The organism is Candidatus Poriferisocius sp., from assembly GCF_965208475.1.
GTDB lineage: Bacteria > Actinomycetota > Acidimicrobiia > Acidimicrobiales > Bin134 > Poriferisocius.
This window is the reverse complement of record NZ_OZ242338.1, coordinates 2513403-2569667: the sequence shown is the minus strand read 5'-3', so window position 1 is coordinate 2569667 and position 56265 is coordinate 2513403. Positions and strand designations below refer to the sequence as shown.

At 66.1% G+C, this 56265-nt stretch carries 52 protein-coding genes and 2 tRNA genes (2 of these 54 running past the window's edge); 33 read left to right on the top strand and 21 right to left on the bottom strand.

Annotation, left to right across the window (positions count from 1 at the left end; all coding sequences use genetic code 11):
* The 6 genes from ACOGXA_RS11995 to ACOGXA_RS11970 form a co-directional block, all read right to left on the bottom strand.
* A protein-coding gene (locus ACOGXA_RS11995; protein ID WP_419924106.1) for a S8 family serine peptidase crosses the window boundary here: on the bottom strand, positions 1 to 6322 show its 5' portion. Its footprint begins 188 nt before the window's first position; the window shows 6322 of its 6510 coding nt (coding positions 1-6322); the start codon lies at positions 6320 to 6322; its stop codon lies off the left edge, out of view.
* A gap of 79 nt (positions 6323 to 6401) precedes the next feature.
* The gene (locus ACOGXA_RS11990; protein ID WP_419924105.1) at positions 6402 to 6722 is read right to left on the bottom strand and encodes a hypothetical protein; all 321 of its coding nucleotides are present in this window, start codon (positions 6720 to 6722) and stop codon (positions 6402 to 6404) included.
* A gap of 66 nt (positions 6723 to 6788) precedes the next feature.
* Positions 6789 to 7604, bottom strand: a complete 816-nt coding sequence (locus tag ACOGXA_RS11985) for an HAD family hydrolase (protein ID WP_419924104.1) — start codon at positions 7602 to 7604, stop codon at positions 6789 to 6791.
* Between the two features lie 26 nt (positions 7605 to 7630).
* Positions 7631 to 8620, bottom strand: coding sequence for a mechanosensitive ion channel family protein (locus ACOGXA_RS11980; RefSeq protein WP_419924103.1), 990 nt, complete (start codon positions 8618 to 8620; stop codon positions 7631 to 7633).
* A gap of 52 nt (positions 8621 to 8672) precedes the next feature.
* The gene (locus ACOGXA_RS11975; protein ID WP_419924102.1) at positions 8673 to 9515 is read right to left on the bottom strand and encodes a hypothetical protein; all 843 of its coding nucleotides are present in this window, start codon (positions 9513 to 9515) and stop codon (positions 8673 to 8675) included.
* Positions 9512 to 10273, bottom strand: a complete 762-nt coding sequence (locus ACOGXA_RS11970) for an enoyl-CoA hydratase/isomerase family protein (protein WP_419926976.1) — start codon at positions 10271 to 10273, stop codon at positions 9512 to 9514. Before ACOGXA_RS11970 ends, ACOGXA_RS11975 begins: the two co-directional genes overlap by 4 nt.
* 50 nt (positions 10274 to 10323) lie before the next feature.
* On the opposite strand from ACOGXA_RS11970, the gene ACOGXA_RS11965 reads away from it, so the two are divergent.
* From ACOGXA_RS11965 to ACOGXA_RS11950, 4 genes are read left to right on the top strand one after another with little or no spacing between them, the layout of a single operon-like run.
* Positions 10324 to 11472 (top strand): acyl-CoA dehydrogenase family protein, encoded by a 1149-nt coding sequence (locus ACOGXA_RS11965; protein ID WP_419924101.1) that lies wholly within the window; start codon positions 10324 to 10326, stop codon positions 11470 to 11472.
* Positions 11472 to 12224, top strand: a complete 753-nt coding sequence (locus ACOGXA_RS11960) for an SDR family NAD(P)-dependent oxidoreductase (RefSeq protein ID WP_419924100.1) — start codon at positions 11472 to 11474, stop codon at positions 12222 to 12224. Before ACOGXA_RS11965 ends, ACOGXA_RS11960 begins: the two co-directional genes overlap by 1 nt.
* Before the next feature lie 28 nt (positions 12225 to 12252).
* Entirely contained in the window at positions 12253 to 12987 is a 735-nt protein-coding gene (locus ACOGXA_RS11955; protein WP_419924099.1) for a carboxymuconolactone decarboxylase family protein, read from the top strand.
* Positions 12988 to 13038: 51 nt separating this feature from the next.
* Positions 13039 to 14019 carry an amidohydrolase family protein gene (locus ACOGXA_RS11950; RefSeq protein ID WP_419924098.1) on the top strand — a complete coding sequence of 327 codons (981 nt, stop codon included), beginning with the start codon at positions 13039 to 13041 and terminating at the stop codon, positions 14017 to 14019.
* A 3-nt stretch (positions 14020 to 14022) separates the two neighbouring features.
* Here ACOGXA_RS11950 and ACOGXA_RS11945 read toward each other — a convergent pair whose 3' ends face one another.
* Positions 14023 to 14415 (bottom strand): PIN domain-containing protein, encoded by a 393-nt coding sequence (locus ACOGXA_RS11945; RefSeq protein WP_419924097.1) that lies wholly within the window; start codon positions 14413 to 14415, stop codon positions 14023 to 14025.
* Positions 14412 to 15023: a nuclear transport factor 2 family protein gene (locus ACOGXA_RS11940; RefSeq protein ID WP_419924096.1), complete on the bottom strand. Its 612-nt coding sequence runs from the start codon at positions 15021 to 15023 to the stop codon at positions 14412 to 14414. Before ACOGXA_RS11940 ends, ACOGXA_RS11945 begins: the two co-directional genes overlap by 4 nt.
* Positions 15024 to 15074: 51 nt before the next feature.
* Between ACOGXA_RS11940 and ACOGXA_RS11935 the strand changes: the two genes are divergently transcribed.
* The 5 genes from ACOGXA_RS11935 to ACOGXA_RS11915 all read left to right on the top strand — a co-directional run bounded on the left by ACOGXA_RS11935 (position 15075) and on the right by ACOGXA_RS11915 (position 20718).
* Entirely contained in the window at positions 15075 to 15911 is an 837-nt protein-coding gene (locus ACOGXA_RS11935) for an SDR family oxidoreductase (RefSeq protein WP_419924095.1), read from the top strand.
* A 37-nt stretch (positions 15912 to 15948) separates the two neighbouring features.
* Positions 15949 to 16812: a hypothetical protein gene (locus ACOGXA_RS11930; protein ID WP_419924094.1), complete on the top strand. Its 864-nt coding sequence runs from the start codon at positions 15949 to 15951 to the stop codon at positions 16810 to 16812.
* 15 nt (positions 16813 to 16827) lie between these two features.
* On the top strand, positions 16828 to 18150 hold the full coding sequence (locus ACOGXA_RS11925) for an amidohydrolase family protein (protein WP_419924093.1): 1323 nt from the start codon (positions 16828 to 16830) through the stop codon (positions 18148 to 18150).
* 127 nt (positions 18151 to 18277) lie between these two features.
* Positions 18278 to 19018 carry an ATP-binding protein gene (locus ACOGXA_RS11920; protein WP_419924092.1) on the top strand — a complete coding sequence of 247 codons (741 nt, stop codon included), beginning with the start codon at positions 18278 to 18280 and terminating at the stop codon, positions 19016 to 19018.
* A 341-nt stretch (positions 19019 to 19359) separates the two neighbouring features.
* The gene (locus ACOGXA_RS11915) at positions 19360 to 20718 is read left to right on the top strand and encodes an IS1380 family transposase (RefSeq protein WP_419924091.1); all 1359 of its coding nucleotides are present in this window, start codon (positions 19360 to 19362) and stop codon (positions 20716 to 20718) included.
* Positions 20719 to 21093: 375 nt separating this feature from the next.
* Here the strand turns inward: ACOGXA_RS11915 and ACOGXA_RS11910 are convergent, their stop codons facing one another.
* Together ACOGXA_RS11910 and ACOGXA_RS11905 are read right to left on the bottom strand one after the other, a co-directional pair.
* Entirely contained in the window at positions 21094 to 21516 is a 423-nt protein-coding gene (locus ACOGXA_RS11910; RefSeq protein ID WP_419924090.1) for a PIN domain-containing protein, read from the bottom strand.
* Positions 21494 to 21781 carry a hypothetical protein gene (locus tag ACOGXA_RS11905; protein ID WP_419924089.1) on the bottom strand — a complete coding sequence of 96 codons (288 nt, stop codon included), beginning with the start codon at positions 21779 to 21781 and terminating at the stop codon, positions 21494 to 21496. Before ACOGXA_RS11905 ends, ACOGXA_RS11910 begins: the two co-directional genes overlap by 23 nt.
* Positions 21782 to 22305: 524 nt before the next feature.
* Between ACOGXA_RS11905 and ACOGXA_RS11900 the strand changes: the two genes are divergently transcribed.
* Both ACOGXA_RS11900 and ACOGXA_RS11895 read left to right on the top strand, forming a co-directional pair.
* Positions 22306 to 22785 (top strand): ATP-binding protein, encoded by a 480-nt coding sequence (locus tag ACOGXA_RS11900; protein ID WP_419924088.1) that lies wholly within the window; start codon positions 22306 to 22308, stop codon positions 22783 to 22785.
* Positions 22727 to 23143, top strand: coding sequence for a DUF4143 domain-containing protein (locus ACOGXA_RS11895; protein ID WP_419924087.1), 417 nt, complete (start codon positions 22727 to 22729; stop codon positions 23141 to 23143). Before ACOGXA_RS11900 ends, ACOGXA_RS11895 begins: the two co-directional genes overlap by 59 nt.
* A 75-nt stretch (positions 23144 to 23218) precedes the next feature.
* Here the strand turns inward: ACOGXA_RS11895 and ACOGXA_RS11890 are convergent, their stop codons facing one another.
* Entirely contained in the window at positions 23219 to 24424 is a 1206-nt protein-coding gene (locus ACOGXA_RS11890) for a cytochrome P450 (protein WP_419924086.1), read from the bottom strand.
* 91 nt (positions 24425 to 24515) lie between these two features.
* Here ACOGXA_RS11890 and ACOGXA_RS11885 point away from each other — a divergent pair, with 91 nt between their 5' ends.
* The 8 genes from ACOGXA_RS11885 (at position 24516) to ACOGXA_RS11850 (ending at position 31478) form a co-directional block, all read left to right on the top strand.
* Positions 24516 to 25766: an ABC transporter substrate-binding protein gene (locus ACOGXA_RS11885; protein ID WP_419924085.1), complete on the top strand. Its 1251-nt coding sequence runs from the start codon at positions 24516 to 24518 to the stop codon at positions 25764 to 25766.
* Positions 25767 to 25831: 65 nt separating this feature from the next.
* Complete coding sequence (locus tag ACOGXA_RS11880; RefSeq protein WP_419924084.1) at positions 25832 to 26929, top strand: branched-chain amino acid ABC transporter permease; 1098 nt, start codon at positions 25832 to 25834, stop codon at positions 26927 to 26929.
* Between the two features lie 60 nt (positions 26930 to 26989).
* Complete coding sequence (locus ACOGXA_RS11875; protein ID WP_419924083.1) at positions 26990 to 28030, top strand: branched-chain amino acid ABC transporter permease; 1041 nt, start codon at positions 26990 to 26992, stop codon at positions 28028 to 28030.
* The gene (locus ACOGXA_RS11870; protein ID WP_419924082.1) at positions 28027 to 28974 is read left to right on the top strand and encodes an ABC transporter ATP-binding protein; all 948 of its coding nucleotides are present in this window, start codon (positions 28027 to 28029) and stop codon (positions 28972 to 28974) included. Before ACOGXA_RS11875 ends, ACOGXA_RS11870 begins: the two co-directional genes overlap by 4 nt.
* Entirely contained in the window at positions 28974 to 29684 is a 711-nt protein-coding gene (locus tag ACOGXA_RS11865) for an ABC transporter ATP-binding protein (protein ID WP_419924081.1), read from the top strand. The genes ACOGXA_RS11870 and ACOGXA_RS11865 overlap by 1 nt, the downstream gene beginning before the upstream one ends.
* A gap of 6 nt (positions 29685 to 29690) precedes the next feature.
* Positions 29691 to 30377, top strand: a complete 687-nt coding sequence (locus ACOGXA_RS11860; RefSeq protein WP_419924080.1) for an SDR family NAD(P)-dependent oxidoreductase — start codon at positions 29691 to 29693, stop codon at positions 30375 to 30377.
* Positions 30370 to 30897, top strand: coding sequence for a VOC family protein (locus tag ACOGXA_RS11855; RefSeq protein WP_419924079.1), 528 nt, complete (start codon positions 30370 to 30372; stop codon positions 30895 to 30897). The genes ACOGXA_RS11860 and ACOGXA_RS11855 overlap by 8 nt, the downstream gene beginning before the upstream one ends.
* A 164-nt stretch (positions 30898 to 31061) precedes the next feature.
* Positions 31062 to 31478, top strand: coding sequence for a hypothetical protein (locus ACOGXA_RS11850; protein ID WP_419924078.1), 417 nt, complete (start codon positions 31062 to 31064; stop codon positions 31476 to 31478).
* Here the strand turns inward: ACOGXA_RS11850 and ACOGXA_RS11845 are convergent.
* From ACOGXA_RS11845 to ACOGXA_RS11835, 3 genes are read right to left on the bottom strand one after another with little or no spacing between them, the layout of a single operon-like run.
* Complete coding sequence (locus tag ACOGXA_RS11845) at positions 31464 to 32954, bottom strand: FAD-dependent oxidoreductase (protein WP_419924077.1); 1491 nt, start codon at positions 32952 to 32954, stop codon at positions 31464 to 31466. The genes ACOGXA_RS11850 and ACOGXA_RS11845 overlap by 15 nt on opposite strands.
* Entirely contained in the window at positions 32954 to 33292 is a 339-nt protein-coding gene (locus ACOGXA_RS11840) for a nuclear transport factor 2 family protein (protein WP_419924076.1), read from the bottom strand. Before ACOGXA_RS11840 ends, ACOGXA_RS11845 begins: the two co-directional genes overlap by 1 nt.
* Before the next feature lie 3 nt (positions 33293 to 33295).
* Complete coding sequence (locus tag ACOGXA_RS11835; RefSeq protein WP_419924075.1) at positions 33296 to 34057, bottom strand: SDR family NAD(P)-dependent oxidoreductase; 762 nt, start codon at positions 34055 to 34057, stop codon at positions 33296 to 33298.
* 64 nt (positions 34058 to 34121) lie between these two features.
* Here ACOGXA_RS11835 and ACOGXA_RS11830 point away from each other — a divergent pair, with 64 nt between their 5' ends.
* The 8 genes from ACOGXA_RS11830 to ACOGXA_RS11795 all read left to right on the top strand — a co-directional run bounded on the left by ACOGXA_RS11830 (position 34122) and on the right by ACOGXA_RS11795 (position 40117).
* The gene (locus tag ACOGXA_RS11830; RefSeq protein WP_419924074.1) at positions 34122 to 34337 is read left to right on the top strand and encodes a ferredoxin; all 216 of its coding nucleotides are present in this window, start codon (positions 34122 to 34124) and stop codon (positions 34335 to 34337) included.
* 37 nt (positions 34338 to 34374) lie between these two features.
* The gene (locus ACOGXA_RS11825) at positions 34375 to 34602 is read left to right on the top strand and encodes an antitoxin MazE family protein (RefSeq protein ID WP_419926975.1); all 228 of its coding nucleotides are present in this window, start codon (positions 34375 to 34377) and stop codon (positions 34600 to 34602) included.
* The gene (locus ACOGXA_RS11820) at positions 34599 to 34931 is read left to right on the top strand and encodes a type II toxin-antitoxin system PemK/MazF family toxin (RefSeq protein WP_419924073.1); all 333 of its coding nucleotides are present in this window, start codon (positions 34599 to 34601) and stop codon (positions 34929 to 34931) included. The genes ACOGXA_RS11825 and ACOGXA_RS11820 overlap by 4 nt, the downstream gene beginning before the upstream one ends.
* 65 nt (positions 34932 to 34996) lie before the next feature.
* The gene (locus ACOGXA_RS11815; protein WP_419924072.1) at positions 34997 to 35770 is read left to right on the top strand and encodes an SDR family NAD(P)-dependent oxidoreductase; all 774 of its coding nucleotides are present in this window, start codon (positions 34997 to 34999) and stop codon (positions 35768 to 35770) included.
* Positions 35771 to 35803: 33 nt separating this feature from the next.
* Positions 35804 to 36997 (top strand): cytochrome P450, encoded by a 1194-nt coding sequence (locus ACOGXA_RS11810; RefSeq protein WP_419924071.1) that lies wholly within the window; start codon positions 35804 to 35806, stop codon positions 36995 to 36997.
* 14 nt (positions 36998 to 37011) lie between these two features.
* A complete protein-coding gene (locus ACOGXA_RS11805) occupies positions 37012 to 37431 on the top strand; it encodes a Zn-ribbon domain-containing OB-fold protein (protein WP_419924070.1) in 420 nt (139 codons plus the stop codon).
* Positions 37428 to 38954 carry a class I adenylate-forming enzyme family protein gene (locus tag ACOGXA_RS11800; protein WP_419924069.1) on the top strand — a complete coding sequence of 509 codons (1527 nt, stop codon included), beginning with the start codon at positions 37428 to 37430 and terminating at the stop codon, positions 38952 to 38954. The genes ACOGXA_RS11805 and ACOGXA_RS11800 overlap by 4 nt, the downstream gene beginning before the upstream one ends.
* A complete protein-coding gene (locus tag ACOGXA_RS11795; RefSeq protein WP_419924068.1) occupies positions 38951 to 40117 on the top strand; it encodes a thiolase family protein in 1167 nt (388 codons plus the stop codon). Before ACOGXA_RS11800 ends, ACOGXA_RS11795 begins: the two co-directional genes overlap by 4 nt.
* Here ACOGXA_RS11795 and ACOGXA_RS11790 read toward each other — a convergent pair whose 3' ends face one another.
* Positions 40118 to 41008: a phosphotransferase family protein gene (locus ACOGXA_RS11790; RefSeq protein ID WP_419924067.1), complete on the bottom strand. Its 891-nt coding sequence runs from the start codon at positions 41006 to 41008 to the stop codon at positions 40118 to 40120. It lies immediately after the preceding gene.
* Between the two features lie 102 nt (positions 41009 to 41110).
* Here ACOGXA_RS11790 and ACOGXA_RS11785 point away from each other — a divergent pair, with 102 nt between their 5' ends.
* Together ACOGXA_RS11785 and ACOGXA_RS11780 are read left to right on the top strand one after the other, a co-directional pair.
* Positions 41111 to 42295 carry an MFS transporter gene (locus tag ACOGXA_RS11785; RefSeq protein WP_419924066.1) on the top strand — a complete coding sequence of 395 codons (1185 nt, stop codon included), beginning with the start codon at positions 41111 to 41113 and terminating at the stop codon, positions 42293 to 42295.
* A gap of 43 nt (positions 42296 to 42338) precedes the next feature.
* Positions 42339 to 44153: an NAD(P)-binding protein gene (locus tag ACOGXA_RS11780; protein ID WP_419924065.1), complete on the top strand. Its 1815-nt coding sequence runs from the start codon at positions 42339 to 42341 to the stop codon at positions 44151 to 44153.
* Between the two features lie 12 nt (positions 44154 to 44165).
* On the opposite strand, the gene ACOGXA_RS11775 is transcribed toward ACOGXA_RS11780, so the two are convergent.
* A complete protein-coding gene (locus ACOGXA_RS11775) occupies positions 44166 to 45353 on the bottom strand; it encodes an alpha-hydroxy acid oxidase (RefSeq protein WP_419924064.1) in 1188 nt (395 codons plus the stop codon).
* Between the two features lie 7 nt (positions 45354 to 45360).
* On the bottom strand, positions 45361 to 46308 hold the full coding sequence (locus ACOGXA_RS11770; protein ID WP_419924063.1) for a ketopantoate reductase family protein: 948 nt from the start codon (positions 46306 to 46308) through the stop codon (positions 45361 to 45363).
* A 34-nt stretch (positions 46309 to 46342) separates the two neighbouring features.
* On the opposite strand from ACOGXA_RS11770, the gene ACOGXA_RS11765 reads away from it, so the two are divergent.
* A complete protein-coding gene (locus ACOGXA_RS11765) occupies positions 46343 to 47029 on the top strand; it encodes a class II aldolase/adducin family protein (RefSeq protein ID WP_419924062.1) in 687 nt (228 codons plus the stop codon).
* Here the strand turns inward: ACOGXA_RS11765 and ACOGXA_RS11760 are convergent, their stop codons facing one another.
* The gene (locus ACOGXA_RS11760; protein ID WP_419924061.1) at positions 47030 to 47590 is read right to left on the bottom strand and encodes a ChbG/HpnK family deacetylase; all 561 of its coding nucleotides are present in this window, start codon (positions 47588 to 47590) and stop codon (positions 47030 to 47032) included.
* A 32-nt stretch (positions 47591 to 47622) separates the two neighbouring features.
* Between ACOGXA_RS11760 and ACOGXA_RS11755 the strand changes: the two genes are divergently transcribed.
* From ACOGXA_RS11755 to ACOGXA_RS11745, 3 genes are read left to right on the top strand one after another with little or no spacing between them, the layout of a single operon-like run.
* On the top strand, positions 47623 to 48504 hold the full coding sequence (locus ACOGXA_RS11755) for a phytanoyl-CoA dioxygenase family protein (RefSeq protein WP_419924060.1): 882 nt from the start codon (positions 47623 to 47625) through the stop codon (positions 48502 to 48504).
* A 52-nt stretch (positions 48505 to 48556) separates the two neighbouring features.
* Entirely contained in the window at positions 48557 to 49024 is a 468-nt protein-coding gene (locus ACOGXA_RS11750) for a VOC family protein (RefSeq protein WP_419924059.1), read from the top strand.
* Positions 49025 to 49079: 55 nt separating this feature from the next.
* A complete protein-coding gene (locus ACOGXA_RS11745; protein ID WP_419924058.1) occupies positions 49080 to 50132 on the top strand; it encodes an isopenicillin N synthase family dioxygenase in 1053 nt (350 codons plus the stop codon).
* A 69-nt stretch (positions 50133 to 50201) separates the two neighbouring features.
* Here the strand turns inward: ACOGXA_RS11745 and ACOGXA_RS11740 are convergent.
* The 3 genes from ACOGXA_RS11740 to ACOGXA_RS11730 form a co-directional block, all read right to left on the bottom strand.
* A tRNA-Phe gene (locus ACOGXA_RS11740) sits at positions 50202 to 50277 on the bottom strand.
* Between the two features lie 13 nt (positions 50278 to 50290).
* Positions 50291 to 50365, bottom strand: a tRNA-Asp gene (locus tag ACOGXA_RS11735).
* 223 nt (positions 50366 to 50588) lie between these two features.
* Positions 50589 to 56265 carry the 3' portion of a S8 family serine peptidase gene (locus ACOGXA_RS11730; protein ID WP_419924057.1) on the bottom strand. Its footprint extends 1160 nt past the window's final position, so only the last 5677 of its 6837 coding nucleotides appear in the window; its start codon lies beyond the right edge, outside the window — the gene reads right to left on this strand; its stop codon occupies positions 50589 to 50591.

The window sequence follows — 56265 nt, the reverse complement described above, 5'->3', positions numbered from 1 at the left end:
CGGTGACGTCGCCCGTGGGGCGGCAACTCAGGCTGATCTCGAAGTGGAGGTCTTGGCCTTGTTGGGCCGCGGCGTCGGCGACGGTGACCCGCGGCTTGCCGGTGCATGCCGCTATGGCGGGTTCGGGGGGCGGGTCGTCGTCGTCGAGGATCTGTGCGGTCTGTGTTGCTTGCTGGCCGACCTTATAGCCGCTGCCTGCGGTGAGGGTGGCGGTGATGGAGCCGTCGGGCTCGTCGGTGTCGTCGTTTGTGGTGGTGATGGTGAGGGTGGCTTGGGTGGCGCCTGTTGGGATAGTGGCGGTGCGCTGCCCGGTGGTTGTGCCCCAGTGGCCGGTTGTGGTGATGTCCACGGTGATGTCGAGGTCGGCTGTTGCGGGTTTAGATGCGGTGATGGTGAAGGTAGCGTCGGTTCCCTCGGTGCCCCCCGAACTTGCGGTTATGTTGACCTCCGGGGGTGGTTCGTCGCTGTCGATGATGACGACGGTGGTGGACCCGTCGGCGCGCTCGGTTCCGTCGGGCCCCCAGGAGATGCCCAATATCATGCCGTCGGTGCTGCCGTTCAGGGTCGGCGCCCTGCCGGCGGTCCCGTAGGACACGGTGATCTCCTGGTCATCCCAGTCGCTGTCGGCCACAGCCGTTAACGCCAATTCGACGCGCTGATCCCCCGGCCCGAACACCACCTCGAACTCGTTCGCGAACGCCGCGTCGGGATCATGGAGATTGCGCATCGTCCAATGCGCGCCCTCGTTGCCGCCGGTCACGCTCAACGGCACCGTGACCGTCTCCCAGGAGCGCAGCGTCCGCGTCAAACCGATGTTCAGCCCCGCCTGGTTGTCATAGCCGGTGCCGTCCTCGTCGATCGAGGTCGAGAAGAAGATCATGTACACCGTCAACGGATCCACATCGTCATCAGCCACCCCCACCGTGGCTGAGCCCTGGGCGGCCGGCACCGTGTACCCCGCGTCCGCCCCCGGCGCGTCCAACGACACCGACACACTGCCGTCGGCCTCGTCGACACTGTCGTCTGTGGTGGGGATGGTGAGGGTCGCGCTGCCGCCCGCGGGGACGTTTACGGTGCGCGGCCCGGCGGTGGCGCCGTAGTCGCCCGCCGCGGTCACTGTCACCGCCACCGGCACCGACGCCGCCGGCGTCGCTGTGATGGTGAACACCGCTTCAGAGCCCTCGGTCACATCCCCTGCAGCAGCGATGCTGATCTCGGGGATCACCAACGGCGGGTCGTCGTCGTCGAGAACCTGCACCGTCTCCGACGCCAGCGGGCCGACGGTGTAGCCGCTGCCCGCGACCAGCGCCGCGGTGACGCTGCCGTCGGGCTCGTCGTCGCCGTCGTCTGCGGTGGCGATGGTGAGCGTTGTTTGGGTGGCGCCCGACGAGATCGTCGCCGTTCGCGAACCAGCGGTGACGCCGAAATCGCCCGACACCGCAATGGCCACGCCCACATCCACATCAGCCGCCGGCGCCGACCCCGCGGTGATGGTGAACACCACATTTGTGCCCTCGGTCCCCCCCGAGCCGGCTGTGATGTTCACCTGCGGCGCCGGGTCGTCATCGTCAGCCACATTCACCGTCGCCGTCTTGGCCGCGCCCAGCACATAGCCGGCACCGTCGATCAGCGTCGCGGTGACCGACCCGTCCGCCTCGTCGACGCTGTCATCGGCAGTCGCCACGGTGAACGTGACCGTGCCGCCTACAGGCACCGTGACCGTGCGGGTGCCGGTGACAGCACCGTAATCGCCGACCTGGGTCACCTTGACCTGCACCGGCAGCGACGCCGTCGGCGGCGGGTTCGCCGTCACGGTGTACGACGCGTCGCCGCCCTCGGTCACCCCGGTGCCGCCCGCGATCGTCACCACCGGTGTCGGCGGTGGCGTGTCCGCCGCCTCGATAATCGTGCCGTCAGCCTCGCCACCGCGGATCGCGGCGCCGGGCACCCACACCACGTTGAACTTCACGTCCCTGGCCGAGGCGGTGGGCACTCTCACGGTTGCCGAGGTGTCGCCGCTGTCGAACGTCACCGACGCGCTGGGGAACCATTTGTCACCGAACGCGACGTAGTAGTACGCCGTGATGCTGCGGCTGTGGCGGCAGCTCAGGCTGATCACGAACTCGAGGTCCTCGCCCCGCCTGGCGGTGGCATCGGCCACTGTCACCGTCGGCTTGCCCGCACAAGCCGCCACACCCGGATCGGCCTCATGCGTCTCCGCCGTCACCTCAGGCCTCGGCGGATCGTCATCATCGGCGACATCCACCGACGCCGACGACGTCGAGCCGACCGTGTAGCCGCTGCCGGCCAGCACCTGCGCCGAAACCGAACCGTCAGCCTCGTCGGCGCCGTCATCGACGGTGGCCACAGTGAACGACACCGAACCGTCGGCAGGCACAATCACCGACCTCGTGCTGGTCACCGCGCCGAAATCACCCGAGGCCGCGACCCTCACCTTCACCGTCAACGGCGCGGCAGGCGCAGGCGATGCCGACACCGTGAACACCGCGCCGCCGCCCTCGGTCACGCCGGCGCCGGCGGCGATCGTCACGACCGGTGGCGGCGGCGGCGGGGGGTCGTCGTCGTCGGCGACGCTGACCGTCGCGGTCTTGGCGGCGCCCAAGTCATAGTCGGCGCCGTCGACCAGCGTCGCAGTGACAGAGCCGTCGGGCTCGTCGGCACTGTCGTCGGCAGTGGTCACCGTGAACGTTGCCGAGCCGCCGGTAGGCACGGTGACCGTTCGGGTGCCGGTGACCGCTCCGTAGTCGCCGCTCGCCGTCACGGTCACGGTGACGGGCAACGGGTCTGCCGGCGCAGGATCAGCCGACACCGTGAATGACACATCGCCGCCCTCGGTCGCCGCGGCGCCGCCTGTGATCGACACCACCGGCGAAGGCGGCGGGTCGTCGTCGTCGGCGACGCTCACCGACGCAGTCGAAGGCGACCCGGCCCAGTAGCCGCTGCCGTCGAGCACCTCCACCGAGACCTGTCCGTCAGCCTCGTCGAGGCTGTCATCCGTGGTCTTCACCGTGAACGATGCCGACCCGCTCGTCGGCATCGACACCGTCCGCAAACCTGTGACGGTGCCGAAATCGCCTGTCTGCGCCACGCGTACCTTCACCGATAGCGCCGTCGTCAAGCCAGGCGACGCCGTCAGCGTGAATCGTGCCGTGCCGCCCTCGGACACCTCAGCCCCAGCCGACACAGACACCGTCGGCAGGTCGGCATCGTTGTCGGCCACGCTTACCGTCGCCGACGACGACGAGCCCACCGTGTGCCAACCGTACAGAGTGCTCTGGTGAGGGTGCTCCAGCACCTGCACCGATATCGACCCGTTGGCCTCGTCGTCCCCGTCATCGGCCGTGCTCACCGCGAACTGATAGGAATTTTCCCCCGCCGGCACTTTGAAACCCTCTCTACCGGTATCGCCCACGACAAACAGGAGGCCAAGAACAGGGCCCGGCTTCGGCTCCACCACGTACTTGCTTGGCGTCTTGCTGACGAACTCGCCCGATTGCGTGACGATGATCGGAAGCGGGACCGGCTCCCCTTTCCCTCCCTGTATCGACAGCGTGAACATTGCTCGCTCGCCCTCGGTCACCCCGGGGCCGGCCGAGATCGACACCTCCGGTATCGACGCGTCGTTGTCGGCGACGGCGACCGACGCCGACAACGACTGGCCCACCGTGTAGCCCTCGCCCGGCAACACCTTCACCGTCACCGATCCGTCGGGCCTGTCCCATTTGTCGTCGACTGTTGGCACATTGAACGGCACCAGATCTGTCGCCGGTATCGGCAACCACACCGATCGCCTCCCGACCGGCGCTCCGAGGCCATCCGTTTGCGAGACGAGCACCTGAACCTCGAGCCTGCGCGTCTGCGCCGGCGACGCCGACAGCATGAACTGCGCACTTTGGCCCTCGGTCACCCCGGGTCCGGCCGAGATCGACACCTCCGGTATCGGCGTGTCATCGTCGGCGATGGTGACAGTGGACGCGACGCCGAGCGCTTGGTAGCCGGCGGGCACGGTGCCCAGCCCGACCATGAAGGTCTCGCTGCGTTCGGAATGCTGATCGTCGGTTATGGGGATCACCGCAGTGCCACTGGTGGACCCGGCCGGGATCGTCACCGAAGACACAGGGCTGTAGTCCGAGGACGGCGAAGCAGTCTGCGGCGTCACAACGACAGGCACCACCAAGTCCTGGGTGAGAACGCCGTTGTGGACGTTGACGGTCACTTGCAGATCGTCGCCCTCCGACACTGTCGGCTCGATCGAGCCGACACTCCCTACGCTCAGCGTCAGCGCTGGTGCAAGCGCAGCCGAACTGGATGTGTGGCCATGAACCGTGAGCCGCCACGACCGCATGGTGGGAAGCTCCGACGGCGGAATCGAGTCCAGGTCGATCGACGTGCCGTACTCCAAGCGCAGCGTCCAAGTTCCGGAAGGATCTTCGCCGAGGTGCCGGGCTGATCCGAACGTGAAGCTGCCGTCAATGCCGCATGATCTCGAGCACTGCGGCGCATGGGTCAAGATCGCCGACTCGCGTCCAGCAGGTGACACCAGAGTGATGTCGAAATCTCGGATCTTGTTCGCCAGCATGTCGAGATCGAGGTTCACGTGTTCGACGAAATCGATCGAGCTCTGCACATTCAGCGAGTACTCGGTCACCCTGGTGTCGAGAGTCGCGTCGATGTCCGGCGACGACACCGCAGTGCTCTTGGCCTCTGGCAGCAGCGGCCACGAGAACGCTGCGTCCACCGCGGCCTCCGCGTCGGGTACCCCGAAGCCGTACTTGTGGCTGAAGCTGTAATTCTCTGTGCTGTTGGAATACTTTGCCGCGCCCGCCAGCCACGAACTGTCGCTCGGGTCGTTCTTGAACGCAGTGTCGGCCAGCAGCAGTTTTACGTCGCGCCATGTCAGATACGGATTCACGCTGCGCACCAGCGCAGCGACTCCAGCGACCTGAGGCGCCGCGCCGCTCGTGCCGCCGAAGCGCAGCGTGTAATCGTCTTTGCCCATCGGTGCGATGAGGCCGGCATTGGAACTGCCATTTGACGGGGCGCACAGCCACAGAGTGGGACCCTCGTTGGAATAATAGGAGCTGGTGCCGCTGGCCCCAACGGCGCACACCACGATGAGTCCCCGGTGATTCTGGCGCTCCTCAAGCGATGCGAGGCCAGAATACGGATGTTCAGCATCGTTCTTGTCGTTGCCAGCCGCCTTGGTGAACACCGTGCCCAAGCCGCCGTACCCGCTGCTCAACGCGCTTTCGACCGCATGTACCCATCCGGCTTCCGCCCGACGGAGTCCGGGGCCTGTATACGGGCCGTAACTGTGGTTGGACACTCCAATGACATCACTATGGCGAGTCCAAGCTTCCAGCGTGGTCGCGGAAGTCTGAAGATCGAGGTAATCGAAATTGGTGAGAGTGGCGCGCGGCGCGACACCTCGACCCCCCAACAGGTTGTCGCGAGCTCCGATAATCCCCGCCACCGAGGTTCCGTGGAATATCGGGCCGCTGCAAAGCCGGACGAACCCGATCCTGAAGCAGCGCGGCTCTGAGTTGAACCCTCTCAAGTTCCAGTCGAGCGACGCGTCGACGTTGTCCCTCAGGTCCTCATTGTTGACGTGCCAACCATGATCCACGATGGCCACCGTGACGCCTTGGCCTTTTGTCTTGTCCCATGCGTCCCCGATATTGATGTCGACCTGCGGGTCGTAAGACCTCCCCGGAGTGCGATACGACGTATCCGCATCGAGATGCCACGCGCAGTGCGACAGCGCATCAGACATCCATGACGGCAGATGCGCCGTGCAGTAGCCCAGCTCTGCCTGGGTCGCATGTATGGCTGCCACGTCGCCATCCGCGCCCCCACCGGAGTCGGCAGCGGGCAGCGTCGTGCCGCCGCCGTTGACCTCGACGCCGTCGGGCGAATGCCAATTGGGCGAAGCCGAGACCACAGCCGGATCGCCCGCAAGACCGGCAGCCAACCTCAGCGAATCCACCGCGGAGGCTGTGATAAAGAACCCATTGCTTATGCCGTTGAGCGGTGACAAGTCGGCAGCCGCGATGCCGTGCCGGGCAAGAGCGGCGCTGATCGCTGCCTCGGAACGGAATATCACCACGACACCCTCATCGAGGTACATCGGCTGGCCGGTGTCAGTCATGAATTGGCGGGGCAGGGTGTCATTGGTGAGCGCCAGCGACGAGCCCGCACCCGCAGACGTCCCGCCAGCACCGTCAAAGACTGGGCGAATCTGCACCACGCGGTCCCCGTCGCCCCAGTGGTACACGCCGTCGTCATCGAACAAATCCGACACGCTGAACCCGTTATCGGGTGCCGGCCCAAGCGGTTGTCCACCTAGGTCGGGCCCGCCGATGAGGTCAGAGTCCTCTACGTCACCCCCCCCCCCCCCCCCCGACGCCGTTATCGTCAATTTTCGAACTGTCAATGCCCGGCGCCTCAGCGCCTGAAGCGGTGGTGATCGCCAGCGGGGTGGCCGTCAATGCGACCGCGGTCACGATTGCCATCAGCGACTGTCGGCGCAACCGGTGCATTCTCATCGCAGCGCTCGTCCGGTGTCTTGCTTTCGCCATCGCCAGTCCTCCGCCATGGACATCTTTCGCCTTCAATTTTTTTCCCATGCCAATCACCGGTATGCCATAATAATGGCAACTACAAGACCCCATGACATGCGAATTGGCGACAATATAGACCATGTCCTGCGCTTGCCAACATCATCGCCCGCCGTCCATGACGGCGGTCCCGGCCTGGTCGGCGACTACTTAGCCCAGGAGCTGGGGGACGGTTGACCAGCCGGTTTGGGCTGGGGGTGCGATGATGTGGTCGGCCAAGTCGAGTAGTGCTGGGTAGCTGTTGGCGATGGCGATGCTGATGGATGCAGCTTGCAGCAGTTCGACGTCGTTCACGCCGTCTCCGACGGCGGCAAAGTCGAACGGGTGGCCTGCCCATCGGCAGAAGGCCTCGACTCCTGACACTTTGGAGATTCCGGGGGGCGAGACCGTCAGCCTGCTTCCCCCGTAGAGGGGATCGGGTTCGTCGACGCGGGCCACACCCAGCGCTTGGGAATGGACTGACTTTGCCGCGGTGTGGGCCAGGTTCGAGGGGAGGCCGGTCAACACGAGCTCCAGCACATCGGCCTCGACATCGTTGGGGTTGAGACCTTGGTTGATGTCTTCTTCGAGGAACTCCAAGTGATTGCGCCCAGAGGTTGGGTTTTCCGGGATCACCACGTCGCCGCCGGGCTCCCCGTGGTCGTCGATGTACAGGCAGGGTCGGATTTCCAGGCAGTCCAGGGTCTCCAGCAGATACAACAGGGCGGCGGGGTCGAAGGCGATGCGGTGGAACCGGTGCATGGTGGCGAAGTCCATCCCGATAGAGCCGTCGAGGGCGACCACGGGCAACTGGAGGTCGTTCAGCTCAAACAAGCGGGCGACATTTCGCAAGCGGCGTCCGGTGGCGGCCAACACAACGTGCCCTGCGGCCTCCAGTTCCCCCAGAGCCTGCAAGTGGGCCGCGGGCGCCACACAGTCCAACCCCCAAAACGTTCTATCCAGATCGGTCACAACCAGCATGGGCATCGCTGCTGCTTGCTTCGCTGTTGGGGCTAGTCGCCGGGGGTGAAGCGGCGAAGTAGGCCGGAGCGGACCCGCCACCGGGAGAGCTGGCGAACCAGGGCGGGTTGGGGAGAGGGCTGGGTGCCTGGTCCGGGGTCGGCGGTGATTATGTCGGCACGGCCCCGGTAGGGCTGTGAGTCTTCGTCTCCACCCGACCACACCACCATCTGAGGGAAGGCGATGGTGATGCCCGCGGCGGCAAAGCTCTGATGCACCGACAAGATCACATCGTGGCGGGCGGCCAACTCTGAGGGCACATCGCTGCCGTGCCAGTAGTACAGTGTGAAGTCGATGCTGGACGACCCGAAGCGGGTCAGCAGCGCCCGCGCGGGGGGCTCGGTGCTCACCCGCTCCACCTGCCCGAGCGCATCTGTGAGGCACTGCGCGGCTGCTTGCAGGTTGGTGTCGTAGGCCACGCCCACCTCTAGTTCGCTGCGCCGCAATGGCTCGTTGGTGAGGTTGACGATGGGCCCGGCGGCCACCTCGCTGTTGGGAACGCGCACCGCGGTTCCGTCGAGACCGCGCAGCACGGTGGTGCGGGAGTCGATGTCGGTGGCGACGCCCAGGTGGTCGCCCAGCAGCACCGTGTCGCCCACCCTGAAGGGCCGGCGGGCCTGAAGGATCAGCCCGGAGAAGAAGTTCTCCACCAGCTTCTGCAATGCCAGGGCCAGCACCAGGCCGCCCAGCCCGATGGCGCCGATCAGCGGCCCGACCTGCACTCCCAGGCTGGTGAGCGCGTAGAACAGCCCGATCAGGAAGATGAGATAGGCCGCCAGCCTGGCGGTCACGATTGCTGCGAAGCCCGGGCCCACCACATGGGTCAGCACCCTGCGCACCAAGCGGGCGACCACCACCGCCACAACAATCGTGGCCGCCACGATGATCCCGGCCTGCACCCAGTCGGACACGGTCAGGGCCTCGTCGATGATGGCGTCATCAGACGACTGCGCCAGCAGGTCGGCTGCGGCCAGAATTGTCATGGGAGTGACGTTTGCAGGTAGGTGGTCACGGTGTCGTCATGCTAGCGACGCCCTACCGATTGAGCAGCAGGCTGGCGGCTTGGGGGCAGGGCATGCCGACTTCGACCCCGGCGGCTGCGGCGAGGGCGTTGGCCGCGGAGATGATGCCGTCGTGGTAGTGCGACAGGCCGCTGCCCATGCGGGCCCGGCGGGCATCAACGGTGGCGCCGGCCAGGCCGTCGGCTTCCACGATGGAGAGCCCGGCCATGCCCGAGTCGTCCATGCCCCGCCCGCCGTCGGAGCAGATGAACCCGAACGGGCGGCTGCGGCGAAGGTAGGGCACCGCGGAGCGTCCGGTGTGGCCGGCGGTGACCAGCACGTTGCGGTCGGTGTCGTCTGTGGTGCCGAAGGCAATGGAGTCGGCCGCCACCACGCAGCGCCCGTCGGGGGCGGTCTCCATCACCGTGCGATTGGTTATCTCAGACGCCGCCGCGGCCACGGGATCATTGTCGAGGAGCGCGGCGGCCGCGTCCCGCACGGCCATTCCCGCACTCACCCCGCAGTCGAGGCCCAGTTGGTTGACGAAGCTGATCACCCCGTGGTGGTAGAGGTGTACCCCGTCGCCCAAATGGGCGGTCATCACGTCGGCCACCGCGGCGGGGATGCCCAGGGCCTCCAGGTACCACAACCCGGCGATGGCCGATCCCTCCGGCCCCACCCCGCAGTCCATTCCGATGGCCGCCCGGGGCCGGTGCTCGGCGATGAACCGGGCGGGCAGCACGCCGCAGTACGACGAGTTGACGCACACGTCCCGACCCCGGTTGGCCTCGCCCACGTCGTAGGCCGAGTCCATGCACACCACCCGGCCCCGATTCGAGGCGTGTACCTCGGTCTGCTTGCCGGTGTCCGAGCTCATCGGGCGGTTCTCGGGGGGAACTGCGGGCGGCGCTTTTCCATGAATGCGGTGGCCCCCTCGATCATGTCGGGCGACCCGATGGCCTGGGCCAGCATCCCCAGCCCTGAGGCCATGTTGTCCCTGAGCTGGTTCCAGTACACGTTGGAGCTGATTTTGGCCGCCTCCAAGTAGCGGGGGCTCATCTTCAACAGATCCTCGCACCAGCGCCCCACCTCGTCTTCCAGATCCTCGTCGGGCACCACTGCGTTGATCCACCCCATTTCGCAAGCCTGCTCGGCGGTGTACTTGCGGCACAGAAAGGCCACCTCTTTGGCCCGCTTCTCCCCGATGGTCATGGCCAAAAGGTTGGTGCCCCCCAGCACCGGGGCGCTGCCCACCTTCACCCCGGTCTGGCCCAGCTCGGCTGAAGCGGCGGCGATGGCGAAGTCGCAGGCCACCACCAGCTCGTTGCCGCCGCCGAACGCCGGGCCGTTCACCGCGGCGATCACCGGCATGGGGGCGTTGCGGATGGCGTCGAACAGCTCCAGCGATCCATAGAACATCGACCGCAGCTCATAGAAGTTCGCCTCGGCCAGGTTGGCCAGATATCCGCCGGCGCAAAACGCCCGGCCTTGGCCGGTGATAACCACCACCCCGGTATCGACGTGCTCTCTGAAGGCGGCGATGATCTCATCGATGGTGTTGCGGTCATAGGAGTTCAACCGCTCGGGCCGATTCAGTCGCAGCCACACGATGCGGTCGTCTCGCTCCACGATGATGTCGCTCACGGTGGTCCCCCTGTTGTAAAACGCGTACTGTCCAGCATCGTATGGCGTTCGAGCTCGGTCCCGACACACGGGCCATTCAACAAGAGGCCCAGGCGGTAGCCCGCCAGGTGGCGTCGTTCGCCGCGGAGGCCGATGAGTGCAGCCACATCCACCAGCCCACCCTCGACGTGCTGCGGGCCAGCGACCTGAGCTCGCTGATGGTGCCGGCGGCCTACGGGGGTCGCCACCAGCGGGTGGATCCGGTGGCGGTTTGTGTGGTTCGCGAGGCCCTTATGCGGACCTCCTCGCACTTGGACTCGCTGTTCGCGCTCCAGGGCATCGGCAGCTACGCCATTGCGGTGGCCGGCACCGATGAGCAGCGGGAGGAATGGCTGCCCCGCGTGGCCAGCGCCGAGGTGCTGGCCGCCCTGGCCCTTACCGAGCCGGTGGCCGGATCGGACCTGCGGGGGATCGACACCACATTGACCGACCACGGCGGCGAGGTGGAGTTGAACGGGGCCAAGTCGTTCATCTCCAACGCCGGGTCGGCCGGCTTCTACACCACCATGGCCCGGGAGGACGACCGGTTCTCGCTGGTGCTGGTGCCCGCCGACGCCCCTGGGGTGTCCATCGAGCCCTCGCCGGAGATCATCGCCCCCCATGTGCTGGGCGAAGTGGCATTCGACCGCGTGCGCCTGCCCGCTTCAGCCCGCCTGGGCGAGCCCGGCGCGGGGTTCCGCCATGTGCTTGCCACGTTGTCGGTGTTTCGCATCTCGGTGGCTGGGGCCGCGGTCGGGCTCATGGACGGGGCTCTGTCGTGCGCCGCCAACCACGCTGCTGCTCGCGAGCAGTTCGGCCGCCCGCTGGTGCGGCTGGGGCCGGTGGCGGGGCTGCTGGCCGACTCCTGGGCCGAGCTGGAGTCCACCCGGCTGCTGGCCTACGCCACCGCGGAGGCCGCTCGGGAGGACCCGTCGGCCCACCTCGACCGGTCGTCGCTGGCCAAGCTGGCCGCAACCGAGGCGGCCACCCGGGTGGTGGACCGCTGTGTTCAGGTCATGGGCCGGTGGGGGCTCATCCGGGGCTCAACCATCGAGCGCTACTACCGCCAGGCCCGACCCATGCGGATATATGAGGGGGCATCTGAGGTGCTGCGGCTGGGCATCGCCACCCGGCTGTGCGCCGAGGTGGCCGAGCGGCAGGGAGACCAATAGTGGACTTGGGGCTCAACGGCCATGTGACGGTGGTAACCGGGGCCAGCCGGGGGTTGGGAGAGGCAGCGGTGCGGGCCATGGTGGCTGAGGGGGCCAAGGTGGTAGCCGCAGCCCGCTCAGCCAACGCTTTAGCCTCCCTGGCCGAAGAGCTGGGCGACGCGGTGGTCGCGGTGCCCTGCGACATGCGGGACCGGGCCGCGGTGGCCAACCTGGTGGACGAGGCGGTAGGCAGATTCGGCCGGCTCGACTCGGTGGTCAACAACGCGGGCATCGCCCCCGCATCGAAGTTCATCGACCAGCCCGACGAGGTGTTCGACGAGGTGCTGGCCGTGAACCTGGCCGCCCCCGCCGCTCTGGCCCGCCGCGCGGCGCGCCATTGGATCGACGCTGGCCAGTCCGGCTCGGTGATCAACGTGGCCTCCACCTCGGCACTCAAGGGCAAGGCGCTGCTGGCCGCATACTCGGCATCGAAGGGCGGACTGCTGAGGCTCACCGAGGCATTGGCCGCAGAGTGGGCCCGCTACGGCATCCGGGTGAACGTGATCGCCCCCGGTGCGTTCGAGACCGAGGCCCAGGCCGCGGTGCTTGCTGACCCCGACACCCTGGCCGCCCGGCTTCGCAAGATTCCCGCTCGCCGCATGGGCCGACCTGAAGAGCTCGGGCCACTGGTGTGCTATCTGGCATCGGCGTCGTCCGGGTTCGTTACCGGCGCGTGTTTTGTGATCGACGGCGGTGAGGTGTCCAAACTGTGAAGATGAGTCCGACAAAGAGGGGTAAACAATGACCATGCAAGCCACATCCAGCAACGCGGTTCACAGCGAGCTGGGCAGTCCTCCTTTGGCCAACGGTGAGCTGGCTGCCATCTCAACCAAGTTCGCCGAGGGGTACGCCCGCATTCGCGACGTGACCGACCGCGACGGCGCTTGCCCGGCGTGGGCCAAGGCGCTGTACATGGCCTGCGCTGCCTCCGTGCGGGGACAGCGCGAACTGACCCTCCGTGAGATGACTCGATCCCGCGAGCTGGGGCTGAGCTTGGGCGACGCCCGAGGCGCATCGCTGGCCGTGCTCATCTCCCGGGGTGAGGCCACCTACAACGACTTCGCCCGAGCCATCGACCGGGCGTTCGACATCCCCGCCGATCGATCCTCTGAGCCGATTCCCGACTTCTCCCTGGATCGCCAGGCCGCGCTTGACTACTTCGAGAGCTACTTCGGCTTCGTGCCCGACTACATCGAGGTGATGGCCGACAACGCCCCTCGAGCCTTGGAGGGCTACGTGTTGATGCGGCAGTGGTCGCTGGCCGAGAACACGCTCGACGCCAAGCACGTGGAGTTGTTGCTGTGTACCATCAACGCCGCTGAGTTCTCCAGCCGGTTTGTGAACATCCACGCCAACGGCGCCCGCAACGCCGGGGCCTCCGAGGCCGAGATCACCGAGGCGGTGGTGTGCGCCATCCCCATCTCCGGGGTGGCCTCCTGGCTGCCCGGCGCCGACGGGATCATGGAAGGCCGCTGAGGTCGTGATGCGCCGCCTCACGGCGGACCGGCGTGAGGGGCGCGGGCCGACATGACCGGGCTAATAGACGTCCACGCCCACATCGTGCTGGAGGGCACGATGGGCGCCGCCGGCCCGTGCGGCCCCGAGATCGGCGCCCACGACGACGGAACTCCCTGGTTCCGAGTGGGCGGCTACCAGCTCGACGGGGTGGCTTACCGGGGATCGCTGTTCATCGAGCTGGACATGCGTCTCGAGGCCATGGACGCCCAGGGCATCTCGGTGCAGGCCCTGTCGCCCAACCCGCTCACCTACCTCCACTTCATCGAACCCCAGTTGGCCATCGACTTCTGCCGCCGCCACAACGACGACTTGGCCGCCGCGGTGGCCGCCCATCCCGACCGCTTCGTCGGGCTGGCCGCCCTGCCCATGCAAGATGTGGACGCCGCCTGCACTGAGCTCGAGCGGGCAGTGCAAGAGTTGGGCCTGTTGGCCGGCTACACCGGAACCGATTTCGGCACCCCGCTGGACGATCCGGCCCTCGACCAGCTCTGGTCGCTGTGTGCTGAGCTCAACGTGCCCCACTTCTTGCACCCCACCCAGTCGGGCATCGACGGCCCGCTGCTCGATCCCCGGCTGCGCCGCTGGGACCTCGATCTGGTGCTGGAGTACTCCTATGAGGAGACGGTGGCGGTGGCCACCCTGGTGTTCGGCGGGGTCACCGAGCGCCATCCCGATCTCGACCTGTGCCTGTCCCACGGCGGCGGCACCACGCCCATCGTCTTGTCGAAGCTCCGCAAGCTGGCCGAGCGCCGCCCCGCCGCCCCCGAGTGGATCAAAGAACCGGGCGCTTTCGACCGCGCCCTCAGCCGCCTGTGGTTCGACTGCCACATCACCGGCGCCGCCGAACTCACCCTGGCCCTAGAGCAATACGGCGCAGACCGGCTGGTCTACGGCACCAACTTCGGCGGCTGGGACCGCGGCACCGGCCCCGACGTCGCCCACCTCGCCGATACCCTCAACACCAACGCCACCCGCCTGCTCCGGCTTTGACGGCTAGCGATCGCCCAGGATCTCAATCTCTGCATCGTCGATCTCGGGCCACTTGGTGTCATAGGTAACGACGGTCCAGCTCCGCTCGATGCCCAGGGCGACCACAACGGCGTCCACCATAGGGAAGTTCCGATTGCCGTATTCCGCTCGCAGCTCCCTGGCTCGGTCCGCTACGCCATTGTCGAGCACTTCGATATTGATCCCAAGCTGATCAAGCACCGCGGTCGCTTCTTCGAGCTTCCCTAACCGGCTCGGATAGATCAGTGCCTCGGCGCGAGTGATGTTCAAGATGGCGACACCGTCGGCCTCTATGCAGCGCCGAACAGCAGGTTGGTGAAACTGGTGTCGGGAGTCGAGGACGGCAATGGCGATGTTCGCGTCGACAACGATCGTCATCGCTCTCCGGCTTCTAACCGCTGATCGGCCAGGTAATCCGTAGGCCAGTCGATGTCCAGCGCTTCAGATCGGGCCGAGACGGCGTCGATGCGGGCTTCGAGGGCCGTCTCTTGCTGGCGGGCGGCCCAGCGGGCTTGGGCGGCGGCTTCTACCTCGGGGTTGCCGTCTAGGAAGGCCTGCTCCAGCAGGCGGTGGGCGATGCGCCAGCCGTCGGGGGTGCGGACCATCTGGTCGATGTACTTGCCGCCCACGATGAAGGTGTCGCCGCCGGGGGTGTCGGCGATGTACTTGGTGGCGATGAAGTAGCAGCCGGCGATGGCCTTGTCACCGTCCACCTGGGCCCAATGGCACCCGTTGATGTGCTGGCTGGCGTCGGCCGGCTCCAGCGACGAGGCGCACTTGGCCGCGATGGCCTCGAGCCCCTCGAACCGCTCTCCCCGGTAGTCGGCCACCGCGTCGGGCAGGAAGATCTCCTTGAGTGCCTCCCACCGGTGGTTGTCCAGGCTCCAGGCGTAGCGGATCTGGATGTGGCGAATGGCGTCGCGGTCCAACAGGTCTTGGAGTCGGGCCACGTCGAGGGCCGGGGTTTCGTCTGATCTGGTGCTCATAGACCGGTCAGGTTACGGTGCCGGGCGCACAACATTTCATTGGAGGTGGAAATGAGCGGACGACTTGCAGGACGGGTGGCGGCCATAACCGGAGCATCCAGCGGCATCGGCCGGGCCGCGGCCGAGTTGTTCGCCGCAGAGGGGGCCAGGGTGGCCCTGGGCGACATCCAAGACGACGCCGGTCAGGCGCTGGCCGAGGCCCTGGGCGACGACGCGGTGTTTGTCCGCTGCGACGTGACATCCGAAGCCGATGTGGCCGGGTTGGTGGATGCCGCGGTGGCTGAGTTCGGACAGCTCGACGTGATGTACAACAACGCCGGCATCGTCGGCGCCGTGGGGCCCATCGACACCACCCCGGCCGACGAGTGGCACGCCAGCATCGACATCTTGCTCCACGGGGTGTTCTACGGCGTCAAGCACGCCGCCCGGGCGATGAAGCCCCAAACCAGCGGCTCGATCATCTCAATGTCGAGCACCGCCGGGGTGATGGGAGGCCTCGGACCCCACGCCTACGCCGCGGCCAAGCACGCCGTGGTCGGGCTGACCAAGAACGCGGCAGCCGAGCTGTGCCGCTTCGGCATCCGGGTGAACTGCATCGCCCCCGCCTCGGTGCTCACCCCGATGGTGGCCTACGCCCACACCGGCGACCACACCAACATGGACGGCGCCCGGGCCGAGCTCACCGCCAACTCCCCGCTGATCGGCCGCCCCGGCCTCGCCACCGACGTGGCCAGCGCCGCGCTGTGGCTGGCCTCCGATGAGTCGGGCTACACCAGCGGCCACACCCTGGCCGTCGACGCCGGGTTCACCACCGGCGCCCGCCCCGACGCCCCCGGCTTCGCCGACTACGCCCCCATGATCCGCGAAGCGGGCCGCACCGGGCTCTGAGAGGTTTGGTTGAAGGGGCAGGGGCTATCTTCGAGTCGTGCCTGAAGAAGCCCCATTGCTGGCCAACGAGGAGGACCACCCCCAAGAGGTGGTGTATGCCGACGGCGACCGCCGGATCGTGACCATGGACTCAGCCCGATACGTGGACACCCGCAATCGGGACACCGACGTTGTTGTGCCGTCTTCGTATCTCGGCGTGCTGCCCGCCCGGCTTATGGCCCCACATCGGCCGAAGGGTGTGATCGGCCATGACGGCTGCATCGGCAAGGACGGCGCGGGCATCTCCGGGCTGTGGTTCTTGGAGGCGCTGGGCATCCCCGCGGCGACGGCCGACGGGATGAGCGCAGAGTTGGGCAACGGCCTCGATCTCTATGAGACCGGGATCATCTCCCGGCTCAACATCTACGCCGAGCGGTGCGGGATTGTCGAGGGAATGTCGGTGTCGGAGGCGGCCGAGCTGCTGTTGAACAACGATCCCGGCGAGGTTGACGAGGGCACCAAGATCCGCCGGGAGGTCAAGGCCACTTCCGACAGCGGGCGACAGCTCGTGGTCACCGACTCCATCGTGTTCGCCCTGCCCGAGGACTCCCGCAACGTGCTGGTCACCGCCGGCCACACCGGGCGCAGCGGGGCGGATTTCCTGCTGGAGGTGAGTCCCCACGGCTTCATCTGCTCCGACGGGGGCCGCAGCAAGAACGACGCGGGGATCGCCGGCCTGGCCATCACCGAGGCCCACGGTCTGGCCGGAGCGTGCTGCGATGCGTGGAGTGCCCCGGTGGGTGATGCCTTCAAGGCGTACGATGAGGGGATCATCAGCGCGTGCAACCAGCCGGCCCGCGACCGAGGCGTCGAGGTGGGCATGACCGTCAAGGACGCCGCCGCGGCTCTGCTGGAGGATTGAGAAGGACTGAGCCAGATGTCTGAGCCGACATCCATCGTCATCACCGGCGGCACTGTGATCGACGGCACCGGCGCCCCGCCCCAGCCCGGCACCGCGGTGCTGCTGGAGGGCGATCGAATTGCCGCCGTCGGCCCCGAAGCAGGAGTAGGTCAACCGGAAGCCACCGTCATCGATGCCGCCGGTTGCACCGTGATGCCCGGCCTTATCGACGCCCACGTCCACTGCACCTTCGACGACGTGCTGTCCAACGACGAGCTGTTTTTCCACCGCGACCACACCCTGGCCGCGCTGATCGCCGCCCAGAACCTCCAGAAGCTGCTCATGGCCGGGGTGACCGGGTTCTGCGACCCCGACACGCTGTTCTCCATGGGCCCGTCGCTGCGCGACGCAGTCGACGCCGGCGTGGTGGAGGGCCCCCGCATGGCCACAGGAGTGCAGGCGCTGGTCACCTCGGTGGGCGGTACCGCCGGGCGGCTGATCCCCGATACCGGAGTGGTGGGCTACGCGCAGGTGGTGACCACCGTCGATGAGATGGTTCAGATGACCCGCCGGCACATCAAGCACGGCGCCGACTGGATAAAAATCCACGCCACCGGGTCGATCCCCCGCCACCAGGGCGAGCTGTTGGCCTGGAAGCCCGAGGAGCTGAAAGCGGTGTGCGACACCGCCCACGAACTGGAGACCCCGGTTATGGCCCACGCCCGCTCGGCGGGCAGCACCCAAGCCTGCGCCGAGGCCGGTGTGGACCTCATCTTGCACGCCTCGTTCATGGACGACGCCGCCTTGGAGGCGGTGATCGACGCCGGGGCCGCCCTCATGCCCACCTTCACCTTCTTGGCCAACCTGGCCGACTACGGCCACCTGGTGGGGGCTGGTGCCGGCATGCAGGACGTGTTCCGGGGCGAGATCGAGGCCACCGCCAAGGTTATTGCCAAGGCCCACGACGCCGGCGTGCCGCTGCTGTGCGGCTCAGAGTCGGGGTTTGCCCTCACCCCGTATGGCCACTGGCACGCCCGGGAGATGGAGGTGCTGGTGGAGTCGGTGGGGCTGTCGCCGCTTCAGGCCATCGCCTGCGCCACCGCCAACGGGGCCATTGCAATGCGCATGGAGGGCGAGGTGGGCACGCTGTCACCGGGCATGGTCGCCGACGTGCTGGTGGTAAGCGGCGACCCGGCCGCCGACGTCACCGTGCTGGCCGAACGCTCCAACCTGCGCCATGTGATCAGCCGCGGCCAACCAGTGGACCTCGAACGCCCCTGGCCCACCCGGGACCCCATCCCCGGCGAGAAAGTGTCCAACTGGGCTGCTCAAACCCTCACCCGAGACCTTCTCGCCTGAGGTTGCGGCGCGGGAATAGCGGCTGCATCTCCGATGGTGCTAATACCTTCTCTATTGCCGGATAGTTTTCAGAATAGCAGCGATAGTTCTACTTGACTGCTGCTTGTTGTTCAGCAATAGAATTATCGTGTACCAACATCGACAGGTTCCCGGAGGCCCTCCTGACTCTTCTGAACGGCTCGCACCCCCGCTTGTCGCTGCCTATCACCGGGCGGTCGATCTCATTACCGTTCGCCAGCGCCAAGAGCTGGTCTATCTTGGAAGCGGCCAACAGGCGGCTCTCGCAGACTTTCCCGAGCGGGCGGTTCGCGAGGCATTGGCCAATGCGGTGGCCCATCAGCGGCTGTCCCTTCCCGATCCGGTGCATATCGAGCATTCGGATGTTCTGCTGGCGGTGACCTCTCCGGGCGCACTTGTCGGAGGCGTGACTGTGGAGAACATCTTGACCACGCCTTCTCGCCCGAGAAATCGGGTTCTGGTGAAAGCATTTCGCGATTTGGGCCTTATCGAGGAGCTCGGTACCGGGGTGCCGTTGATGTATCGGGAGATGCTGCGAGCAGGCAAAAGCCCCCCTTCCATCACCGCGGGCAAAGACCACGTCCGGGTCTCCCTATCTGCTGCGCCGGTCGACTTGGGCTTTGCCCGGTTCGCTCTGGCCTTGCCGGCCCCTGAGGGCGGTGATACGGATGCGCTGTTGATCCTGTTTCATCAGGCGGTCAGAAACCTCTTGGGCGTGAGCGCTTCTCGCGCCTCTGCGGTTCTCAGGGATCTGGTAGATCGGGAAATCCTGGTGAAGACCAGCGAGTCCCGCCGTGGCCCAGGAGTTGAGTACGGCCCCGGCCCGGGATTTCCCGACAGGAACCGTTGAGGCGCTGCGATTCTTTTGCCGAACGACAAAGTAGGTGCCCGACCAGCTCCGTCGCCGCTCAGCCCGCTCGACTATGACTTTTGCAGTGTGTCTTACGATGGCGAAATGGGTGCAGAAGACGACGATTTCAAACTGATGCGCCGCACGGTCATCTGCGTGTGCGCGCTGGTTGCGCTGAGCACGCCGTTCGACTGGTTGCGATTCACGCAAAGCGAGTTAACCCTGATTGTTCATGGGGGGTGTGGTGTTGGGGGGTGCGCGTCCGCGGAAAAGCCCCTCTGGTGTGGGACGATGTGTGTTGATGTTCACGTATCGGTTCCACAGAGAGGGGCATCTCCGAGATGCAGGCTAGCAGCACTTGCGATGTGAGGGTGGCGGGCGGCGGCGGTCAGGTGGCGGCGCATTCGGGTTTGTTCGCTTTGGGCCGTTTCGCCGATGGTTTGGGGCTGGGGGAGGCGTTGTCGGCGGCGGTGCCGCCGGGCGGCGAGCGGGCGCCTGTTCATGATCGGGGCAAGGTGCTGGCGCATTTGTTGTTGGTGTTGGCCGGGGGCGGGGAGGCGTGTGCCGATATCGAGCATTTGCGGGCGCAGCCGGTGCTGTTCGGCGAGGTGGCGTCTGACTCGACCCTGTACCGCACGCTGCGCGGTTTGGGCCCCGATGTGGTGGAGGGCCTGTGGGAGGCTGTGGCCGGTGTGCGGGCCGGGGTGTGGGAGCGCCGCGGCGGCGCGTCGGGTTCTGCTCCGGTGGTTTTGGACATCGACTCGACATTGGTGGAGGTCCACTCCGAGAACAAGCAGGGCGCGGCGGCGCATTTCAAGGGCGGGTTCGGGTTCCACCCGATGCTGTGCGCCACAGACGAGGGGGAGCCGTTGTCGATAAAGCTGCGGGCCGGCAACGCCGCGGCCAACCACATCTTTGACCACATAGAGGTCCTCGACGCCGCCATCGCGCAGCTGCCCGCCGCCGTAGCGATGGGCCACCGCGAAGGCGACGACGCGCCGCCGGGCCGGGAGGTGCAGCTGCGGGTCGACGCCGCGGGCTGCTCTGCGCAAATCGCCGAGGCATGCCGGGCCCGCAACGTCGGGTTCTTCATGACCGCGCGCTCAAACCAGCAGGTCACAGCGGCCATAGACCGCAGCCGCTTTCGCGCCGAGAAGTGGCAGCCGGCGCTCGGCGCCGACGGCGAGCCCTCCAAGCGCGCCCAAATCGCCGACCTCACCGAAAGCGCCGGCCTCGCCGGCTGGCCCGAGCGCACCCGCTTCATCGCCCGCCGAGAGCCGCTTCACCCCGGCGCGCAGCGCACCCTGTTCGACTCCGGCAACTGGCGCTACCGCGGGTTCTACACCGACGCAACAGGCGACCCCGCCGAATTGGACGCCCACATGAGAGCCCATGCCCGCATCGAGAACACCATCGCCGACCTCAAAGACTCCGGACTCAAACGCATGCCCTTCACCGACTACGAAGCCAACGCCGCCTGGGCCGCCCTCGTCGCGCTCAGCCTCGCGCTGGTCAAATGGTTCCAACAACTCCGCCTCACCGGGGCCTTAGCCCACGCCGCCCCCAAACGCCTCAGATGGCAGCTATGGCACGCACCCGCCCGCCTCGTGCGCTCCTCCCGCAAATGGACCCTGCGCCTGCTCGACTGGTGGCCCGCCACCCCACAACTCCTCCACGCCTGCCAGCCCCACGCCCCATAAACCCGCCCCGCCCGGCCCACTCACCAACCCGTCCCAAAACCCCGACCCGACACGCCCCACCACGCCCCAAAACCCCCGACCACACCCCAAAACACCCGCCCCGAACACCCGACCACCCCCAACACCGAACCCCAACACCCGAACCACACGAAAACACCCAAACCCCACCCGCCCAAAGCAAATCAGGAATTCTCATGAACAATCAGGGTTAACCGTTTCGGAAAGACTCAACGAGACAATCGTCCCTGGCCCACCCGGGACCCCATCCCCGGCGAGAAAGTGGCCAACTGGGCTGCTCAAACCCTCACCCGAGACCTGCTTGACTAGCGCTTTCGACCAAGGTCAAGGGCGTAGGCGCAGGTGTTGGTCGCAGACTCAGACGTTTTCGAAGGGATTGATAACCCGGATGCCGTTGTAGTCCTGCTCGGGGCTCATGTCCTCGGAGTAGATCGCTTCGCAACCCGCGGCTCTTGCGGCGGCCAGGATCGCGCTGTCCCAATAGGACAGGCGGAAACGCTCGCCAATGGCTACGGCTTCACGGAAGATGTTTTCAGTTGCTGGTTCGACGGGAAAGCTGTCGATGGCCTCAAGGAAGTTCAGCGCCTGTTTGGCGGTGATTGCATCCGGGCGGCTTGGTCGGGTCGCCTGGACGTAGAACTCCTGGACAACCTGCACAGACAAGGCCAAGTCTCCTTCCTCCAACAGTTCGAGGGATCTGCTGCGTTTAGCTGAGTCTTCCGAAGAAGCGCCTATGGCGTACAGCAGGACATTGGTGTCAACGAAGCGCACTGCGGTCATACAGATACTCGCGAGGTGTGTTGAGGGCAGTCCGGAGACCTCCGCCGTCGGTGGTGATGTCGGCGACGGCCTCACCTAGCAGCCGGCGTCGGCGCTCGGTTTCTGTCTGCTGGGTCGCGTTGGCGGTGGATGCGGGCTGGCCGCCCCTGGCCAGGCTTCTGAGGTAGTTGCGGACGAGGGCCGATACCGATGTGTCCATCTCCGCCGCTTGGATTCGCGCCAACCGGTGTGTGTCGTCGTCGACTGAGACAGTGATGTTTCTCACAGCTTCTCCTCTGGGTTGTCTCCAAGGTTTTGTCACAGTATCACAGTACTTGTGAATCACAATACCCAGTGCCAACCCAAACCGGAAAACGGCCTCTGCGCCACCGACGATGTTCTCGGCGTGGATATCTGGCAAACCCGTGTAGTGCCGTTGACCTCGAACCTCCAAAGAGCCGGTCTGGGCGGTAACGTGCTGCTGTTTACACTCTTAACGGCAATCGGCTTGTTTGTGCGGAGAAGACATCTTCGCAGTAATGCAATGTATGTTGCTCCAGAGCTGAGGCACGAGGTGAATAGCACGGGGTAGCGGCCGAAGTGGGGGCGGGTGGTGGCGGCGTCCATCTTGGGGGGGTCGTTGGGGGTCGGGGTGGCAGCCGTGGTCGAACAGGGTCTGCGCTGCTGCCGCCACCAGTCCGAACAGGTGGGTGCCGCCGTCCATGACCATGACCCCCGCCGTCTGTTAGGCAATCGCAGCCCGCAGATTGAAGGTGCTATCTTGAATATGCTGGGGGTTAGCGTATGGGCATGGTGATCGAGCGAGAGATAATGCCCCGGCTGCTGGAGTTGTTCGGGCAGTATCCGATCGTCACGGTTACCGGCCCGCGCCAATCCGGCAAGACGACGCTGTGCCGCAGCGCCTTCGCGCATTTGGCATACGCCAACCTAGAGGATCCCGACGCCCGCGAGTTCGCCGAGTCGGACCCGCGGCGCTTTTTGGCGCAGTTCCCAGTCGGTGCTGTGCTCGATGAGATTCAGCGTGTGCCGAGCCTCTTGTCCTATCTACAGGTCCTGGTCGACGAGGACCGCCGCAACGGGCAATTCGTGCTCACCGGCAGTGAGCAGTTCGGTCTGACATCCACGATCAGCCAGTCGCTCGCCGGCCGCACGGCCCTGCTGCGCCTGCTGCCGTTCACGCTCGCCGAGCGTCGCCTCGCCGGCGGGTCCGATGCTGTATTTCGTCGACGTCGGCCTGGCCAGCTATCTGGTCGGAATCCGCAGCAGTGAGCAGCTTCTTGCCCACCCGCTGCGCGGCCCGCTGTTCGAAAATGCCGCCATGTCCGAGGTGGTCAAGCACTCGCACAATCGCGCCCGGTACGCCGAGCCGTCGTTCTTCCGCACATCCGACGGCCTTGAGTGCGACCTCCTATATCCAACTTCCAGCGGCCTCGCGGCCGTGGAAATCAAGCCGGGCGCCACAATCTCCGCCGCTTGGTTCGCCGGACTGCGCCGCATAAGGCGCACGATCCCAGACATATCCTCGGCGGCCATCGTCTACGGCGGCGACCTGTCCCAAGAGCGCACCGACGCCACCGCAGTTACTCTCGCCGAGCTCACAGTCCTCCTCAACAGCCTCGATCCCTAGTCGCGCTTGTAGAAGAAAGGAACCGGCGGTTCGCGACCTCTGCATAGGTGGGCTGGCGAACCCTGAGAGCCTCGGCTAGGCCGATGCGAACACCACCGGGTAGCGGCCGAAGTAGGGGCGGGTGGTGGAGGGATCCATCTCGGGCAGATCGTCGGGGTCGGGACGGCAGCCGTGGTCGAACAAGGTCTGCACCGCTACCGGCACCAGGCCGAACAAATGGGCGTCCACATCGTCGCCGTCCACAAACGAGACCCCGGAGGCCAAGTCTTGGCCGATGCAAGCGTGCATCCCCTGTCCGAAGCTCAGACCCCACGGGGCAATGCCCTCGGGCAGGGTGCGGTCGGGATTGAAATCAGCCGCGTCGCCGCCGAACACCGACTGATCCCGGTTCACCGACAGCAGATCCAGCGTGACCCGGTCGCCCTTGGCGATGTGTATGCCGCTGGTCAAGTCGATGTCATCTAGCGCCCAGCGCATCCCGGTGGGGCTGGAGGGCTGGAGCCGGATGGTCTCGTGGGTGCAGAGCTGCACAAAGAGCCGGTCGTCGCGCACCCGGTGTTCGTCTTCGGGGTGGTCGTCCAGCCAGCCGAAGATGTTGTGCACCACCCGATTGAAGGCCGTGGCCGAAGTGTGGGCTCCCGCCAGCATGTAGAAGGCGATCTCCCGCCGGATGGTCTCGTGGCTCAGATCCAGGCGGTCTTGGTTGTGCATCAGCACCATCAACACATCTTTGGGGAGCTCGTCAGCTTCGATCTGCCCGGCCTCAAGCTGATCCAGCAGTGCTTGGCGCCGATCCATGCCGGGGGAGAGGAACTCGGCGTCGAATGCACCGAGGGCAGCCTCGATCTCGACCACCTTGGCCTCCTTGTCGCCGGTGTAGTGGGCCAAGGTGGCCCCCTCGATGAACTTCGTTAGGTAGTCGTAAAGCCGGAAGGTCTCCTCCGGGGTGCTTTGAGGCCTATCCACCCCGGCAGTGAATGCGGCCAGATTCATCATCAACTGGTGGCCGAGCTTGACCAACTCGGCCTTGCCCTCGGCCAAATGGGGAGCGAGCGTTTGCTCGATGATGGGCGGGAACAGATCCTGTTCGTACAGGGTGAAGGTGTCGCGGCGGAAAAGGCGGTTCTCCAGGCGGCGTCGGTCCCGGTGCTCATCTCCGTGGAGGTTCACCACCACGTCGCTCATGATCACCTCGCCGGCGTCGTACAGGGCCTGGCGAAGGTTCTTATTCCGATAGCACTCTCGGGCGTCGGCAAACGTGGTCACGGTGATTTCTGCCATCTCCGGTATCTTGCCATAGCCATATGCCTGTTAGGGTTTCGAACTTGTGTACGTCCGACCAGTGCACATCCAACCAAGTGGAGGGGAAACCATGTCTAAGCTCTTGAAGGTTCTGGCGCTGCTGTTCGCGGTCGCCCTCGTAGCGGCCGCGTGCGGCAACGACGATGACGAAGGCGGTGCCGCCAGCGGCTGCGGCTACGCCACAGAGGGTGACGCCCGAGGCGTGGACAAGGAAAGCGGCGTTGTCACCATTGGTTCGTCCCAGCCGTTCACCGGCCGGGCTGCGGTCGCTGGTGAGGGCCTGATTGCCGGCATCATCATCGCCGTCGAAGAGGTCAACGCCAACGGCGGAATCGACGGCTGCACCTTCAAGCTGGTTTGGGAAGACGACCGCTTCGAGATCGAGCAGATGGTTACCAACGTCCGCAAGATGATCGAGCAGGACAACGTGTGGGGCTTCGTCGGCACAGCGGGCTCGCAGGCCATCCCGTCCACCTACCCCGATATCGAGGCCGCCGGCACCCCGCTGTGGGGCCCGGTATCGCCCGCCGACCAGGACATCCAAGAGGTGTATCTCACCAACCCGACTCGCACCGAGCAGGGTCGCATCTGCATCGACCACTTCGCTGAGCAGGGTGCCACCAAGGTGGCCGCCATAGGCCAGGACAACGAGCTGGGTGAAGAGGCATTCAACGCCATCGACATGCAGGCGCCGGTCCACGGCATGGAGATCGTGGCCAAGGAAGAAGTCGAGGTGCTGTCCGATGCGGTGGCCCCTGCGGTTCTATCCGTGATCGACTCCGGTGCTGATGCGGTTCTCACCGCGCTCGACGGCACCCAGAACGGCTTGGTGCTCGACCAGTTCCACGAGGCTGGATTTGATCCTTTGGTTTGCTCCGATCAGGGATCTGCTGGAGCCGGTGGACAGACCACTGTTGGCTTGGCCAATCCCGAAGCGTCCGACGGCTACCTGGGCGCTCTTCAGGGTGCTCTGCCTGATTCCGACATGGAATTCGTGCAGCACTGGGCTGGTCTGTGGGAGGTCTACGAGGGCCCCGGTTCCGAGAGCCTGGCCCCCAACTTCAGCTTGCAGACCTACTCCATCACTCGGGCGTTCTTCGAACTGTGGGACCGGCTCGAAGGCGACTACTCCTACGAGAACTTCCACGCCACAGCTGAAGCCATGGTGGACGATCCCATTTTGATTCCGGCGATGCCGGTGTTGGCCTGTGGGCCGCTGCCTGGTGGCCACGGCTGCGCCTCTGGTGCCGGCATTTCCGAGTACGACGCTGACACCGAAACGTGGACTCAGGTTCGGGAGTTCCTCCCGCCAGCAAGCTAATTCACTAGCTGGTCCGGGACCGGTGATCGCCGGTCCCGGACCTACCATTTCTAGGAGCAAAGCAGGTGGATCAACTCCTCCAGCAGATTGTGGCCGGCCTTGAAACCGGCTCAAGTTACGCTCTAATCGGCTTGGCCATCGTGGTCATCATGAAGTCCACCGATGTGCCCAACTTCGCCATGGCCGAGATGGGGCTGGTAGCTGCATTCATGGCTTGGTTCTTATCCGGAGATCCTGCGCTGGGTGGAGTCGGATGGCCGTTCTGGCTGGCCATAGTGCTGGCCTTGGCCTTTGCCGCGGTGTTCGGAGCCATCACCCAGTTCTTGTTGGTCCGTCCTCTGACGGGATTGTCCAACCAGCCATTGGCCGTCTGCGCCTCCATTGGATTGGGGTACGCCAGTGTGTTTTTCCTCAACAAAGAGGGCTTGCCCACTTTCTTCGACTGGTTCCCGGTCACCGATGAGGGATTCCCGTTGTGGGTTGCGACGATCTTGGCTGTCTTCACCGTCGCGCTCACCTACCTGATTCTTCGCTATTGGGTGAAACCGCTGTCCAAGGTGGATCACTTCCCGCTGCTGCTGCTTACCATTGGATTGAATTTCGCGCTGGGATCCGTGATCGAGAATCTTTGGGGGTCCACTCCCAAGCGATTCGATGCCCCATGGTCGGGAGAGACCTTCGATTTGGGCAGCACGAGGATCGGTTGGGATCAGGTAGTCACCATCGCAGTGGGCATTGCCATTGCCATTGGAATGGCGTTGTTCTTCTGGTCCAAGTGGGGCGTGCGGATGCGGGCTATCGCAGAGGACGGGCACACTGCACGGCTTCTGGGCATAAACGCCGGCCGGGTCTCGCTCATTGCCTGGGCCATCGGCACGTTTGTGGCCGGCGCGGCCATGATCCTGAACACCAGCTCTACGGTGCTGGAATTGGGCAGCGCGGAAGGCCTCATCCTAAAGGGGTTCATCGCCGCAGTGCTCGGGGGATTCACGTCTCTGGGCGGTACTTTCGCCGGCGGCCTGCTCATCGGGGTAGGAGAGGCATTGGCGGGAGGCCAGATCAGCACCAGCCTCCAGCCCACGATCGCTTTGTTAGTGGTGGTTGCGGTTCTCTTGGTTGCACCAGGGGGATTTAGCCGTACCGCCCGTACCCGTGAGGTATAGCCGGTGACTGATCAATCCTTGCTACCCCTGTATCCGTCAAAAAAATCCCTGAGGAAGGTGGTGCCTGAATGGGCTACCACCGTTGCCATCTTCCTCTTCTTGGCCTTCCTGCCCTGGATGAACTTCTTTGGCTGGACCGACATATTCGACAGCAGCAACAATTTCGGTCGAGGAAATCTCGCCTTCGTGTTTGCATTCGCAATCGCCGGGGTGGGGTTCAACCTATTGGTGGGCTTTTCCGGCACTTTGGGCCTGGCCGTGGCTGGCATCTTTGCCCTGGGGGCCTATGGCACCGCGGTGCTGTCGGCCCCTAGCGGTACTCGAGAAGCATTGGCGGGATATGACTGGCCGTTCTTCCTGGCTTTACCAGTCATCTGCATTGCCGCCGCCATTATCGGTTTCATTGTGGGCTTTCCCGCAGCTCGGTTAAAGGGCTTTTTCCTGGCCATTGCCACTTTGGCCTTGGGGGAGTTGATCGTCACCATCATCCGACTCGACGAAAAGGTGTGGGACGGCCTTAAGACTAACGGAGGAACCGGTAAGCAGGTTCCGCAATTTCGAGTACCAGGGCTCGACCGCATCCTCAGTGTCTACATGCTGTCTCTGGGCGCACTGTTCATCACGATGGTTGCGTACGTCGTTCTCACCAACCGCAGGCTGGGCCGAACGCTGAAAGCAGTGCGAGACATCGACATCGCCACCGGCCCGCTGGGGATCTCCTCCACCTACTACAAGTTGCTGGCCTTTGGGATTTCCGCATTTGCCGCCGCGCTGGCCGGGGCCATGTGGGCCCAGAACAGCTCGTTCGCCAACCCCTCTACTTTCAAGACCCGGATGTTGGTGTTCTTGCTGGTGGTGCTGATCGTGGGAGGGCTGAGCCACAAGTGGGGTCCGTTGATCGGCGCATTGTTTTTCGTGTTCCTGCGCCAAAAACTGCAAGACACCCAGAAGCTTCTGTTCTTGATATTAGGCATCACTCTTATATTGGCCGTGCTCATCCTCCCCAACGGAATTGCCGCGCTGCCCAAACAAATCCGTGACAGCCGATGGGCCAAAGACCTCCAGCGAAGGTTGGAGACGATAACGGACTTCTCGCTATGAGCGTCGTCGAAACCCCTGCGCCGGGCACCTACCCCACCGATACCGCGGTTTCGCTGGCTGTCGAAGACCTGCATGTGGCCTTTGGCGGCAACCGGGTGCTCCAAGGGGTCGATCTAGCTTTCACCCCGGGCTTCAACGGGCTGATCGGGCCCAACGGGGCCGGCAAGACCACGGTATTCAACGTGATCTCTGGCTATGTTCGCCGCAACCAGGGTGCGGTTCGCCTGCACGGAGAGGATCTGCTGTCCATGTCACGCACCCAACGGGTGAAGGCGGGAATCGGTCGAACCTTTCAAGCACCTCGGCTGATTCTTGATGCAACCGTGATGGAGAACACCCTTCTCGGCCGCCACCACCTGTTCCGCTGGGGGCACTTTGCCGAATTGCTGCTCTTGCCCCAGCAGCGTCGTGAAGAGACCGAAGCCCGGCAGATTTGCTTGGACATGCTCGATCGCTTCGGGCTGGCCGACGTGGCTCATGAGGATGCCGGAGCGCTGTCGCTAGGCTCCCAGAAGCTGGTGGAGGTGGCCCGGGCGCTGGTGGCTTTTCCTTCCGTTGTGCTGCTTGATGAGCCTGCCGCCGGGCTGGGGGCCGACGACGTGACCGTGCTGTTGCGGAGTTTGCGGGAGATTCAAGCCGAACGCGACCTGTGCGTGATCATCATCGAGCACGACTTGCAACTGGTCACCAGCCTTTGCCCCAAGATCAGCGTGCTGCACTTCGGCGAGATCATCTCTGAGGGCAGCCCTGAGCATGTAACCACCGATCCGGTGGTCATCGAGGCTTACCTGGGCCACGGATTTGAGGCCGAGGAAGGCGGCGAGATTCACGAGGTTGAGAGTCCGCTGGCTGAGCACCACCACATCGACCACGTCGAAGAAGAGGGTGAGCTCACCGAGGTGTGGACTGAAGACGATAATCCCGAGCAGGGAGAGCAGTCCTGATGCTGCTCGAGATCAACGATCTGGTGTCGGGCTACGGCCGCCTCGAAGTACTGCACGGCGTCTCGCTGTCGGTGGAAGAGGGCGAGATCGTGTCGGTGCTGGGGGCCAACGGGGCGGGTAAGACCACCTTGCTGCGGGCCATCTCCGGGGTGTTGGACACCTGGTCGGGATCTGTAGTGCTCGACGGGGAGAACCTGGGCAGCCTGGCCATCGAGCGCCGGGCCATGCGAGGCCTCGGGCATCTGCCCGAAGGACGGGGCATCTTCCAGAACCTGTCGGTGAAAGAGAACCTTGAGCTGGGCTTGGGGCTGCGATCCGACGGCGCCGGCGCCATCCGCCGAGACCGGGATCGTTTACTGGGTCTTTTGCCCGCGCTGGCCGAGAAGATCGGGGAGCAGGCCTCCTCGCTTTCGGGTGGCCAGCAGCAGATGCTGGCGCTGGCCCGGGCCATGATTACCCGGCCCAAACTGCTGATGATCGACGAGTTGTCGTTCGGCTTGGCCCCCAATCTGGTGGACCAGCTATTTGAATTGGTGGTGGACCTGCGCGACGAGGGCGGCACCACCTTCTTGCTGGTGGAGCAGAACGCCGGAGTGCTGGAGGTTTCCGACCGCACCTACGTGCTGCGCACCGGCAACAACGACATCAGCGGGCCGTCATCGGAGCTGAGGGCCTCCCACGACCTGGTCCGGTCGTATTTGGGCCACTAAGCGCTGATGCCGGGTCGGGTGCTGGTGACCGGCGGGGCATCGGGAATCGGTGCGGAGACCTGTCGAGTACTGGTCGCCAATGGCTGGGACGTGGTGGCTGCCGATGTCGCTTCCGCCGCCAACGTGACCTTGCTGGACGTCACCGATGAGGCTGCCTGGGATCGATTGCTCAACGAGGTGGGTCAGCTTGCCGGATTGGTGAACTGCGCTGGTATCCGCACTCGAAGCTCGATTGTCGAAACTGAGTTGGATGATTTTGAGCGCCATCTGCGGGTCAACGTGGTTGGCACCTGGCTGGGCATCCGGGGGTTCTTGCGTCGCCACCATCCCAGCGCGACCGGGGCCATCGTCAACGTGTCTTCGGTGAACGCCGAGATAGCGGTGCCCGATCAAGCCCACTACGTGGCCTCCAAAGGGGCGGTGTCGGCCCTCACCCGGGCGGCCGCAGTGGAGGCAGCACCGTTGGGGGTGCGGGTAAACGCGGTGGCGCCGGGGCCGGTGCGGACACCGATGACCGCGGAGCGGCTTGGCAATCCCGAGCAGGCGGCCTGGCTGGATGCCCGGGTGCCGATGGGCCGGGTGGCCGAGCCGGCCGAGATCGCCGAGGTCATCTCGTTTCTGCTCAGCGAGAAGGCGTCTTATGTAACTGGCGAAGTTCTATTCACTGACGGAGGGTGGCGCGGCCATGCCTGATACAACATCCAATTCACAGCATGATGCTCTTCAGGGGCTGGTGCCCCTGGAGGACTTCTACCACTTCGGCATCGTGGTGACCGATCTCGACGCGGCCATGGCCGAGTGGAGTGCCCTCCACGGGTTTGAGTGGGCCCCCATCCAGCACCGGGAGTTCATGGCGCGTCAACCCAACGGGGTGGTGAAGGCCGATTTCCGATTCACCTACTCCATCGATGGGCCGCCCCACATCGAGTTCATCTCGGCCACGCCGGGCACGGTGTGGGACACCTCCACCGCCGGGGGAGTCCACCACCTGGGCTACTGGAGCCACGATCTGGTGGCCGACGCCCAGCGCCTGGCCGACGCCGGCTATGAATGGCTGGCCTCCTACGAAGCCTCCGACGGCCGCCCGCTGGGCTTCACCTACCACTGGATGCCTACCACTGGGCTGCGGGTAGAACTGGTGGACGCGGCCCGCCGCCAAGACTTCCTCAACTGGCTGGCCGGGGCCGAATTCCCCGCCGCCACCGACCGCTAATCCAATTCCCCGCGCCAAGCCACATTTCTGGCCAAATCGTCGCAGCGATTGGTCGCGGCTGTTGAACATGCGTCAACTGCTACTAGACTAATATTGGTGCCGAGCTTCCCCGCACAATTTCGAACGGCCGCGAGACATTTGGTAGGCCGAAGAGGAGAGGGTAAATGACCGAGAGTGTTTACGCGGTTGAAGCGACCCGGTCTGAAGATTGGTGGGTCATCGAGGTGGTCTCGGGGCTTCCAGCAACCGTTGTCGGGGTGAGCCAGGCTCGCCGGCTGAATAAAGTTCCGAAAGTCGCCCGCCGACTGATAGCCGATCTTCTTGAAGTGGACATCAACCAGGTGATGGTCGATGTCAAAGTGTCAATGCCAAGCGAGCTAGAAGCCGTGCTCGACAGGGCCCGGCAAGCCGTAGCTACTGAAGTCGAGGCTCGGTCTGCTGCGGCTAGGGCCCGATGCGATGCCGCCGCTGCCCTATTGGGCGCCAACTTGACGATGCGGGAGGCTGGCCAAGTTCTCGGTGTCTCCCATCAGCGGATCAAGCAGTTAGCCGACCAAGCCAGGGACTCAGCGATTGCCTGATTTCGATACGCCCAACGCCTTGTAATTGAGCGCGTGTTCCGCGGCGATCTGGCCGAAGCAGAAGGCCTCGGACAGGTTGGAGCCGTCGCCGGGGTAGAGGACGCCGGAGGCTTGGCCTAGTTCCCCGGCGCCGTAGAGGCCCCCGATGGGGTCGCCAAAGGCGTCGAGGATGCGGCCGTGGCGGTCGCGGCGGGGGCCGCCGGTGGTGTTGGATCCCCCGGGCCACAGGGCCACGCAGTAGTAGGGCGGCTCGGAGATGGCCACCATAGTGTCGGCCGGGCGACCCCAGGGATCGGGCTCGTCGGCGTGGCACGCATGGTTGTAGTCGTCAACGGTGGCCTCGGCTTGCTTGGCGGCCTCCTCGGTCATTCCAGCGGCCATGGCGGCCTCTGCGATGGTGCTGCCGGGGGCGATCCAGCCCCGCTCGATCTCCGCAGAGTTGTCGTCGCTCCAGTCATAGAGGCCCACGGCCACCGCGCCGAAGTGGGCGTAGGTGAGCGGTCCGGCCAGTCGCCGGGACTCGTCAAAGAACCAGTAGCACGGCACCCGGGGTTGCGTGTTGGTGGCCGGGTCGTAGGCCAGCAGGTCGTAGTAGAAGTCGTGGCGCAGCAGGGCCTGATGGTGCTCGTTGGCGAACCGGTTCCCGGCTCGGTCGCAGATCACATAGCCAGCAGGGTTGATGCCGATGATGAAGTTGATCGGCTGACCGTCGAGGTCGAAGTGGCCGATCGCCCGGCCGATCATCTGGTTCATGTGCCACATGGAGGCCCCGGCCCCGGCGGCCATTCGCACCCCGTCGCCGGTGTTGTTGGGGTTGCCGTAGAAGTACACCGGATAGGTCCGCAGATGATCGCGCTTGAGTTCCTCGTCGAACTCGTAGCCGCCGCAGGCCAGCACCACGCCGCAGCGGGCGCCTAGGGAAATTGATCGGCCGCTGCGGGTCGCGGTCAAACCGGTCACCCGCCCGTCTGTGTCTTGGACCAGCCGAGACGCCGCAGTGTCCCACAGGATGGGGATCTTCCGCCGGTTCACCGCAGCAGCCAAACCCTCGAACAGCCGGGGGCCGCCCCCAGCCGCGGCGACCAGCCGCTCGGCCACCCCGCCGGGCTGCACGGCCACGATCGCCTCCGCCCCGTCGAAACCGGGATGCTCGGCCCCCGCCGAGGCCACCATGTCCAAGCCGCCGATGACATCCTCGAACCACTTGGGCAGGCATGCGGCCCGCTCGGCCCACCCGCGGGACACATCGAAGGGCACCATGTCCGACGCGCAGGCATCCAGATAGCGGGCTCCGGCGTCAACATCGGTCACCGTCATCACCATGCCGCCCGACATCCGTGTTGAAGGAGTATGGCGGTGTTCGGGGTTTTTCTCCACCAGCACCACCGAGGCCCCGGCATCACAGGCGGTGATGGCCGCAGCCGTGCCCGCCGCTCCGTAGCCCACCACCACTAGGTCGTAGGTCTGGTCGAACATCAGAAATCTCCGCCGTCCAGGGTCACTGTCTGGCGCACGATCATGCCGCTGGCCACCTCGAAGCGATCGGTGCCCGAAGCACCGTCGCCGGGACCGCCCACCAGCTTCCAGGCCACCGCCACCAGGCCGTCCTCCAACCGGGGCTCGGCGAAGTCCACTCGGCCGTCGCCCAGCCGGTCGGGCACAGAGGCGAAGTAGCCGGCAATGGCGTCGCGGCCCTGAAAGGCCATATCGCGCACCAGCACGGCATCGTCGGCGTAGTCGGCGGCCATGGCCTCGGGGTCGCCGGTGTGGACCGCGTTCAGATGGTCTTGAACCGCGCTCAGGGGATCACGCATAAGTCAGGCATTGGTAACGCCGAGGCTGAGCCCGCCGTCTACCGTCAGCACCGATCCAGTGGCCCATTCGGCGCCGATCAGATACTCGAACGCCTCGGCGATCTCGGTGACGGTGCCGATGCGGCCCAGCGCATGGGCCGGCCCCAGCCCTTCGAGCCGAGCCTTGGCCTCGTCGTCGCCCATGAGCCCCGCCCGCTGGTTGATCTCGGTGAACACCGCGCCGGGCCGCACGCATCCCACCCGCACGCCCTGAGGACCCAACTCCGCGGCCAGCACTCCGGTGAGCGCCTCCAACGCCCCCTTGGTGGCGGCGTAGGGGGCCACGCCAGGGAAGGCCCGCTGGGTGTGTACCGACCCGACGAACAACACACATCCCTGCCGCTCCCGCAGATGGGGCAGGGCCTCGCCCACCAGCATCATCCCGGCCACCACATTGGTGTGGAAAACGTCGAGGAGGGCCTGCTCCTCCAACTCGTCCACCGGGCCGCGATACATGTTGGCCGCGTTGCTGATCACGGCATCCACACCGCCGCCATGCTCAATGGCGGCCTCAATCATGGCGGTGCGGTCACCAGCATCCGTCACGTCTCCGGCCACAGCACGCCCTCGGTTGCCCAGCCCAGCAGCCACCGCCTCCACCCGGTCGCTGCGGCGCCCGGTGATGGTAACCCGGGCCCCCCGGCTGGCCAGATGCTCGGCCGCCCCGGCGCCGATTCCCGAGCCGCCGCCGGTGATCAAAATGGACATGCCGTCGATGGACTTCATCGCCATGCGACCTTACTGGGCAGTAGTCAGACCATCAGGGTCATGCGATGGCTAGGGTCAAGCCATGGCATATCGAGTGGAGATCGACCAAGACGAGTGCATGAGCTCGGGGCGATGTGTGGCCGACTATCCCGCCGCCTTCGCCTTTGACCACGACGAACTGGCCACCGTGCAGCCCACCGCGGGAAACCTGACCGACCAACAGCTCCTCCGAGCCGCCCGCAACTGCCCCTCCCGGGCCATCCAGGTGTTCGACGACAACGGCAACCTCCTAGAGTAGTTTTCGGCTGCGTTGCATGTAACATGGCCGTGTGGCAATGCCGGAAGATAAGCCGATGGGCAGAGCGTCGACCTCACAACGAGTCAGTGCCTATCGAGCGCGTATGCGGGAACAAGGACTGCGCCTGATCCAGCTGTGGGTTCCTGACGTTAGAGAACCAGGGTTCACAGCCAAAGCTCATCGACAGTCACTCTCCGTTGCTTCCAGCCCACAGGCTGCCGCCGATCAAGAATTCGTTGAGGCCATCAGCATCTTTGACGAATGAAGAGATCTGAGATATGGACCGCGGCCGGTGGTGGCGGGTATGCGGGCAAACCGAGACCAGTAGTCATCATCCAGGACGACCGTTTCGATGCCACTATCTCGGTCACGGTTTGCCCCTTCACAACCGACCCGACCGAAGCTCCGTTGATCCGTCTGGTGGTTGATTCTGATGGCAGTAACGGCCTGAGAGAGCGAAGCAGCCTGATGGTCGACAAGATCACCACGGTTCGACGCGACAGCCTTGGCGAGCGCATCGGGGTATTGGACGAACAACACATGACCCGTCTGGGACGAGCCGTAATGGTCTACTTCGGGCTAGCGGGGAGATGATTCAAAGAGTTTCGCTCCAGAGTGGCAACTAGCCATTTGGCGGCGCCGCACTAAGGTTTGCGCTCGTGGCGAGATTGATGATTGTGACCGGGGCGGGACACGGGATTGGGGCGGAGATCGCCCGGCAGGCGGCGGCCGCGGGCTACCGGGTGGGGGTGCTGGACGTCAATGGCGGGGCCGCGGAGGAAACCGCCCAATCGCTGCCCGATGCGGTGGCCCTTGTAGCTTCAACCACTGACTCGGATGCGATTGAAGCCGTGCTCGATGATTTCGGCACCCCGGACGCGCTGGTGAACAATGCCGGCATCGTGCGCTTTACCCCGCTGGTCGACCATCTGGAATCCGATTGGCGGGCGGTGGTGGACGTCAACCTCAATGGCCCGTTCGTGTGCGGCCGAGCGGTGGCCCGCCGCCTGATCGCCGAAGGCCGCAGCGGGTCGATGGTCAACATCTCCTCCATAAACGGCATCGCCCCCGGCCCGAATTCCGGGGCCTACAGCCCCACCAAGGCGGCGGTGATCCAGCTCACCCGCCAGATGGCCATCGAATGGGGACCAGCCGGCATCCGGGTCAACTCGGTGGCCCCCGGCATTATCGACGACGGCATGTCGGCCCCCATCCTGGCCGACCCCGAAGTGCGAGCAACCCGTTCATCTCGTACCCCCAGCCAGAGGCTGGGCACCGCAGACGACATCGCCAAAGCGGTGATGTGGCTGTGCTCTGCCGATGCCGAATACGTCAACGGCCACAACATGGTGGTGGACGGTGGTGTAGTCCACACCGTGCTTTCTGGAATGCCCCGCCCGGCGTCGATCGACGGCATCGCCGAAGAAGGCTGATCCACCCGACCTCACCCAAGGAGACAAGACCCGATGACAGAGATCACCCTCACCCGGTTCGACGACGTTCGCGACGGCTATCGGCAAAAGGGCCTCAAGCAGGCGCTTTACGACGCCGCCGGGATGATCATGGCTGACACGCTGCTCACCCTGTGGGGAGACGATCACCGCCGTCGCCGCCGACTGGAGAACCGGCTGTTCCGCCGGGAGACCTTTGAGCACTACGAGCGGGACCTGCTGCCTCTGGCGGTGGATCAGCAGCTGGACCCCGCCGCCGCTGAAGGGCGGGGCGACGTGGTGCCATTGGCCCGGCGAATCGTGGTTAACCTCACCGCCGCTGCCGCCGGGGTGGACTATTCGGAGGGAACCCCCGAGGAAACCGATCGGCTGTTCTCCTATGCGGTCAAGTTCAGCGAAGGAGCCACCGCTGTTCACAGCACCCGGGATCCCGAGGAGCTGAAGGCCGAGGTGGCCGAGGCCCTGGAACGTTGGGACGAAGAGTTCTTCGCTCCATCGCTGGCCCGGCGAACCGAGCTCTTTGAGAGGTTCGTTGCCGGCGAGGTCACCGAGGACGACCTTCCCAAAGACGTGCTCACCGTGCTGGTGCGCAACCAGGATTCCCTAGAACTGCCCCGCGACGTGGTCCGCCGGGAAGTGGCCTTCTACATGCTGGCCGGAATGCACTCCACCGGGGCGGCCACCACTCACGCCGTTCACGGCGCGTTCGGCTGGTTCGACGACCACCCCGAAGACCGCGCCCGCATGGTCGAAGATCCGGTGTTCCTCCAGCACTGCGTACACGAGTCCATGCGTCTGCATCCGGCCAGCCCGGTGGCCCGCCGGGAAGCAGTGGAGCCGGTCACCCTGCGCGACGGAACCCAGATGGCGGTGGGCGACACCGTGGTAATGGACTTGTGGTCGGCCAATCGGGACACCGAGGTGTTCGGGGCCGACGCTGACAGCTTCAATCCGCTCCGCTCGATTCGCGACGACGTGCCCCGGTGGGGCCACACCTTCGGCGGGGGACGCCACGCTTGCATCGGCATGGAGCTTGACGGCGGGGTGCCGGCCGACGAGAACACCGGGGCACCCATCCTGTTGGGCACGGTTGCGCTGATCCTGCGAGGCCTTCTTGCCCGAGGCGCCCAACGCGACCCCGACAATCCCCCCCAGCAAGATCCAAACATTGCCCGGGTGTGGTGGGGTCAGTACCCCGTGCTGTTCTGATAGGCAGACCGCTGATGGAGGGGCCCACTGTCGAACGGGAGGACCGCACCCAGCGTCCGCTCACCGGGGAATTCTGGGCCGCGGTCGACCGCGGTGAATTGGTCCGCCCGGTGTGCGGGCATTGCGGCCACAACTTCTTCGTCCCCCAGTTCGCCTGTCCGCAGTGCCAGAGCACCAACTGGGCCTATGAGCCCAGCAGCGGGCGGGGCCGGGTGTACAGCCACACCACCATCCACCGACCACCGACCCCGGCTTTCGAAGCCCCCTATGTGCTGGCCGACGTGGATATCGACGAAGGCTGGCATTTGCTGACATGGATCGTGGGCTGCGAACCCGATCACGTGACCATCGACATGGCGGTGAGCGTGCGATTTGTGACCGGCCCCGACGGTCACCGGCTTCCGGCCTTTGCCCCTGACGAGGCGACCCGGTGAACGTCGGGTTGACCTTTGCCCGCAACGGGGCTCGCCATCCCCGCGATCCCGCCGTTTTCGGCGAGCGCGAGCTGACCAACCGCCAGCTCGACGAGCGCACCAACCGCATTGCCAACGCCTTGTTGGGCGCGCATCGCCTGGCCAAGGGCGACCGGGTGGCACTGCTGGTGGCCAACCGCCCTGAGGTGGTGGAGGTTATGGGCGGCATCACCAAGGCCGGGGGCTGCTATGTGGGGCTCAACTTCCGGCTCGGCCCGCTGGAACTGGAGCAGGTGTTCGACAATGCCGACCCGACCCTCGCCATCACCGATGCCGAGCACCGCGACCAGCTCGACGGGTTCGATATTCCGATCATAGACATCGACCGCGACCTCGACGACCTGGCCGGTACCGCCTCAGCCGCGCCTCCCGACACCCTGCATGAAGTGCGTCCCGACGATGACTTCTGCATCGTCTACACCAGCGGCACCACCGGGCGGCCCAAAGGAGTCCACTTCGACCACGCCCGGGTGCTCCAGCACGCCACCGTGGCCTGTTTGGAATACGAGATCGACCGACACAGCCGGTATCTCATCCAGATTCCCCACAATTCCAGCGTGAACATCACCATCCTGCCGTGTCTGCTGATCGGCGCGGCCCAGGGGTTTGTCGACAGCCGCAACTTCGACCCGGTGCGCTACGCCCGCCTGGTGGAAGACCACGGGGTGAGCCACTCGTTTCTGGTGCCCACCCAGCTCATGCGCTTGCTCGACCGCCTCGAGCGGGCCGACGACCACAAGCTGGGGTCGCTGCGCACGCTGGGCTACGGCTCGTCGCCCATCTCCCCCGACCGCCTGGCCGAGTTGGTAGAGCGGTTCGGCCCGGTGTTCAACCAGCTCTACGGCATGGCCGAGATCGCCTCCATCGGCACCATCCTGCGCAAAGAAGACCACGTGCGGGGTCTGGAGGAGCGCCCCGAGCTGCTGTCGTCCTGCGGCCAGCCGTCGTACGCGGTTGACGTAAGGGTGGTAGACCCCGACGGCCAAGACGTGGCCGTGGGCGAGCGGGGCGAGGTCATTTTCGGCGGCCCGCACGTAATGAAAGGCTACTTCCGGGATCCCGAGCGCACTGCCGAGGCGCTGCGGGACGGGTGGATGCACAGCGGGGATGTGGCCGAGGTCGACGACGAGGGCTTCATCTACATCGTCGACCGGATGAAGAACCTCATCATTCGGGGCGGGCTGAACATCGCCCCCACCGAGATCGAGAACGTGCTGTATCGCCATCCCGCGGTGTTGGAGGCATCGGTGGTCGGCGTGCCCGACACCGAGTGGGGAGAGGCGATCGTGGCCGTGGTGGCCCTCAAGCAGGGGGCGGCGGCCGATAGCCAGGAGCTGCGGCTGTGGTGCCGACAATCCGAGCTGACCTCCATAAAGATCCCCGAGCGAGTGGAGTTCACCGACTCGCTGCCCAAAAACGCAGTGGGCAAGATCGCCAAGGAAGAGCTTCGCTCCCGCTACTGGGGGGAAGGCAGGCGAGTGTGAGCGGCGCCCACCCGCTGCGCCGGGTGGCCATAGCCGGAGTGGCGGCCACCGAGATGGCCCGCCAGCTCAACACCACCTCGGCAGAGATCTCCTTGCGGGCCGCATTGGCTGCGCTCGACGACGCTGGGCTGACGGTGGCCGATGTCGACGGAGTGGCCGCACGCTGGCCCGGACCGGGAGGCACCGTCTTCCAGCCCGGATCGGCCGATTGGGCCGAGGTATTCGGCCAACCGTTGCGATGGGTGTGCGACACCTATCCCCAAGGCGTTCCCGGAGCCCTAGATGCGGCCGCCGCGGTGGCTGCTGGACTGTGCCAGACAGCCGTGGTGTTCGGCGGCCAGGCCGGGGTCATGGGCGGGTCGGCGGTGGCCGATTACACCCGGCCCGACAACGAGTTCATCGCCTGCTGGGGCTCGCTCACCGCCGCCCAGTTCGCCCTGGTGGCCCAGGTGTACCGGCACCGCTTCGACCCCGACCCCGAAAAGATGGCCGCCATCGCCGCCGCCATCCGCAACGCCGGTTCAAACAATGCCGCGGCGGTAATGGCCAGGCGGGGCCCCTACACCCCGGCCGATGTCCTGACTTCCCCGATGGTGGCCGAGCCCTTCCGGCTGTTGGACCTGTGTCTGGCCACCGAAGGAGCCGCGGCAATGGTGATCACCACCGCCGAGCGGGCTCGGGATCTGCCCCAACCGCCGGTGGCCATCCTGGGCGGTGGCTCAGAATGGCACCGCCAGCAATACGTGAACCCGCCCCGCTACGACGAGGTGTGGAGCTTGGGGGCCGACGCCGCTCGGTGGGCCTTTGAGCTGGCTGAGCTGAGCCCGAGTGACGTGGACGTGTTCGAGCTCTACGACATCAACACCTACGAAGTGGTGCGCCAGTTCGAGATGCTGGGCCTGTGTGCCGAAGGCGAAGGGGCCGACTATTTGGCCGAAGCGGGCATCGGCACCAACGGCCGTCACCCCCTCAACACCGACGGCGGCCTGCTCAGCTACAGCCACATCGGCTGGGGCGGCCCCACCCTCAAGATCGTCGAAGCCGTGAGGCAGCTCCGGGGCACCGCTGGCCCCGGCCAAGTCCCCGATGCCGAGATCGCCCTGGTTACCGGCGCCGGCGCCGGCGCCCAGTACCACAACGTGATGGTCTTGGGCCGGAGCTAGCTACCCGGCTGCCCAATCCAACTCTGTCTTCATGGCCTGCTCTCCTCGGCGGCCAATGGTGAGGAGTCGGGGGTCGTTTGAGCGACCGTCTAGCCAGGCCCGGATGGCTCGCATCGACGCGGTGAAGGAGCGGACCCGCTCGAAGCGGGCGGCATAGGCCAGCCGCTCTTGGTCGATCGGGTGGCCGTAGTCGGCGGAGTCCTCCACAGTGCACCAGCCGGAAAAGCGATGGGTGAAGGCCACGTCGCACATGGGGTCGCCGGCCCAAGCCCGCTCCCAGTCCAAGATGCCGCCCAGCTCTCCTGGCCCCGTCCAGCTCATGTTGGCGAACCGGAAGTCGCCGTGGCACCACACCGCGGACTCGTCGCAATCCGGGCGATTGGCTCGGAGCCACGCCAGCGCGGCTTCGAATTCGGGGTGCCGGTCGGGAGCAGCCCGTCGATAGGCGGCCTCGGTCCGATCCAACTCAGCGTCGTAGGCCTCAGTCACCGATATCGGGGCTGTCAGGCGATGCAGACTTCCAAGCGCTTGGGCCGCGGTGGCTATGTACTCCGACTGGCGCTCGGTCACCTCTGTGAGCCGCAGAACCCGTCCCGGCACTCGGGTGTGGACGCCGAACGGTCGGCCGATGGAGTTGTCGGCCTCGGACTGCACGGCCAGCACCCGAGGGGCGGGAACGATGCCCTCCACCCTCCGCAGATTGGTCGCCTCAACCTGGGGGTCGTAGGGATCCAGCGTCCCACCCAGAGGAGCCACCCGCACGATCACATCGTCCACCCTCAGCGTCACCCAGGAAAACCCCCGGTCTAAGCGCTCTACTTGAGGCAGGGCGTCTATCCCGTCGAACACCTCAGATACCGCTCGTCCCACCGCGGCGGGCGACAAGTCCACCAATGGAGCGTACCGGCCTGACGGGCGGTCAACGGTTGCCCAACCACTGAGCTGACTCTGCTGCCCGATAACGTCGCCCGCAGTGTTGGGTGGGGGAAGCGCATGAGCGCACAACCGGGAACTGGTCGAGGTCCAGCCGTGGTTGCGGCCAGCATGCTGGCGTTGGGCATCGGCTCCAGCCTGGGCTTTTTCCCCGGCTATTTCGCGGCTGCGGTGCGCGATGACCTCGGCATCTCCCGGGCCCAGGTCGGGCTGCTGGTGAGCCTGCACTTCGGCTGCACCGGTTTGGGATCGATCATTGGGGCCCGGATCACCGAGAAGGTCGGAACCCGCACCGCGGTGGTTGCCGATCAGTTGATCGTGGCGGTTGCCGCGTGGTCGGCCGCTCTTCTCGATAGCTATGCCGCTTTGATCGGGGCCGCGGTGTTCGCCGGATTCGGCTACGCCCTGACCAACGCGGCCACCAATGAGGCGGTAGCCGCTGCTGTGCCGGAAAACCGTCGCACGCTGGCCTTGTCGGCCAAGACGTCGGGGGTGCCAACGATGGCACTGATCAGCGCAGTGCTGGTGCCCTGGGCTTCTGATCGCTGGAGTTGGAACCTCATATTGATGATCGGCGGGACCATTGCGGTGGTCAGTGCGCTCAATGCGGCGGCCGTCATTCCCGACATCCGCTCCTCCCGTACACGGGCGCAGCGCCAAGAAACGGTTCTTCCCCGTGGGTTCTGGTGGTTTGCCGTGTCTGCTTTTTTCTTGGTGGGCTCCTCTCAGCCGTTGTTTTCTTGGGCCGTTCCCTATTTGGACGAAGGCCTGGGCACCTCCAAACCGGTGGCGGGCGCCATCGCCGGGATAGCGGCCGGATTGGGCGCGGTCTGCATGTCGCTGACCGCGCTGCGGGCCGACTACCTCGGCCGTGCTCGACGGGTGCCGCTCATCGTCGGGCTGTGCGCGGTGTTGACCGCGTCGGTTCTTGTGACCATGAGCGGCCTGACGTTCGGCCTGGTGGTAGCAACCATTGGGCTGTTCGCCGGGTTCATCGTCCAGTTGGCGGCCATCGGCATCATGCACGCCGCGGTGGTCGACCGGGCCCCCCAAGCGGTGGCCCGGGCTACTGGCGTCACCATGACCGGCTACTACATGGGCGCGCTGGCCACCCCGGTGAGCTTCGGAGCGCTGGTGGATTGGCTCGGCACCTACACCTGGGCCTGGCTGGTGATGGCCCTGGGCAGCGCCGCGGCGGCCGCCTGCTTCGCCCGCGCCAACCGAGTCGGCGAGATGCGGTCTTGACCAGAGATGACCCGACGACCAAGCTCGCTGACGGGTTGATGCCATGAGCTACGAGCATGTGTTGGCGCCGATTGAGATCAATGGGTTGGAGATCAAGAACCGGGTGGTGCGCACCGCCCACGGCACGAACATCGGCCAGGGGCGGATCACCGACGAGCTGATCGCCTACCACGAAGCCCGGGCCGCAGGAGGATGCGGGTTGACCATCTTGGAGGCGGCGTCGGTGCATCCCACCGACATGGGCACGCTGCGGTTGCACGAGGCCTCGGTGGTCGACGACTACCGAAGGCTGATGGACCGGTTGGCCCCCTACGACATGGCGGTGTTCCAGCAACTCGGTCATCTCGGCTATGAGGGGGTGACCGCCGACGGCGGACCGCCGTGGTCGGCATCCGAGCTGGCCGGTCCCAGCATCCGCCGCCCAGCCAAGGCCATGACGGCTGATGACATCGCCGAGCTCACCGATGCCTTTGCCCAGGCGGCTCAGTGGGCCACTGCGGGTGGCCTCGACGGCGTAGAGGTCCACATCGCCCATGGCTATCTGCTCCAGCAGTTCATGTCGCTGGCTACCAACCGGCGCACCGACCACTACGGCGGATCGTGGGAGAACCGCATCCGGCTAGCCCGCGGGGTGGTGGGCGCGGCGCGAGAGGCCATCGGCCCTGATGTCGTGCTGGGGGTGCGGGTCGGCTCAGAGGCAGTGGGCGATGGGGGAGTGACCGAGCACGATTGTGCCGAGCTAGTGAGGGTGCTGGCCGACGACGGCCTCATCGACTACGTGAACCTCACTTACGGCAGCTGCCTGCGCCCCCACAAGATCATGGGCGGGATGCACGAGCCGCCCGGTTATGAGCTCGAGGCCGCCGCTCCCGTGGTGGCTGCTGTTGATCTCCCTGCCATCGTGACCGGCAGATTCCGCGCTCTGGCCGAGGCCGACCAGTTGATCGCCGACGGCGTGGCTGACATGGTGGGCCTCACCCGAGCCCACATCGCCGATCCCGACCTGGTGGCCAAGAGCGTGGCTGGCCGGGAGTCAGAGATCCGCCCCTGCATCGCCGGCAACGACGGCTGCGTCGGCGGCCTCAACCGGGGCCGCTTGTCGTGCGCGGTCAACCCCAGGGTGGGACGTGAGGCCGAGCCGCCACCCGGGCCCAGCCCCCAATCCCGTCGAGTGGTCGTGGTCGGCGGCGGGCCGGGTGGAATGGAAGCCGCTCGACTAGCCGCCGAGCAGGGCCACGTCGTCGTCTTGTTCGAGGCCCGTCACCGATTGGGCGGGGCGGTCCGAGAAGCCCAGCGGCTGCCCACCCGGGGCTTGCTGGGCGACATCTGCGACTGGCAAGAACGGGAGATGTCCCGCCTGGGGGTCGATGTGCGGTTGAACCAAACCGCCGATGTCGAGGCGATCACCGCCGCCCGCCCCGACCTCGTGGTGATAGCCACCGGTGCCACCGGTGCCGAGATCCCCGACATCAGCGCGGTGCCCCAAGGCGGCACCGCCGTAGTAGACGACCGCTTCGGCGGCTACGAAGCCCTCGGCCTGGCTGAGTGGCTGGCCACCCAGGGCCTAGCGGTGACCGTGACCACCCCCGCTCGCCGGGTAGCAGCCAACGCCCTTCTCGATTTGGTGGTCCAGCCTGCTCTGGAGCGCTTGCAGGTTTTCGATGTCCAGATCAAGACCAAGGTGGACTCACCTCCCCAAGCCGATCTAATCCTCCCAGTGGCCAAGAACCCCTACGATCCGCTGTCCGCCGACCTGATTTCGGCCGGACTCATCGTTCACGTCATCGGCGACGCCCGGGAGCCCGGCCGCATCCTTTCGGCCATTGCCGACGCCCATGCCATTATATTTTTCCGCTGATATCTGTATTGCCTATTCGGCGATGAGGTCGGGGCCGATGTCGTCGAAGCGGGGGCGGCCGACCAGGGCCAGGGTGCGATCGATGTCGCTGCGGTAGATGTCGAGCATTCGGGCCACCCCGGCCTCGCCGGCGACGGCCAAGCCCCAGAACCAACTCCGACCGCCCATAGCAGCCCGGGCGCCCAGGGCCCGGGCCTTCACCATGTCGGTCCCCCGCTGGCAGCCGCCGTCCACCAGCACCTCGGCCCGGTCGCCCACCGCCTCGGCGATGCGAGGGAGCACGGCAAAAGCCCCCGGCACTGAGTCGAGCTGGCGGCCGCCGTGGTTGGACACGATCACCCCGTCGGCCCCCCACCGCACGGCGGCCTCGGCATCGGCCACGGTGATCACTCCTTTGACCAGCAGCGGGCCGTCCCACTCTCGCCGCAGCCAGGCCACGTCGTCCCAGGTGCGGGACGGGTCGGCCAACTCCCGGTCCACATAGGCGCCGATTGCGCTGGCATCATCGCCGATGCCCAGATCCACCAGGCTGCCGAAGGTGATGTCGGGGCCGGTTGCCAACTGGCGCAGCCACCGGAGTCGCCGGGCGGTGTCCAGGGCGCTGTTCCAGCGGATGCGGGGAGGCAGCGACATGCCATTGCGCAGGTCGCGCTCTCTCTTGCCCACCACCGGCACGTCAACGGTGAGCACCAGGGCCTCGTAACCAGCGTCTCGGGCCCGGTGTACCAGCGACCGCACCACCTCAGGGCTCTTCCACAGATAGAGCTGGAACCACCGCCGGCCTTCGGGGGCGGCGGCCGCGATGTCTTCCAGCGAGTAGCCCGACCCGGTGCTCACCGCGAACACGGTGCCCGCGGCAGCAGCGGCTCGGGCCGCGGCCAGCTCTCCTTCCCGGTGGACCAGCGTGGCCAGCCCGGCCGGGGCCAAAAGGAACGGCAGCGACACGGGGCGGCCGAGCACGGTGGTGGACACCTCCCGGTCGGCCACGTCCACCAGATAGCTGGGGGCCAGTTCCACGGCATCGATGGCCGCCCGGTTCGCGGCGATGGTCAGCTCGCCCTCTGCGCCCCCCTCGACGAAGTCGAACACCATCTTGGGGAGCCGCCGTCGGGCGGCCTCCCGAAAGTCGGCGTAGGAGTGCCAGCGACTGGCCCCCTTGGGGGTTCGGGCCAGCATCCGGGCCAGGCCGCGCAGTTTCATCGTCTTGTCATCCCCCTGGCATGGCCGCGGTCAAAAGCCTGGTGACGGCCCGCAGCGTTGGCACTTCAAGCCCGTGGCTATCGGCAATCTCCACCAAGTCGGCGAAAACCGCCTGGACCTCGAACGGCCGCCCTCGGTCGATGCTCTGCAATATGGATACCCGTACCTGGGTCTCTCCGGCCGCCTCCATCCGCTTGCCCACGGCTGCCAGCCGCTTATGGGCCTCGGTTCGGCTCTCTTGGGTGAGCGCCCTCACCTGGAACGGGCCGTGGCCGTCGATCAGTCCCACTCCTTCTGCCTCTGCTATGGAAGCCCCTTCGCAGGCCAGGTCGTAGAAGACGTCCCTGGTCTCGGGCATGAGGAAGATGCGGTGGTACACCAGCCGGGTCAGCCCCACCACACCCATGGCCGCGGCGGCCAGTACCCCCTTAGACCACAGTGCGGGGGCGATGTCGTCTTGGACCTCTAGCTTGCGCTCCGGCAGGGCCGCGGCAATGGCCGCCGCCGTGCCCGGCGCCGTGGTGGATAGGTCGCCCAGCAAGGTGGGGCCGTCAAATGAGTGGGAGGCGTGGCCGGGCTGGCCCAGCGTGCCGCCCACCAGCGACACGCAGCCCACCGCAGCAGAACCGAACCGGTCCACCATTGGCTCAGCTTGGCGCACCCCGTTCTGCACCGAGAAGGCAGCTTGGGTGGAGCCCTGGTAGCCGCCTAGCAGTGGGGCGTTGTCGAACGCCTTGCTGGTCAACAGCAAGATGTCGCAATCACTAGCCTCGGCAGGGTCGACGACTGCTCGGACCGCTACAGGGGGCTGGTCGTCGATCCGCAGTCCGTTTCGATTGATTGCTTCTGCGTGGGCAGGACGGGCTACCAGAGTCACCTCGGCACCGGCCTGGGCAAACCAGGCGCCATACACCGAGCCCAGCGCCCCGGCCCCCAGCACAACCACGGTCGTCATTGGCTAGCCTTCATCTGTGCCATAGCCTAGAGCCATGACTGCTCCGGAGATTGTCCACGACGTTGTGTTGGCTTGTCGGGCCTTGACTGTCCGGGGGTGCGATACCGGCATCGGCGGCCATGTGAGCGTTCGGGCCACCGGAGAGGACGCCTTTTGGATCAATGCCTTCGACCGCACCCTGGGCGAGGTGACCGCCGACGACGTGATGAAACTCGACTACGGCGGCAACCTGCTGGAGGGCAACCGGGAGGTGAGCCTGGGATTTGAGTTCCACGCCGGGGTGTACCAGCACCGCCGCGATGTGAACGCCATCGTCCACAGCCACGGCCGGTGGATCACCGCGCTTGCCTCGCTGGCCCGGCCGCTGAAGATGCGCCACAACCTGTGCTGCATCTTCCACGACGACCAGGTGCTCAGCCCCGACGACCGCTTCGAGTCCATCGGGCCGGCCATCGAAACCAACCACACCGTGATCATCCCGTGGCATGGGGCCATAACCGTGGGGGCCACCCTGGACCGGGCCGCGGCCCTCCACGCCACCCTGGAAGACCAAGCCCAGCTCGACGTTGCTCTGGAGCCCACCGACGCCCCGGAGATCCCCGAGCACCTGAGGCTCGGGCTGAAGAAGCTGGTGGACGACCAGGCCGGCTACTTGGAGCAGACCTGGATCCTCATGCGCCGCCAAGGCCAGCGCCACCTCGACGCCCACCCCACCGGCTAGCTACGGCTGAGCTAAATCTCCCATCGAGACCAGCTCGTAGGGCTGGCTCGTCAACCATTCCCTCCAGTCGGCGGTGCCGAACAACTCGTACTCGTCGGTACGGACATGGAAGTTCTCCGGTTCGATCACCTCGATCTCAGCGCCTCCGGGCGCATTGGGGTGGAAGGCGCAGAACACCAGGTGGGTCACGTTGATCCCTGCGGCCAGTGCCCGGTCGATCTGCGCCCGCCACTCCTGTTCCACCGCATCGGGGTGGGCGTTGCGCCGCACCGATGCCACGTCCCGCCACAGATAGCCGTGCTCATCCACCAGCCCCGATGACGGGCCCGCCGAGCTCACCGGTCCCCAGCGGTAGTGGTCCATCTCGGCGTTGAGCGTGAGGTGGATCCCGCAGTCGAGAGCGTCGTCTGTGGCCGCGGTCTCGGCGATCTCGGTGAACCACGGGCACGGCACCATCACCGATCCGGAGGTGATCGTGCCGAAGTGAGACAACTCCGCGAAGGCGCGGTTGGCACCGTGGCACATCCCCACGTCATCGGCGTGGATCACCAGCTGAACCATCGCTCGAAGGCTACTTCTCGTACCATCTGGTCGTGGCTCTGAGTCATTTCCCGTCCACCGCCGACCCCGCTGAGATCAGCGATCACCTGCGCCGTTTCGGTTACGCCATCGTCGACGACGTGGCCGATGGGGCGGCCATGGACCGACTCGAAGCCGAGGCGATGCCCTTCATTGAGGCCTCCGACCCCGGACGCGACGAATACGACGGCCGCTTCACCCGCCGAACCGGTGCTCTGGTGGCCCGTTGTCCTACGGCCCGTCGGCTGGTTATGGACCCGCTGGTTGTCGGCACCGTCAGCCATTTCCTCGGCCATGTCAGCGCGGTGCAACTCCATCTCACCCAGATCATCTCGGTAGAACCGGGCGAGACCCGCCAGAAGCTGCACCGAGACGAGATGGCCTTCGACTTCTTCCCCTTCGGGGCCGACTATCACGTGCAGTGCAACACCATGTGGGCGCTCACCGACTTCACCGCCGAGAACGGCGCCACCCACATCCTGGCCGGCAGCTCAGATGACGAAGCCATCGGCCTGCCCGATGCCCAGGCCGAGATGCGCCGGGGCAGCGTGCTCTTCTATGACGGCAAAGTGCTGCACGGCGCCGGGGCCAACTCCAGCGGAGGTGTGCGCCGGGGGGTGAACATAACCTACGCCGTTGGCTGGGTGCGCCAAGAGGAGAATCAGTACCTGGCCTGCCCACCGGAGATCGCCCGCACCCTCGACGACGATCTGCTGAGAATGATGGGCTACACCCAAGGCGCCTTCGCCCTCGGCTATGTCGGCGACCAGATTGACCCGCTGGCCGCGCTGCGGGGGAGCACCGCCAAAGCCAAGACCATCGGCGCGGTGGCCGAGTTCAACGCAGATGCCCGCGAGTTCGTCACCGACATCGGTGATTCCGAATACCGGGGGTAGCTCGGCCCGGCTCGATCAGCACGGCCAACAAGCACCCGGCTACCGTGCCACCATGGCTTTGATCACCGACCCGTTCCACGCTGGCATTGTCGTCGCCGACGTCGAGGAGGCCATGGCTGAGATATCGGCCGCCACCGGGGTGTCGTGGCACTCTTTGCAGTCGCTCGATCTCGACCTGCTGGTGGACGGCGAAGTGGTTTCAACCAGCGTGCGATTCTCCTACTCGGTGGAGGGCCCGGTGCAGCTCGAGTTGGCCGACGGCCCCAAAGGTTCGTTCTGGGACGTCGATCTCTATGGAGGGCTCAACCACCTCGGCTATTGGACCGACAACCTCCGCGGCGACATGGAAGCGCTGATGGCCGGAGGGTGCGAGCTGACCTACGGAGGGGCTGGCGGCGACGGTGGTATAGAGGGCTTTGCCTTTCTGGTTCCACCCAGCACCGGCCAGAGGATCGAGCTCATCGACGTGGCTATGCGCCCCGCCTTCGACCGCTGGTTTGCCGGCGGGGAGTTCGGCTGATTTCTTGGCCGACCGCTGGCCAGGGGCCCCGGCCGAGACCACTACGCTTGGCAACGTGACCGCTCCCGCCGCGTTCGATCAGATTCCGGTGGTCGACCTCGATCCGCTTTCGGGTTCGCTGGACGAACGGATGGAATTGGCCGCGGAATTGTGCCGGATCTGCCACGAGGTCGGCTTCTTTTTGGTAGTGGACCATGGGGTGTCCGACACACTGAGCGATGACATCTTTGCCATGTTGCGGAAGTTCTTCGACTTCTCCAACGAGCAGAAGGCCTTGATCGACAAGCGGGGCTCCCGCCACTTCCGGGGCTGGGAGCCGGTGGGGGCCGAGTACACCAACTACCGTCCCGACATCCGGGAACAGATCGACTGGTGGACCGAGTGGCCTGCCTATCCCAAAGACGTCGAGCCCTACTACCTGCGCCTGCTGGGCCCCAACCAGTGGCTGCCCGACGAGCTCCTCCCCGGACATCGAGAGCTCACCAACCAATGGTTCGACGAACTGGGTGGCCTGGCCAACCGCCTTATGGGGGCGATTTCGCTGGGGTTGGGCCTGGCCGAGGACCACCTGGAGCAGTACTTCGGCACCCAGACCATGTCGCTGGCCAAGTTCATCCACTATCCCCCCACCCCCGAGGGCGAGGCCGGGGTGAACCCCCACCACGACACCGGGTTCTTGACCGTGCTGGACCCCGGTCCCACCGCAGGGCTGCAAGTGCAGAACCAGGATGGCCAATGGATCGACGTGCCCACGGTTGAGGGGTCGTATGTGATCAACCTGGGGGAGACGCTTCAGGCCATGACCGGCAACTACCTGGTGGCCACCGCCCACCGGGTAATCACCACCGAGGAGCGCTACTCAGCGGGGTATTTCCACGGCCCCTCGTTGGACGTTGGCCTGGCCCCGCTGCCCCTGCACGAGCGCTATGCCGCTGCCGTAGCCGCAAGCCCTCACCACAACAGCGCCGGTTTCATGGCCAGCATCGCCGAGACCACCGCCGGCGTGGCCGAAATGTCCAGCTCTCATCGTCCCTCCACCTACGGCGAGCAGCTCTGGAACTACTTCGCCCGCAGCTACCCCGATAACGTCGCCGCCCACTACGGCTGAGGGAGGGGCACCGAACAAAGGGCAGGGCCCGGAGCGGGGTTGGGCTTCGCTCCGGGCCGTGGGGATGGGTGGTGGTCGGGACCGGCGTCGATCCGGTGACCTTCCGCTTTTCAGGCGGACGCTCTGCCAACTGAGCTACCCGACCGTATTCTGTTGTGCGGTCCCGACGGGATTTGAACCCGCGACCTCCGGCTTGACAGGCCGGCGTGCACTCCAAACTGCACCACGGGACCTTGTCGTCGCTGCCCTGCTAGGCAGTGACGGGGTCCATTTACTCTACCCGCGCGCTGTGGGGCCTTCTCCATTCATATTGAGCTTGGTTGGGCCTGCCCAGTTTCCTAGTTCCCACACCACCGGTGGGGCGGCGCCACGATGCCGACGAATGCCCCGAGCAGACGGGCATGCTCTGCGACTCCCATTGCCGCCTGACATCTATTGCTGCCGAGCCGTTGGGGGTTAGTTGGTGATGGTGGCTTTGGCTTTGGCGGTGTTGTTGGCGGCGCCGATGAGGTAGACGATGTGGAACTCGATGTGTGCGTCGATGCCGGCGGTGGGGACGTTGACGGTTGCGCCGGTTTCGCCGCTTTCGATGGTGATGGTGATGACGTCGCCGAGTTTTCGGTCGTGGGCGACGGCGTAGTAGACGGTGACGTCGCGCGTTGAGCGGCAGCTCAAGCTGATCTCGAATTGGAGGTCTTGGCCTTTTTGGGCTGTGGCGTCGGCCACCGACACCCTGGGGTTGGCGGCGCAGTGTGGGATGGCGGGCTCGGGGGGCGGGTCGTCGTCGTCGAGGATCTGTGCGGTCTGTGCTGCTTGCCGGCCGATCTCATAGCCGCTGCCTGCTCTCAGCGTGGCGCTGATGGATCCGTCGGGCTCATCCGCGCTGTCGTCAGTTGTGGCCACTGTCAGGGTGGCCTGCGATGCGCCTTTGGGAATCGTCACCGTCCGCGTGCCGACCGTTGCGCCCCAGTCGCCCGACGAACTGACATCGACGCTGACGTCGAGGTCGGCCGCGACCGGCGACGACGCGGTGATAGTGAACGCGGCAGCGGTTCCCTCGGTTCCGCCGGTGGCGGCGGTGATGTCGATCTGCGGGGGCGGGTCGTCGCTGTCGATGATCACCACGGTGGTGGATCCGTCGGCGCGCTCGACGCCGTCGGGCCCCCAAGAGATGCCCAGCGTCACCCCCTCGGTGCTGCCGTTCAGCGTCGGCGCCCGACTGCCGGTCCCATACGACACAGTTATCGCCTGATCGGCCCAGTCGCTGTCAGCCACAGCCGTCAACACCAACTCAACACGCTGATCACCCGGCTCCAACACAACACCGTCAACACCCGGCCCGAACCTCACCTCGAACTCATTCGCGAACACCGCGTCGGGATCATTCAGATCGCGCATCGTCCAATGCGTCCCCTCATCGCCGCCAGTCACGCTCAACGGCACCGTCAGCGTCTCCCAAGACCGCAAAACACGCGTCGGCGCAATGGCGAACAGCGCCTGATTGTCAAAGCCCGTGCCGTTCTCGTCGATCGACCTCGAAAAGAAGATCATGTACACCGTCAGCGGGTCCACATCATCATCGGCCACCGCGACGGTGGCCTCGCCCTGGCTGTCCGAAACCACATAGCCCGCGTCCGCGCCCGGCGCGTCCAAAGCGGCGGTGACAGAGCCGTCGGCCTCGTCTGTGCTGTCGCCGGTCGTGGCGACGGTGAGAGTCGCCGTGCCGCCCGCGGGGATGTTTACGGTGCGCGGCCCGGTGGTGGCACCGTAGTCTCCCGCGGCGGTGACTGTGACGGCGACTTGCACCGCGGCGGCGGGGGTGGCGGTCACCGTGAAGGTCGCGTCGGCGCCCTCGGTGACGCGGTCGGCTGGGGCGGTGATGTTGATCTCGGGGATGACCGGCGGGGGGTCGTCGTCGTCGGTTATCGGCGCGGTCTGCGATGCCTGTGGGCCGACGGTGTAGCCGGTGCCCGCGACCAGTGTGGCGGTGACCGACCCGTCGGGTTCGTCGTCGCCGTCGTCTGCGGTGGCGATGGTCAGGGTCGCCTGGGAGGTGCCCGACAAGATCGTCGCCGTGCGCGAACCGGTTGCGACGCCGAAATCGCCTGATGCGGTGATCTCCACGGCCACATCGAGGTTGGCTGCCGGCTGCGGCGCCGCGGTGATGGTGAACACCGCATCTGTGCCCTCGGTCCCCCCCGAGCTGGCCGTGATGTCCACCTGCGGCGCCGGGTTGTCGTCGTCGGCCACGGCGACCGTGGCGGTGCTGGTGGCGCCCAGGTCGTAGCCGGCGCCGTCTGCCAGTGACGCCGTCACTGACCCATCTGCCTCAACTATCGCATCGTTGATGGTTGCGACCGAGAGCGTCGCCGTTCCCGAGGTCGGGATCGTCACCGTCCGGGCGCCGGTCGTCGCGCCGAAGTCCCCGACGGACGACACCGTCACATCGACCGCGATCGGGCTCGCCGGCGCGGGGGCCGAGGTGACGGTGAAGGTCGCGCTGTGGCCCTCGGTGACGTCGGTTCCGGCTGCGATGGTGACCACCGGCGGCGGGTCGTCGTTGTCGGCGACGCTGACCGTGGCGGTGCTGCTGGTGCCCACGTCGTAGCCGGCGCCGTCGGCCAGCGTGGCGGTGATCGACCCGTCGGGCCCGTCGATGCTGTCGTCTCGGGTCGCGACGTAGAAAGTCGCGGTGCCGTTGCTCAACACGAGGGTTCGCCGCCCCGACTGGTAGGCGAAGTCGCCGGTCTGGGAGACGTCCATGGTGACGGTGAGCGGGCTTGTGGGTGCGGGCACCGCGGTTATGGTGAACGCCGCGGCGGCGCCCTCGGTGATGTCGGCGCCGGCGGAGATGGCGACCGCCGGCAGGGTGTCGGTGATGGTGCCGGTTCCTTTGGGCTGCCCTAGGGCGTTGGCCGCGCCCGGGGCCCACACCACGCTGAGGAGGACCTCGGCGGCGTCGGCGGTGGGCACGCTCACCGTCGCGGACGTGTCGCCGCTGGCGAACGTCACCGACTTGGTGGGGGACCAGTCGTCCCCGTACACGACGTAGTAGTGCGCCGTGATGCTGCCGCTGTAGCGGCAGCTCAAGCTGATGACGAACTCGAGGTCTTCGCCCCGCACAGCGGCAGCGTCGGCCACCGACACCGTCGGCCTGCCGGCGCACGCAGGCGGCAGGTCGTTGTCGGCGACGGTGATGGTCACCGGCCCGCCGAGCGCGAGACCTCCGGCGACGCCCGAATGGGTCGGGGCTCTTGTTCCGGTGCCGAACGCGAACGTGATCGGCCGGTCGAACGCAGCGTCGTCGTCTATGGCCTCGAAGCGCATCACCGCCATGCTCCCTCCCGCGGTGAACTCCACCGCGGTGGCGCTGCCATAGCCGGTGCGCACCACGCCCGGCCCCGCCGGGTCGCCCAGCCGCCAGTCGCTGCCCGGCACACCCGACACCGTTATCGGCACGCTCACCACCTCGCCGGCTCTGAGCGCCCGGCTCAAAGCGATCTCGAAATCGGTCGCGCCCCCGTTCTCAGAAATCGAGGCGTCCGCCGCCGACAAAGAGACCGCCACCGGCACCGGGCCTCCGTCGTCGTCGGCCACCGCGACGGCCGCCGTGCTGCTGGCGCCCAGGTCGTAGGCGAGGCCGTCGACCAGCGCGACGGTAACCGACCCGTCGGGCTCCCCTAACGAATCGCCAACCGTTGCCACCGACAGCACAACCCGGCCCGAAACAGGGACCATCACCGTCCGCGGGCCAGCTGTGACGCCGAACGCGCCCTGCTCGGCCACCGTCACGCCCACCGCCAGACCGGCCGGCGGCGCCGAATCGGCGGTGAGGGTGAACTCCGCCGCCGAGCCCTCCGCGACATCCGGGCCCGCCGCTATCGACACCCGAAGCCTCGCAGCGTCGTCGTCGAACACCGCCACAGTGGCCGACGGTTCCGACGGCGGCGTGTAATCGGCGCCCGCGACGACCGTCACAGTAACCGACCCGTCGGGCTCCCCAACCGAGTCGCCGGTGGTCCTCACCGACAGCACCGCGCGGCCCGACGCGGGAATGGTGACCGTCCGCGCGCCCGTTGTGGCGCCGAACGCGCCCTGCTGGGCCACCGTCACGCCCACCGCCAGACCGGCCGACGGCAACGGGTCGGCGGTGAGGGTGAACTCCGCCGCCGAACCCTCCGCCACAGCGGGGCCCGCCGCTATGGACACCACCGGGGCGGACTCGTCGTCGACGATCCTCAACGTGATCGCAGCCGGATCGGCCACGCCGTTGCCGCCGCTCACCGCAGCGGACACCTCGAACGTCTTCGCCGCCGACCCCGACAGCTCGTACACGTCGTTCTGCGACGCCGCGAACGCCACCGGCCCCGAACTCGCCGTCGAGCCCGCCGGGACCCTCAACACCGCCGGCGAGCCCAGCCACCCGTCGCCGGCCACCGCCGGAGCGACCGCAGACGCGGACAGGTTGACCGTCACATCCTTCGACGACAAGCCGCTGAGCCGCGCGGTGAAATCCACCGAGCCGCCCTCGGCCACCGACGCGCTCGCGGCGTGCAACGACAGCACAGGCAGCGGATCATCGTCGTCGATCGCCACCACAACCATCCCCGACGCGGGCCGATACCCCAACGGCAAAGCACCAAGCCTCACCGCGAACGACTCCTCCCCCTCATGCACCACGTCCTGGGCGATCGAAATCTGGGCCGTCGCCGACGACGAACCCGCCGGCACCGTCACCGACGCCAGCGCGGTGTAGTCGGTGCCCGCCGAAGCAGACACACCGGCGAACGCCAGCGGCACCACCAGATCCTCGGTCGGCGCCGGGCCGCCCACCGACACCGCCACATCCACACTCCCACCCTCCGCGACGCTCGCCGCCGAAACCGACAAAGAAACCGGCTCCGTCGGCCCGCCCGTGTGCCCCGTCACCTTGACGCCCCACGAGCTGATGACCTCCCTGTAGCTGTCGTCGCAGTGCAAGGGGTGCCGGAATCGGCGATCACCGCAGTTCGGCCAGGTCGGCATGTGCTGGATTCTCAGCTTCCAAGTGCCCCTCGCGTTCTCGCCCAGGTGGCGCGACGACCCGAAATCGAACGAGCCCCGCAACGAGCACCGGCCCACCCTGCAATCACTGTCTTCCGGTGCCAGGAGGGACTCGGCGCCCGACGGCGACACCAGCGTCCACCGATAGTCGCGGACGTCCGATATGTCGCCGGCGACGGTGACCTTGACGTGCTCGGTGAAATCGATGCTCGTCTGCAAATCCAGGGCCAGTTCGATCTCCCCGCCGCGCCCCGGCAGCGCCACATCGCCGGTGTGCGAAGCCGCGTAAGTCTGCATCGGGGGCAACAGCGTCCAGCCCGCAGCGGCAGCCACCGCGGCCTCGGCGTCCACCAAACCGAAGCCGTACCGGTAGTTGAACAAGTACACCTCGGCCCCCGGCCCTGTCGAACTGTACTTCCGGGCGCCGCTCATCCAGCCCGAGTCCTGCGCGTCGACTATGAGCGCCGTGTCGGCCAGGATCACCTTCACATCCCGCCACGTCAACTCGGCGTTCACGCTGCGCATCAACGCGATCACCCCCGACACCATCGGCGCAGCCGCGCTGGTTCCGCCGAAATGGGCGGTGTAGTGATTCTGGCTCACAGGCGCCAGGATCCCCGCCTGGCCCCGCTCCCTTGCCAGCCCGCACACCCAAAGACTGGGGCCCTCCTCGGAGAAATCTGCCTGTATCCCCGCCGAGTTCACCGCGCACACCGTGATCATGCCGCGATGGTTGTTGGAGGCCTCCACGGCCTCCCAGTAGCGTCCTGGACGAGTGCTGTCGCGGCCATTGCCGGCCGACGTCACATGGGAGGTCCCCTTGCCGCCGAACCCCTGCTCGAGGCTGGTCTCCAAAGCCCGCTGAAAAATCGAGCCAGCCGGAGAGAGCCCCTGGCTAGGAGGATCGCCGTAGCTGTGGTTGGCCACCGCCACCGTCGCCATGTCGAGCGTCAGCGCCTCGGCCCTCTTCGCCGAGGAATAGCAGTCCAACAGGTTGTAGTTCACCAGCGTGGCCCGGGGCGCGACCCCGCGCCCGCCCACCGCGTTGTCGCGGGCGCCGACAACCCCGGCAACCGCAGTGGCGTGAGTC

Excerpts from the sequence above, each read along its gene's own strand:
- ACOGXA_RS11980 (WP_419924103.1), bottom strand. The coding sequence starts at position 8,620 with ATGACAATTCTGGCCGCAGCCGACCTGCTGGCGCAGTCGTCTGATGAC.
- ACOGXA_RS11915 (WP_419924091.1), top strand. The coding sequence starts at position 19,360 with ATGCAGGCTAGCAGCACTTGCGATGTGAGGGTGGCGGGCGGCGGCGGT.
- ACOGXA_RS11855 (WP_419924079.1), top strand. The coding sequence starts at position 30,370 with ATGCCTGATACAACATCCAATTCACAGCATGATGCTCTTCAGGGGCTG.
- ACOGXA_RS11850 (WP_419924078.1), top strand. The coding sequence starts at position 31,062 with ATGACCGAGAGTGTTTACGCGGTTGAAGCGACCCGGTCTGAAGATTGG.
- ACOGXA_RS11805 (WP_419924070.1), top strand. The coding sequence starts at position 37,012 with ATGGAGGGGCCCACTGTCGAACGGGAGGACCGCACCCAGCGTCCGCTC.
- ACOGXA_RS11935 (WP_419924095.1), top strand. The coding sequence starts at position 15,075 with ATGAGCGGACGACTTGCAGGACGGGTGGCGGCCATAACCGGAGCATCC.
- ACOGXA_RS11775 (WP_419924064.1), bottom strand. The coding sequence starts at position 45,353 with ATGAAACTGCGCGGCCTGGCCCGGATGCTGGCCCGAACCCCCAAGGGG.
- ACOGXA_RS11870 (WP_419924082.1), top strand. The coding sequence starts at position 28,027 with ATGAGCGTCGTCGAAACCCCTGCGCCGGGCACCTACCCCACCGATACC.
- ACOGXA_RS11925 (WP_419924093.1), top strand. The coding sequence starts at position 16,828 with ATGTCTGAGCCGACATCCATCGTCATCACCGGCGGCACTGTGATCGAC.
- ACOGXA_RS11810 (WP_419924071.1), top strand. The coding sequence starts at position 35,804 with ATGACAGAGATCACCCTCACCCGGTTCGACGACGTTCGCGACGGCTAT.
- ACOGXA_RS11840 (WP_419924076.1), bottom strand. The coding sequence starts at position 33,292 with ATGCGTGATCCCCTGAGCGCGGTTCAAGACCATCTGAACGCGGTCCAC.
- ACOGXA_RS11885 (WP_419924085.1), top strand. The coding sequence starts at position 24,516 with ATGTCTAAGCTCTTGAAGGTTCTGGCGCTGCTGTTCGCGGTCGCCCTC.
- ACOGXA_RS11750 (WP_419924059.1), top strand. The coding sequence starts at position 48,557 with ATGGCTTTGATCACCGACCCGTTCCACGCTGGCATTGTCGTCGCCGAC.
- ACOGXA_RS11760 (WP_419924061.1), bottom strand. The coding sequence starts at position 47,590 with ATGGTTCAGCTGGTGATCCACGCCGATGACGTGGGGATGTGCCACGGT.
- ACOGXA_RS11900 (WP_419924088.1), top strand. The coding sequence starts at position 22,306 with ATGGTGATCGAGCGAGAGATAATGCCCCGGCTGCTGGAGTTGTTCGGG.
- ACOGXA_RS11785 (WP_419924066.1), top strand. The coding sequence starts at position 41,111 with ATGAGCGCACAACCGGGAACTGGTCGAGGTCCAGCCGTGGTTGCGGCC.
- ACOGXA_RS11985 (WP_419924104.1), bottom strand. The coding sequence starts at position 7,604 with ATGCCCATGCTGGTTGTGACCGATCTGGATAGAACGTTTTGGGGGTTG.
- ACOGXA_RS11965 (WP_419924101.1), top strand. The coding sequence starts at position 10,324 with ATGGCGTTCGAGCTCGGTCCCGACACACGGGCCATTCAACAAGAGGCC.
- ACOGXA_RS11770 (WP_419924063.1), bottom strand. The coding sequence starts at position 46,308 with ATGACGACCGTGGTTGTGCTGGGGGCCGGGGCGCTGGGCTCGGTGTAT.
- ACOGXA_RS11835 (WP_419924075.1), bottom strand. The coding sequence starts at position 34,057 with ATGAAGTCCATCGACGGCATGTCCATTTTGATCACCGGCGGCGGCTCG.
- ACOGXA_RS11765 (WP_419924062.1), top strand. The coding sequence starts at position 46,343 with ATGACTGCTCCGGAGATTGTCCACGACGTTGTGTTGGCTTGTCGGGCC.
- ACOGXA_RS11975 (WP_419924102.1), bottom strand. The coding sequence starts at position 9,515 with ATGAGCTCGGACACCGGCAAGCAGACCGAGGTACACGCCTCGAATCGG.
- ACOGXA_RS11890 (WP_419924086.1), bottom strand. The coding sequence starts at position 24,424 with ATGGCAGAAATCACCGTGACCACGTTTGCCGACGCCCGAGAGTGCTAT.
- ACOGXA_RS11955 (WP_419924099.1), top strand. The coding sequence starts at position 12,253 with ATGACCATGCAAGCCACATCCAGCAACGCGGTTCACAGCGAGCTGGGC.
- ACOGXA_RS11780 (WP_419924065.1), top strand. The coding sequence starts at position 42,339 with ATGAGCTACGAGCATGTGTTGGCGCCGATTGAGATCAATGGGTTGGAG.
- ACOGXA_RS11940 (WP_419924096.1), bottom strand. The coding sequence starts at position 15,023 with ATGAGCACCAGATCAGACGAAACCCCGGCCCTCGACGTGGCCCGACTC.
- ACOGXA_RS11860 (WP_419924080.1), top strand. The coding sequence starts at position 29,691 with ATGCCGGGTCGGGTGCTGGTGACCGGCGGGGCATCGGGAATCGGTGCG.
- ACOGXA_RS11910 (WP_419924090.1), bottom strand. The coding sequence starts at position 21,516 with ATGACCGCAGTGCGCTTCGTTGACACCAATGTCCTGCTGTACGCCATA.
- ACOGXA_RS11895 (WP_419924087.1), top strand. The coding sequence starts at position 22,727 with ATGCTGTATTTCGTCGACGTCGGCCTGGCCAGCTATCTGGTCGGAATC.
- ACOGXA_RS11865 (WP_419924081.1), top strand. The coding sequence starts at position 28,974 with ATGCTGCTCGAGATCAACGATCTGGTGTCGGGCTACGGCCGCCTCGAA.
- ACOGXA_RS11825 (WP_419926975.1), top strand. The coding sequence starts at position 34,375 with ATGCCGGAAGATAAGCCGATGGGCAGAGCGTCGACCTCACAACGAGTC.
- ACOGXA_RS11830 (WP_419924074.1), top strand. The coding sequence starts at position 34,122 with ATGGCATATCGAGTGGAGATCGACCAAGACGAGTGCATGAGCTCGGGG.
- ACOGXA_RS11990 (WP_419924105.1), bottom strand. The coding sequence starts at position 6,722 with ATGGTCTATATTGTCGCCAATTCGCATGTCATGGGGTCTTGTAGTTGC.
- ACOGXA_RS11945 (WP_419924097.1), bottom strand. The coding sequence starts at position 14,415 with ATGACGATCGTTGTCGACGCGAACATCGCCATTGCCGTCCTCGACTCC.
- ACOGXA_RS11845 (WP_419924077.1), bottom strand. The coding sequence starts at position 32,954 with ATGTTCGACCAGACCTACGACCTAGTGGTGGTGGGCTACGGAGCGGCG.
- ACOGXA_RS11820 (WP_419924073.1), top strand. The coding sequence starts at position 34,599 with ATGAAGAGATCTGAGATATGGACCGCGGCCGGTGGTGGCGGGTATGCG.
- ACOGXA_RS11950 (WP_419924098.1), top strand. The coding sequence starts at position 13,039 with ATGACCGGGCTAATAGACGTCCACGCCCACATCGTGCTGGAGGGCACG.